Origin of the sequence: Dyella sedimenti (assembly GCF_022760995.1) — a bacterium.
Taxonomy (GTDB): domain Bacteria; phylum Pseudomonadota; class Gammaproteobacteria; order Xanthomonadales; family Rhodanobacteraceae; genus Dyella; species Dyella sedimenti.
The window spans coordinates 1-56,547 of the sequence record NZ_JAKWJO010000013.1 but is presented as its reverse complement, the minus strand read 5'-3'; the positions used below and the strand labels follow the sequence as shown (position 1 = coordinate 56,547).

Sequence of the window (56,547 nt, the reverse complement as noted above, 5' to 3'; positions counted from 1 at the left end):
TCCGCCGCGCCACGGCCCTGAGCAAGCATCCGCTGAACCGCGCACCGGCCGTGCGCGTGAATCCGGCGGAAGCGCAACGCCAGGGCCTGGCCGAGGGCAGCGCGGTCCGCGTCGCCGACGCGGTACTGCCGCTGGCCATCGATGCGGCGGTGCCCGACGGCGCCGCCTGGATCGAAGCCGCGCACGAGGACACCCTCACGCTGCCGCCGTATGGCGCGGCCCTCACCCTGAGCAAGGCGTAAGCACATGGGCGAACAGATACTCAATCAGGTCGTCTGGCCGATCATCTACATCCTGTGCATCATCCTGCCGTTGGTGATCGCGGTCGCGATGTTCGTGTACTGGGAGCGCAAGGTCATCGGCTGGATGCACGTGCGCATGGGACCCAACAAGATCGGTCCCCTCGGCCTGCTGCAGGCCTTCGCGGACGTGGTCAAGCTGCTGCTGAAGGAAGTGATCCTCCCGACCAGCGCGAACAAGGTGCTCTACTATTTGGCGCCATTGCTGGCGCTGATCCCGGCACTCGCCGCGTGGGCGGTGGTCCCGTTCAGCGACCGCATGGTGCTGGCCAACGTCAACGCCGGCCTGCTGTACCTGCTGGCGATGACCTCGCTGGGCGTCTACGGCATCATCCTGGCCGGCTGGGCCTCCAACTCGCGCTACGCGCTGCTGGGCGCCATGCGTTCGGCTGCGCAGGTGATCTCCTACGAGCTGGCGATGGGCCTGTGTCTGGTCTGCGTGCTGGTGCTGGCGGGTTCGCTGAACCTCACCGACATCGTGCATGCCCAGGCTGGCCACAAGGGCATCCTCGACTGGTTCATGTGGCCGCTGCTGCCGGTCTTCATCATCTACTTCATTTCCGGCGTGGCCGAGACCAACCGCGCGCCGTTCGACGTGGCGGAAGGCGAGTCGGAAATCGTGGCCGGTTTCCATGTGGAGTATTCCGGCTCGGCGTTCGCGCTGTTCTTCCTGGCCGAGTACGCCAACATGATCCTGGTCAGCTTCCTGGCCTCGATCCTGTTCCTGGGCGGCTGGCTGTCGCCGTTCCCCGCCTCGTGGGGCTTCATCGGCCAATCCGGCTTCCTGTGGTTGTTCGTCAAGGCCTTTGTGTTCGCCTTCATGTTCCTGTGGTTCCGCGCCAGCTTCCCGCGCTACCGCTATGACCAGATCATGCGGCTGGGCTGGAAGGTATTCATTCCCATCACCATCGTCTGGGTCCTCGTCGCCGGCTGCATGAAGTATTTCGGCTGGGTCACGGTGGGGGGCTTATGAGGGCTAGTTTCGACCAGCATCATCGCGAGCACCCGCCCCTCATCCGCCCTGATGGGCACCTTCTCCCCGGAAGGGAGAAGGGCGTTATGCCGAGAGCGTACCTATGAACCGCGTTACTCACTATTTCAAGAGCCTGCTGCTCATCGAGCTGTTCAAGGGCATGGCGTTGACCATGCGCTACATGTTCAGCCCGAAGTACACGATGCGCTACCCGATGGAGCACATCCCCAAGTCGAACCGCTTCCGCGGCCTGCATGCCCTGCGCCGCTACGCCAACGGCGAAGAGCGCTGCATCGCGTGCAAGCTGTGCGAGGCGGTGTGTCCTGCGCTGGCCATCACCATCGACTCGGCGCCGCGCGAGAGCGACGGCCAGCGCCGTACCACGCGCTACGACATCGACCTGTTCAAGTGCATCTTCTGCGGTTTCTGCGAGGAGAGCTGCCCGGTCGACTCGATCGTCGAGACCCACATCCATGAGTACCACTTCGAGCAGCGTGGCGAGAACGTGGTGACCAAGCCGCAGCTGCTGGCCATCGGCGACCGCTTCGAAGCGGACATCGCCGCAGCCCGCGCTCAAGACGCCGCGTATCGCTGAGGGGCAGGGACATCATGATCGATCCTCAAATGTTCCAACTCGTCTGTTTCTACGCCTTCGCCGCGGTCACCGTGGTGGCGGCGCTGGGCGTGATCTCCCTGCGCAACACGGTGCATGCCGTGCTGTCGCTGGTGCTGACCTTCTTCAGCACCGCCTGCATCTGGCTGCTGGCCGAGGCCGAGTTCCTCGCCATCGCCCTCATCGTGGTCTACGTGGGCGCGGTGATGGTGCTGTTCCTGTTCGTGGTGATGATGCTGGACATCAAGCAGGAGCAGGTGAGGGAAGGCTTCATCAGGTACCTGCCGGTGGGCATCATCGTGGCCCTGGTCATGCTCGGCGAGATGCTTGCGCTGATCGGCGTGCGCGCCATGCACCAGACGCTGATGGGCGCCAATCCCGCCACCGCGGCCGGCGTTTCCAACACCGAATGGCTGGGCCATGCGCTGTATACCCAGTTCCTGCTGCCGTTCGAGATCGCCGCGCTGATCCTCACCGTGGGCGTGGTGGCGGCGGTCGTGCTGACCCTGCGCCATCGTACCGGCGTGCGCCACCAGCAGGCCTCGCAGCAGGTCCTGGTCAATGCGCGTGACCGCGTGCGCGTGGTCAAGATGGCTGCCGTCACTCCGGCGCCATCGCCGGCACCGGGCAAGGAGACCACCCCATGATCACGCTCTCGCACTTCATCGTGCTCGGCGCGGTGCTGTTCAGCATCGCCCTGGCCAGCCTGTTCATCAACCGCAAGAACGTGATCGTCCTGCTGATGTCGATCGAACTGATGCTGCTGGCGGTGAACATCAACTTCGTCGCGTTCTCCCGCTTCCTGGGCGACGTGGCGGGGCAGGTGTTCGTGTTCTTCATCCTCACCGTGGCTGCGGCGGAAACCGCCATCGGCCTGGCGATCCTGGTCCTGCTGTTCCGCAACCGCAGCACCATCAACGTCGCCGAAATCGACAGCATGAAGGGCTGATCCAATGGAATTGTCCACCCCCATTCTGCTGACCATCGCCCTCGCGCCGCTCGCCGGATGCCTGCTGGCGGGCTTCCTGGGCCGCTTCATCGGCCGCGTCGGCTCGCATACCGCAACCATCCTGGGCGTGGCGATCGCCTGCGGCCTGTCGTTCTACGTGCTGTACCAGCTCACTGTGGGCGGCGCGCCGGTCTACAACCAGAACATCTACACCTGGTTCGAGATCGGCCGGTACTCCGCGCACGTAGGCTTCCTGATCGACCGCCTCACCGCCATGATGATGGTGGTGGTCACCTTCGTGTCGCTGCTGGTGCACGTCTACACCATCGGCTACATGGCGGAAGACCCGGGCTACCAGCGCTTCTTCAGCTACATCTCGCTGTTCACCTTCTCGATGCTGATGCTCGTGATGAGCAACAACTTCATGCAGCTGTTCTTCGGCTGGGAGGCGGTGGGCCTGGTGTCGTACCTGCTGATCGGCTTCTGGTACAAGCGCCCGACGGCGATCTTCGCCAACCTCAAGGCGTTCCTGGTCAACCGCGTGGGCGACTTCGGCTTCCTGCTGGGCATCGCCGGCGTGCTGTACTTCCTGGGCACGCTGGACTACGCGACCGCCTTCGGCAGCGCCGACAGCCTGGTCGGCAAGACCCTGCAGATCACCCAGAACACCCATTGGGACGCCGCCACGGTGATCTGCATCCTGCTGTTCATCGGCGCCATGGGCAAGTCGGCCCAGGTGCCGCTGCACGTGTGGCTGCCGGACTCGATGGAAGGCCCGACCCCGATCTCGGCGCTGATCCACGCCGCGACGATGGTGACCGCCGGCATCTTCATGGTGGCGCGCATGTCGCCGCTGTACGAGCTGTCGGAGACGGCGCTGAGCTTCGTGATGGTGATCGGCGCGACCGGCGCGCTGTTCACCGGCCTGATCGGCATCGTGCAGAACGACATCAAGCGCGTCGTCGCGTACTCCACGCTGTCGCAGCTGGGCTACATGACGGTGGCGCTGGGCGTGTCGGCCTACGCCGGCGCGGTGTTCCACCTGATGACCCACGCCTTCTTCAAGGCGCTGCTGTTCCTGGGCGCGGGCTCGGTCATCATCGCCATGCACCATGAGCAGGACATGCGCTACATGGGCGGCCTGCGCAAGTACATGCCGATCACCTGGCTCACCATGTGGATCGGCTCGCTGGCGCTGTGCGGCGTGCCGTTCTTCGCGGGCTTCTATTCGAAGGACGCCATCATCGAGGCAGTCGGCGAATCGCACCGCTGGGGCGCGGGCTACGCCTACTTCTGCGTGATGGCCGGCGCCTTCGTGACCGCGCTGTACACCTTCCGCCAGATGTACCTGACCTTCCACGGCAAGGAGCGCTTCGTGGTGGTGCACGGCCATGGCCATGCGCACGGCCACGACGAGCCCGCCAACGCCCACGAGGAACCGCACCACGATTCGCACAAGGACGACCACGGCCACCACGAGCCGGGCATCATGCACGAGACGCCGAAGGAATCGCCGTGGGTGGTGACGCTGCCACTGGTGCTGCTGGCGATCCCGTCGCTGCTGGTGGGCTTCTTCGCGGTCGAACCGCTGCTGTTCCGCGAATGGTTCGGCGGCGCCATCCATGTCAGCGAGGCCAACAACGTGCTGGGTGAGCTCGGCAAGGAGTTCCACGGTTCGCTGGCGATGGCGCTGCACGGCTTCACCCAGCTGCCGTTCTGGCTGGTGGTGGCGGCCTTCGCGATCACCACCTACATCTACCTGTTCAACCCGGCGGTGGCCGATCGCATCAAGAGCGCGCTCAAGCCGATCTATAACGTGCTGAACCACAAGTACTGGTTCGACGCGGTGTACTACATCGTGTTCGCCCGCGGCGGCATCGCCCTGGGCCGAGCCCTGTGGAAGGGCGGCGACGCGGCGATGATCGACGGTGCGCTGGTCAATGGTTCGGCGAGTCTGGTGGACCGGATCGCCGGCGGCATGCGCCGCCTGCAGTCCGGCTACCTCTACCACTACGCCTTCGCGATGATCCTCGGCCTGATCCTGCTGCTCGGCGGGTATTGGCTGGTCGGGCAATAAGGGAACCTGCTCCATGTTCAATCATTTGCTCAGCCTGCTGATCTGGCTTCCCATCGTAGGCGCCGTCCCGGTGCTGCTCGCCGGCTCCGGCCGACCCAATGCGGCGCGCTGGATCGCGCTGCTGGTGGCCATCCTCACCTTCGTGGCCAGCCTCTACCTGCTGCCGCAGTACAACGCGGCGGACGCGGCCAAGCAGCTCACGGAGGACCACCTCTGGATCGCCGGGCTCAACGTGCACTACGCGTTGGCGGTGGACGGCATCTCGGTCGCGCTGATCCTGCTGACCACCTTCGTCGGCATCCTTGTGATCGTCGGCGCGTGGGAGGTCATCCGGGTCAACCCGCACCAGTACATGGCCGCCATGCTGGTGCTCGAGGGCCTGATGATCGGCGTGTTCTGCGCTACCGACGCGTTGCTGTTCTACGTGTTCTTCGAGGCCATGCTGATCCCGATGTTCATCCTCATCGGTGTCTGGGGCGGTCCGCGCCGCGTGTATGCCACGCTGAAGTTCTTCATCTACACGTTCTTCGGCTCCATCTTCATGCTGGTGGGCCTGATCTACCTGTACCTGAAGGCGGGCTCGTTCGACCTGGCCCAGCTGGCCGCGCTGCCGCTGACCATGAAGGAGCAGAGCTGGCTGTTCTTCGCCTTCCTGATCGCCTTCGCGGTGAAGGTGCCGATGGTGCCGGTGCACACCTGGCTGCCGGATGCCCATGTGGAGGCGCCGACCGGCGGTTCGGTGGTGCTGGCTGCGGTGATGCTGAAGATCGGCGGCTACGGTTTCCTGCGCTTCTCGCTGCCGATCGTCCCGGACGCGTCGGAGGCCTTTGCCTGGCTGGTGATCGGCCTGAGCCTGATCGCGGTGGTCTACATCGGCTATATCGCGCTGGTGCAGGAGGACATGAAGAAGCTGGTGGCGTACTCGTCCGTGGCGCACATGGGCTTCGTCACCCTGGGCATCTTCATCGCCTTCATGCTGGTGCGTGGCGCCGGCAACCTGGATGCCGCCAAGCTGGGCATGCAGGGCGCGATGGTGCAGATGATCTCGCACGGCTTCGTGTCGGGCGCGATGTTCTCCTGCATCGGCGTGATGTACGACCGCCTGCACACTCGCCAGATCAAGGACTACGGCGGCGTCATCAACGTGATGCCCTGGTTCGGCTTCTTCTACGTGCTGTTCGCCATGGCCAACAGCGGCCTGCCGGGCACCAGCGGCTTCGTGGGCGAGTTCCAGGTGGTGCTGGCCAGCTTCCAGGCCAACCCGTGGATCGCCTTCTTCGCCGCCTTCACCCTGATCATCGGCGCGGCCTACACGCTGTACATGGTCAAGCGCGTGCTGTGGGGCGACATCACCAATCCGCACGTGGCCGAGATGAAGGACATCAACGGCCGCGAGTGGCTCGTGCTGGGCGCCTTCGCCGCTGCCGTGCTCGCGCTCGGCATCTGGCCGCAGCCGCTGATCCACCTGATGGACAGCTCGGTCACGCAGCTGGTCACGCAGCTTGGCAACCACAAGATCTAAGCAGGACTGACTGATCATGCCCAACCTCAATGACATTCTGATCCTGTTGCCGGAGCTGTACCTGGCGGCGGCGGCGTGCCTGCTGCTGCTGCTGGACGCCTTCATGAAGGCCGAGCAACGTCCGCTGCTGCACTGGCTCTCCATCGCGGTGCTGCTGGTGGGCATCTACCTGGTGGTAGCAGGGCAGCCCAGCCAGCCGGTCACCGCCTTCAGCGGCATGTTCGTGCGCGACGGCGTGGCCGAAGTGCTCAAGGTCTTCGCACTGCTCAGTACCGTGCTGGTGTTCGTGTACGCCAAGCCATACCTGATCGACCGCAAGCTGTTCGTGGGCGAGTTCTACACGCTCACCATCTTCGCGGTGATCGGCATCATGCTGCTGGTGTCGGCGGGCAGCCTGGTCACCGTGTACCTGGGCCTGGAACTGCTGACGCTTTCGTCCTATGCGCTGGTCGCCCTGAACCGCGACTCGCGCCTGTCCTCGGAAGCGGCGATCAAATACTTCGTGCTGGGCGCGCTCGCCTCGGGCATGCTGCTGTACGGCATGTCGATGGTGTACGGCGCCACCGGCACGCTGGAACTGGCCCGGCTGCACGTGCTGGCGACGCAGACCAGCATGCCGCACCTGCTGGTGTTCGGCCTGATCTTCATGATCGTGGGCATCGGCTTCAAGCTGGGCGCGGCGCCGTTCCACATGTGGATCCCGGATGTCTACCAGGGCTCGCCGACCGCCGTGACCATCTTTATCGGCTCGGCGCCGAAGCTGGCGGCGTTCGGCATGGCTTACCGCCTGCTGGCCTCCGGCCTGGGCGACCTGGCCCAGCACTGGCAGCTGATGCTGGCCTGCCTGGCGGTGCTGTCGCTGGCCATCGGCAACCTGGTGGCCATCGTGCAGAGCAACCTCAAGCGCCTGCTGGCCTACTCGACCATCTCGCACATGGGCTACCTGCTGCTGGGCTTGGTCAACGCCGGTCCGGAAGGCTACGCCTCGGCCCTGTTCTATGCGATCAGCTACGCGCTGATGAGCGCGGCGGCCTTCGGCGTGATCCTGGCCCTGGCCCGTGCGGGCTTCGAGTGCGAGGAGATCGACGACCTCAAGGGCCTCAACCAGCGCTCGCCCTGGGCGGCCTTCCTGATGATGCTGGTGATGTTCTCGCTGGCCGGCGTGCCGCCGATGTTCGGCTTCTTCGCCAAGTTGCTGGTGTTCCAGGCCGCGATCCACGCCGGGTTCCTGTGGCTGGCCATCGTCGGCGCCGTGTTTGCCATCATCGGCCTGTACTACTACCTGCGCGTGGTCAAGGTGATGTACTTCGACAAGGCGGTCGAGGGTACCGAGATCCGCCTGCAGGGCGACGTCTCGGTGCGCCTGGTACTGTCGTTGAACGTGCTGGCGCTGCTGGCGCTGGGCCTGGGCTGGGGGCCGCTGTTCGGGTGGTGCCAGCGGGTGTTCGTCGGTTGAGTCCGCCCGTGGCGGCGCTGGCCGCCACGGGGGAATGCTTCAGTCGTGTGAAATTTTTTTGCGGTAAGGCTTGCAAGAATCCGGCCATCTCGCTACTATTTCCGGACTCTGATGCGGGGTGGAGCAGTCTGGCAGCTCGTCGGGCTCATAACCCGAAGGTCGCAGGTTCGAATCCTGCCCCCGCTACCAGATCTTTCTTAGAACAAGAAAGCCTCCTCGTGAGGCTTTTTTGTTGGGCGCAAGGATGCGTCGCACGTGCGTCACATGCCGCTTCGATGCTGGCAGCGCCAAGTGCCCCGGAAGAGTCTGGATGGGTCGGGACATCGGCGAGGACGCTCTGTATCAAGAGCAGGGAATGGGCCGCTTGAGCCCATTTTTTGTTTCTGGCGACGGTAACGGTAGGCGAATCATGGATACGCAGGCACTGGCTCAACGCTTCACCGAGGTTCTGGCCGATCTGGGGCTGGAATGCATCGGCGTGGAGTTCACCCCGTCGCAGGGGCAGAGTACCCTGCGTGTCTATCTGGACGTGCTGGCAGCGGGCGGCGAGGGCCGCGAGGTCACGCTGGACGACTGCGAGGCGGCCAGCCGCGAGTTGTCGGCCATGCTGGACGTCGAGGATCCGATCCCGGGCCATTACCTGCTGGAAGTTTCCTCACCCGGCATCGACCGGCCGCTGTTCACCGCGGCGCAGTTCGCCAAGGTGGCCGGTACGGAAGTGAAGGTATTGCTGAAGGCGCCCCTGGAAGGACGCCGCCGCCTGCGCGGCAAGGTGGTCTCGGTGGACGGCGAGCGGATCTCGCTGGAAGCGGAGGGGAAGACCTTCGAGTTCGACCACGATGCGGTTGAAAGCGCGCGCGTGGTGCCGGATTGGGCAGCGCTCGGCTACGTGCCGCAGCCCAAACCGGGCAAGAAGCCGGGCAAGAAGGCCACGAAGTAAATCAATCGAAACCGATCGGGCGCCGGTGGCGTCTCACGGAGTTGCTGCAATGAGCAAAGAACTTTTGCTGGTGGTGGATGCGGTTGCCAACGAGAAGGGCGTGCCGCGTGAAGTGATTTTCCAGGCGATGGAAGCGGCGCTCGCGTCTGCGGCCAAGAAGCGCTATCCGGACGAGGATCCGGACATCCGCGTTTCCATCGACCGCCACAGCGGCGACTATGAGACCTTCCGCCGCTGGGAGATCATCGCCGACGATGGCGAGATGGAGTCGCCGTTCCACCAGGTACGCCTGATGGATGCCGTCGACGAGCGCGAGGACGCGCAGGTCGGCGAATACATCGAACAGCAGATCGAGAACGCCGAGTTCGGCCGCATCGCGGCCCAGGCCGCCAAGCAGGTGATCGTGCAGCGCGTGCGCGAGGCCGAGCGCCAGCAGGTGGTCGATGCGTTCCAGGAGCGGGTGGGCGAGCTGGTCACCGGCATCGTCAAGCGCGTGGAGCGCGGCAATGTCTACCTCGACCTGGGCGGCAATGCCGAGGCCTTCATCCCGCGCGACAAGACCATTCCGCGCGAGTCGGCCCGCGTCGGCGACCGCGTGCGCGGCTACCTGTACGAAGTACGCTCGGAGGCCCGCGGCCCGCAGCTGTTCGTATCGCGCGCCGCGCCGGAATTCATGATCGAGCTGTTCAAGCTCGAGGTGCCGGAAGTCGGCCAGGGCCTGGTCGAGATCAAGGGCTGCGCCCGCGACCCGGGCGACCGCGCCAAGATTGCCGTGGTGGCGCACGATTCGCGCACCGATCCCATCGGCGCCTGCATCGGCATGCGCGGCTCGCGCGTGCAGGCCGTGTCCAACGAACTCAACGGCGAGCGCGTGGACATCATCCTGTGGCACGAGAACCAGGCCCAGTACGTCATCAACGCGATGGCGCCGGCCGAGGTGCAGTCCATCATCATGGACGAGGAAAAGCACTCGATGGATATCGCGGTGGCCGAGGACAAGCTGTCCCAGGCCATCGGCCGCGGCGGCCAGAATGTGCGCCTGGCCAGCAAGCTGACCGGCTGGCAGCTCAACGTGATGACGCAGGACCAGGTCGCCGCCAAGAGCGAGGCCGAGCAGGAGGCCGCACGCCAGCTGTTCATGGACAAGCTGGAAGTGGACCAGGAGATCGCCAACATCCTCGTGCAGGAAGGCTTCTCCAGCGTGGAGGAAATCGCCTATGTGCCCAGCGCCGAGCTGCTGGCCGTGGAGGGCTTCGACGAGGACATCGTCGAGGAACTGCGCGCCCGCGCCCGCGACGCGCTGCTCACCGAGGCGCTGGCGGTGGAGGAGAGCCTCGACGAGCACAAGCCGTCGGAGGATCTGCTCAACCTGCCGGGCATGGACGAGTCGACCGCCTATGCGCTGGCCGGTCGTGAAATCGTCACGGTGGATGATCTGGCCGACCTCGCGGTCGACGACCTGATCGACATCGATGGCATGGACGAGGATCGCGCAGCGGCGCTGATCATGGCAGCACGTGCGCCGATGATCGCGCGCCTGGAGAAAGGTGGCTAACCGCGGGCGGCCGCGCCCTGGATGGGCGCGCCGAGGAGGGCCCGAGAGGGCTTTCCACCAGGGATGGAGGTGGCCGTGCAGGCAGGGCCGCACGGACTTAGAGCGCGGGAACGGCGGAGAAAGAACACGATGTCGGACGTAACGATCAAACAACTCGCCAAGGTACTTGGCATGCCGGTGGACAAGCTGCTCGGGCAGCTGTCCGAGGCCGGTATGAAATTCTCCGACCCGGAGCAGATCATCAGCAGTACCGAGAAGGTGAAGCTGCTGGGCTTCCTGCGCCGCACGCACGGCAAGGGCGAGCAGGGTGCCACCGAGGTCGATGACAGCGCGCCGCGCCAGATCACGCTCAAGCGCCGCAAGGTGAGCGAACTGAAGGTCGCCACGCCAGGCGGTCGCGGCGCCACCGGCGGTGCCAAGACGGTGAACGTGGAAGTGCGCGCCAAGCGCACCTACGTCAAGCGCAGCGTCATCGCCGAGGAAGCGGGCGGCGACGCCGAGCGCGAGGATGCCGTGCGCAAGCTGCAGGAATCCCAGCAGCAGCGCGACCACGAGGAAAACGAGCGCGTCGAGGCCGAGCGCCGCCGCCAGGAAGAGGCGCGGCATGCGGAAGAGGCTCAGCGCCAGCGCGAGGCCGAAGAAGAACAGCGCCGCCAGCAGGCCGAGGCGGAAGCCGCCGCCCGGGCGAAGGAACAGCAGGAACGCCAGGCGGCCGAGGCCGCGGCGGCGGCGGCCGAGAGTGTCGCCGCCGAGCCGGCGAGCGCGGGGCAGGCCGAAAAGCCGGCGCCCGTCGCCGAGCCGCCGGTGCAGCGAATCGATCACAGCTCGCTGGGCATGATCGTGCCACGCATCCATGAGCCGCGCCGCCGCGAGAAGAAGGTGGTGGCGCCATCGGCGCCCGCCCCGGCCCCGGCGCCCGCGCCGGCCCCTGCGGCAACCAGCGGCGACAACCGCAGCAAGCCGCGCTATGGCCGCGATCGCGACGAGGGCCCGGGTGGCAAGCGCTTCGCCGCCGGCGAGCTGCACCTGAGCGATGCCGACCGCGCCCGCCGTTCCACCAAGCGCGGCAAGCCCGGCAAGGGTCCGAACCGCGAGACGCCACGCGGCGGCTCCCCGTCCGTGGGCGGCGGCGCGCATGGCTTCACCCGTCCGACCGCCGCGGTCGTGCGCGAGGTCGTGGTGGGCGACAGCAACGTGGTTGCCGATCTTGCGAACAAGATGGCGGTCAAGGGTTCGGAAGTGGTCAAGGCCCTGTTCAAGATGGGCGTGATGGCCACCATCAACCAGACCATCGACCACGACACCGCCGTGCTGGTGGTCGAGGAACTCGGCCACAAGGCCGTGGCTGTGAGCGAGAACAATGCCGAGGCCGCGCTGGCCGCGCATACCCAGAACGCCGAGCTGGAAGGTGAGAAGAAGCCGCGTCCGCCGGTGGTCACCATCATGGGCCACGTCGACCACGGCAAGACCTCGCTGCTGGACTACATCCGCCGCACCAAGGTTGCCTCGGGCGAAGCCGGCGGCATCACCCAGCACATCGGCGCATACCACGTGGAAACGCCCAAGGGCGTCATCACCTTCCTGGATACCCCGGGCCACGCGGCGTTCACCTCGATGCGCGCCCGCGGCGCCCAGTCCACGGATATCGTGGTGCTGGTGGTCGCGGCTGACGACGGCGTGATGCCGCAGACGGTGGAAGCCGTGCAGCATGCGCGCGCGGCCAAGGTGCCGCTGATCGTGGCGCTCAACAAGATGGACAAGTCGGACGCCAATCCCGACCACGTCAAGCAGGGCCTGGGCAACCTGGAAGTGATCCCGGAAGAGTGGGGCGGCGACACACCATTCGTGCCGGTGTCGGCCAAGACCGGCATGGGCGTCGACGACCTGCTCGACGCCATCCTGGTCCAGGCCGAGGTGATGGAATTGACGGCGGTCGAGGACGGTCCGGCGTCGGGCGTGGTGATCGAATCCAGCCTGGACCGCGGCCGTGGCCCGGTGGCGACCGTGCTGGTCCAGCAGGGCACGCTCAAGCGCGGCGACTTCGTGGTGTGCGGCATCGAGTACGGCCGCATGCGCGCGCTGATCGACGAGAACGGCAAGACCGTGCAGGAAGCCGGCCCGTCCATTCCGGTGCAGGTGCTTGGCCTGTCCGGCGTGCCGGAATCGGGCGACGACTTCGTGGTGGTGGCCGACGAGCGCCTCGCCCGCGAAGTGGCCGCCGAGCGCCAGCTCAAGCGCCGCGAGACGCGCATGGTCAGCAAGGCCAACCGTCTCGAGGACATCATGGCCCAGATGGGCCAGGGCAACGAGCAGCAGACGCTCAACATCCTGGTCAAGGCCGACGTGCAGGGTTCGGTGCAGGCGCTGCGCGAGTCGCTCAGCCAGATCGGCAACGAGAACGTGAAGGTCAACGTGATCGCGGCCGGCGTCGGCGGCATCACCGAGTCCGACGCCACCCTGGCGGCCGCCTCCAAGGCGCTGGTCATCGGCTTCAACGTGCGTGCCGACGCCTCGGCCCGCAAGGTGATCGATACCTCCGGCCTGGACGTGCGCTACTTCTCGATCATCTACGACGTGATCGACCAGGTGAAGCAGGCGGCTTCCGGCCTGCTGGGCAAGGAAGTGCGCGAAGAGATCATCGGCGTGGCACAGGTGCGCGAAGTGTTCCGCAGCTCCAAGTTCGGCGCGGTGGCCGGCTGCATGGTCATCGAGGGCACGGTCAAGCGCAACAAGCCGATCCGCGTGCTGCGCGACAACACCGTGGTATTCCAGGGCGAGCTGGAATCGCTGCGCCGCTTCAAGGACCTGGTGGACGAAGTGCGCAACGGCATGGAATGCGGCATCGCCGTGAAGCAGTACAACGACGTGAAGGTCGGCGACCAGATCGAGTGCTTCGAGCGCATCGAGGTGGCTCGCACGCTGTGATCGAGGGACGAGGGGTGAGTAGCGAGGGCGCGAAAACCCTTTCGTCCGGCAAGCCTCCGAAGCCCGGGCAGCCTTGTCCGGGCTTCGCGTTTTTTCCGTAAACTGCGGTGCTGGCGCCCTCGCTACTCGCTCCTCGCCCCTGTGGCGTCCTAGGAGGCTTTCATGCCCTCTCGCGATTTCAAACGAACCGACCGCGTCGGCGCCGAGCTGCGCCGTGAGCTGGGCTTGCTGGTCCATGCCGCCGTGCGCGACCACGGCCTGCCGTCGGTCAGCGTGTCCGACGTGGAGGTCACCCGCGACCTGGACTTCGCCACGGTCTGGGTCACCGCGCTGCTCTCCGAGCAGTCCAAGGAAGCGGTCAAGGCGCTGAACGAGCTGGCCGGCGAATTCCGCCGCACGCTCTCGCGCAGCATGCGCCTGCGCCGCGTGCCGGAGCTGCGCTTCAAGTACGACGACTCGGTGGACAAGGGCGAGCGCATCGACAGCCTGCTGCGCCAGGAGGGCGCCCGCCCGACCGGGAAGGCCGGCGAGGATTGATGAAGGCCCGCCGTTTCCGCGACCTGCACGGCATCCTGCTGCTGGACAAGCCGCTGGGCTTGAGCTCCAACCAGGCCCTGCAGGCCGTACGCAAGCTGCTGCGGGCGGAGAAGGGTGGCCATACCGGCGCGCTCGACCCGCTCGCCACGGGCCTGCTGCCGCTTTGCTTCGGTGAGGCCACCAAGATCGCCGGCATGCTGCTGGGGTCCCGCAAGGCCTACGTGGCCACCTGCCGGCTGGGCGTCACCACCACCACGGCCGACCTGGAGGGCGAGGTGGTGCGGGAGCGGCCGGTGCCTGTCCTGGACGACGCGGCCATCGAGCGGGCCCTGGCCCGCCTGCGGGGCCGGATCACCCAGGTGCCCCCGGCCTATTCGGCCATCAAGCGGGAGGGCGAACCGCTCTACCTGAAGGCCCGGCGCGGGGAGATGGTCGCAGTGCCCGCGCGCGAGGTCGAGGTTCATCGGCTGGAACTGGGGGGCCGGACGGACGATAGCCTGACCCTGTACGTGGAATGCGGTTCGGGTACCTATGTGCGCAGCCTGGCCCGGGACCTGGGCGAGGATCTGGGCTGTGGCGCCCACCTGACCGCGTTGCGCCGGCTCTGGGTGGAGCCGTTCAGGGAGCCGGCCATGGTCACCCTGGAACAGCTGCAGCAAGCCTCGGAGCAGGGCGACGAGGCCCTGCGCGCCCCATTGCTGCCCGTGGCGGCCGGCCTGGCGGACCTGCCGGTCCTGCGGCTGGACGAAGCGCGCAGCCTGGCGGTGGCGCAGGGCCAGCAGATCGCGCTGGAGCCCGCCCTGGCGGGGTTGCACGCGGTGGTTGCCGCCGATGGCCGCCTTCTGGCCCTGGGCGAGGCGGCAGGGGGACGGCTGCGCATCGTGCGCGGGTTCAATCTCCCCGCCACGGGGGAGTATCGCTCCTGACCATGACGGTCTTGTTGTCATCGGGTTGCGCTCGCTACAATATGGAGCTTGTTCGAGACTTTTCATTCATCTAGGCGAAGCTTGCGCAACGTCATCCACGTGACGTTGCGCAAGCTTCGCACCCGTTTTTTTAGGAAGAGCCCATCATGTCCCTTACCGCAGAACAGACCGGCAAGATCATCACTGACTTCGGCCGTGTGCCGAACGACACCGGTTCGCCGGAAGTGCAGGTCGCCCTGCTGTCGGCCCGCATCGACCACCTCACCGACCATTTCAAGACCCATAAGCAGGATCATCACTCCCGCCGCGGCCTGCTGAAGCTGGTCAACCAGCGCAAGCGCCTGCTGGGCTACCTGAAGGATCGTGACCTGGCTCGCTACCAGAGTCTGATCGAGCGCCTGGGTCTCCGTCGCTAAGGTTGATGTTTTGCGTTCATCCATGAACGTGAAGGTCAAGACGCGGCCATCCACGGCCGCACTTCCCAATTCAGGAAAAGACAGTGGCGAAAGTAACCAAGTCATTCCAGTTCGGTAATCACGAAGTCACACTGGAGACGGGCGAAATCGCCCGCCAGGCTTCCGGTGCCGTCATGGTCAGCATGGGCGGCACCGTGGTGCTGGTCACCGTGGTGGCCGCTGCCAAGGCGAAGGAAGGCCAGGACTTCTTCCCGCTCACGGTCGACTACGTCGAGAAGTTCTACTCGGCTGGCCGCATCCCGGGCGGTTTCTTCAAGCGCGAAGGCCGCCCGACCGAGAAGGAAACGCTCACCTCGCGCCTGATCGACCGCCCGGTGCGCCCGCTGTTCCCCGAGGAGTTCAAGAACGAAGTGCAGGTCATCGCACAGGTCGTTTCGCTGAACCCGGAGATTGACGGCGACATCCCGGCCATGCTGGGCGCCTCCGCGGCGCTGAGCCTCGCCGGCATCCCGTTCAAGGGTCCGATCGGCGCCGCCCGCGTCGGCTACGCCAATGGCCAGTACCTGCTGAACCCGACCGCCAGCGAGCTCAAGACCTCGCAGTTGGACCTGGTCGTGGCCGGTACCTCCAATGCGGTGCTGATGGTGGAATCCGAAGCCCAGATGCTGTCCGAGGATGTCATGCTCGGCGCCGTGGTGTTCGGCCACCAGCAGATGCAGGTGGCCATCCGCGCCATCGCCGAGCTGGCCACCGAGGCCGCCAAGCCGTCCATGGCCTGGGAAGCCCCGGCCCGCAACGAGTCGCTGATCGCCGCCCTCAAGGGCGCCGTCGGCGACCAGCTGGAAACCGCCTTCCAGGTGCGCGACAAGCTGCAGCGCCGCGATGCCATCGCCGCGATCAAGGCCGACGTGCTGGCCTCGCTGGCCGCCGACGCGGAAGCCAAGGGCTGGGACAAGGCCGAGCTGGCCAAGGAATTCGCCGAGCTCGAATACCGCACCATGCGCGACGGCGTGCTGAAGACCAAAGTGCGCATCGACGGCCGCGCCCTGGACGACATCCGTCCGATCTCCGTGCGTGTCGGCGTGCTGCCGCGCACCCATGGTTCGGCGCTGTTCACCCGCGGCGAGACCCAGGCGCTGGTCGTGGCCACGCTGGGCACCACCCGCGACGCGCAGATCATCGATGCGCCGGAAGGCGAATCGAAGGATACCTTCCTGTTCCACTACAACTTCCCGCCGTTCTCGGTGGGCGAGGCCGGTCGTTTCGGCGCCCCCAAGCGCCGCGAGATCGGCCATGGCCGCCTCGCCAAGCGCGGCGTGCAGGCGGTGAAGCCGTCCATCGAGGAATTCCCGTACGTGATCCGCGTGGTCTCGGAAATCACCGAGTCCAACGGTTCCTCGTCGATGGCCTCGGTGTGCGGCTCCTCGCTGGCCATGATGGACGCCGGCGTGCCGCTGAAGGCGCCGGTGGCCGGCATCGCCATGGGCCTGGTGAAGGAAGGCGACGACTTCGTCGTGCTGTCGGACATCCTGGGTGACGAAGACCACCTGGGCGACATGGATTTCAAGGTGGCCGGCAGCGCCGACGGCATCTCCGCGCTGCAGATGGACATCAAGATCGACGGCATCACCGAGGAGATCATGCGCACCGCGCTGGCCCAGGCCAAGCAGGGGCGCCTGCACATCCTCGGCGAGATGGCCAAGGTCATCAGCACGCCGCGTTCGGAGATGAGCGAGTACGCCCCGCGCCTGCTCACCATCAAGATCCATCCGGACAAGATCCGCGAGGTTATCGGCAAGGGCGGCGCCACCATCCGCTCGATCACCGAGGAGACCGGCACCACCATCGACATCAGTGACGACGGTACGGTCGTGATCGCCTCGGTCAACCGCCTGGCGGCCGACGAGGCCAAGAAGCGCATCGAGCAGATCGTCTCCGACGTCGAGCCGGGCCGCATTTACGAGGGCAAGGTCGCCAAGCTGATGGACTTCGGCGCGTTCGTGACCATCATGCCGGGCAAGGACGGCCTGGTGCACGTCTCGCAGATTTCCAGCGAGCGCGTGGAGAAAGTCTCCGACAAGCTGAAGGAAGGCGATATCGTCAAGGTCAAGGTGCTGGAAGTGGACAAGCAGGGCCGTATCCGCCTGTCCATGAAGGCCGTGGCCGAGGACGAGGGCGCCAACGCCTAAGGTCTTGCCGCAGTGCAGCAAGCAATGAAAGCCCGGCGCATGCCGGGCTTTCTGTTTTGGGCGGACGGACTTTTTGTCGCGACGGCAAGGAGTGGACATGCTCCTAATACCGTTTTTGCGTTCGCCGTCATAGGCATTTGCTACGATGGTGAGAGCATGAAGAGGATGTGAGCATGGCCGACCAGGCAAGCGATGTGTTGAAGGACTACCAGGCGATGGCGCAACAGTCCTGGGATGCCTGGACCCGCTATCTGCAGCAGCAGGCGGCCTCGGTGGCATCGCCGTATTCGGTGCCCCCCGCGCATGCCGGCGAGGATCTTCTGGCGCGAAGCATGGCCGCCCTGAAAGGCTATGGCGACTGGCTGCAGGGCGCGGTGGGCAGTGGTTTGGGGCAATCGCCCACGGATTGGCAGCAACCGCTGCAGCAGTTGTTCGCCAGCCTGGGCGGCCAGCCATTCGCGCACGCCTTCGCCGCCATCGACAGCGAGGCGGCGCACAGCTTCACCCAACTATGGCAGTCCTGGCTGCAGGCCAACCAGTCCGGCTTGGCGGGCTTCAAGTTCGACCTGGAGCACCTGGCCGCCTTCGGCTACACGCGCGAGCGCCAATTGCAGCAGCAGAAGCTGGCGGCGGCGATGCAGGAATACCTGGATTGGGCCGGCAAGTACCAGGCCCTGGTCCAACGCGCCAACAGCGAAGGCTTCGAGCGCCTGCAGGCCAGGCTCGCCGAACTCGCCGACTCGACGCGCCAGATCGAGTCGCTCAAGGCGCTGTACGACCTGTGGGTGGATGGCGCGGAAGACGCCTATGCGCAGATCGCGCTGTCGGAGGAATTCCGCCATGTGTATGGCGAGATGGTCAATGCCCAGGGCCGCCTGCGCCAGTTGCAGCAGCAACAGCTCGAAGCCTTGTGCCGCGAGCTGGGCATGCCGACCCGCAGCGAAGTCTCGTCCCTGGGCAAGCGCGTGCATGAGTTGCGCCGCGAGATGCGTGACCGCGAGGCCGCCCAGGCGCCGGACGAGATCGCCGCATTGCGCGCCGAGGTGGCGCTGCTGAAGCGGCAACTGGCCGGGACGCCGGCGGCCGCCGCCAAGGCGACGGCCAAGAAGGCGGCCCCGCGCAGCAGCAAGCGCGAGCATGAGAAGGAAGCGGTCGTGCGCCGCGTCAAGCCGGCTGCCTCGGCGGCCGCCCGCAAGACCTTGGTGCGCGGCGCCACGCGCACGCGCAAGTAAGGAGCGTCCATGTTTCCCCCCGTTCGCCTCGATCCGGCCGCGCTGATGGGCGAAGTCGCCGCGTTCCAGCGCAAGCTGGCCGCTGGGATCGACAACCTCAAGCACCAGTCCGAACCCGAGTACGCCAATACGCCGCGCGAGGCGGTGTACCGCGAGGACAAGCTCACGCTGTGGCATATGAAGGGACAGGGCAAGCCCACGGCCAAGACGCCGACGCTGATCGTCTACGCGCTGGTCAACACGGTGTGGATGACCGACCTGCAGGAGGACCGCTCGCTGGTGCGCAGCCTGCTGGAGCAGGGCGAGGACATCTACCTGCTCGACTGGGGCTATCCCGATGGCGCGGATCGCTGGCTGACCCTGGATGACTACATCAATGGCTACCTCGACCGCTGCGTGGACGCGGTGCGCAAGGCCGCCGGCGTGGATGCGGTCAACCTGCTAGGCATCTGCCAGGGCGGTACTTTCTCGCTGTGCTACGCCGCCATCCACGGCGCGAAGGTGAAGAACCTGATCACCATGGTCACGCCGGTGGATTTCCAGACGCCCGACAACATGCTGTCGAGCTGGGCGCGCGACATGAACGTGGACCTGTTCGTGGATACCATGGGCAACATCCCGGCGGAGCTGCTCAACTGGGTCTACCTCACGCTCAAGCCGATCCGCCTCAACCAGCAGAAGTACGTGGGCTTGGTCGATATCCTCGACAATCCCAGGGAACTGCAGAACTTCCTGCGCATGGAGCGCTGGATCTTCGATTCGCCGGACCAGGCTGGCGAAGCCTTCCGCGAATTCATCAAGGCGTTCTACCAGCAGAACCAGCTGGTCAAGGGCGAGGTGGTGATCGGCGGCAAGCCGGTGGACTTGGGGCTGATTACCCAGCCGGTGCTCAACATCTTCGCCGAGCAGGACCACCTGGTGCCGCCGGATGCCTCGCGCGCGCTGGGCCGCCACGTGGGCACCAGCGACTACACGCAGCTTGCCTTCAAGGGCGGGCATATCGGCATCTACGTCTCCGGCCGGGCCCAGCGCGAGGTGCCGCCGGCTATCCACCAGTGGCTGAGTACGCGAAACTGAGCCCCCTCCAGGGGAGAAGGCACCGACCATGGAAAAGCGCCTGCATCGATCGCTCACCGACAGGAAACTCGCCGGCGTCTGCGGCGGCATCGCCGAATACCTGGGCTGGGACCCCACCCTCGTGCGCCTGCTGTGGGTGGTGCTCACGCTGCTGGGCGGCTCCGGCGTGGTGGCCTACATCGTGCTGTGGATCGTGATGCCCGACGGCACCTGATGCTTTCGCGGCGGGCCTCGCCTGTCGCTTCCCGTTTTCATCGATTGGCTGGACCTTATGGATTTCGACCGTTACGACCGCATCCGTGCCGTGCAATGGCAGGGCGACCACTTGCGCCTGCTCGACCAGCGCCTGCTGCCCCAGGAGGAACGCTGGATCGATTGCGCCAGCGCGGCCCAGGTGACCCAGGCCATCAAGGACCTCGCCGTGCGCGGCGCGCCGGCCATCGGCATCGCCGCCGCCTGGGGCGTGGTGCTGGCCGCCCGGCAGGGTGAGCCGCTCGACGCGGCGCTGGCCATGCTGCGGGCGGCGCGCCCGACCGCGGTGAATCTGATGTGGGCGCTGGATCGCATGAAGGCACGTATCGCCGCCGGTGCCGATGCCGCCGCGCTGGAGCGCGAGGCGCAGGCCATCCAGGACGAGGACCTGGCCGCCAACCGCCACATGGGCGAGTTGGGCGCGGCACTGATCGCGCCGCACTCGGGGGTGCTCACCCATTGCAACACCGGCTCGCTGGCCACGGCGGGCTTCGGCACCGCGCTGGGCGTGATCCGTGCCGGCGTCGCCAGCGGGCGCATCGCGCAGGTCTATGCCGGCGAGACGCGGCCCTGGCAGCAAGGCGCCCGCCTGACCATGTGGGAACTGGTGCGTGACGGCATCCCGGCCAAGCTCATCGCCGACTCGGCGGCCTCGCACCTGATGCGCTCCGGCGAGGTGCAGTGGGTGATCGTCGGCGCCGACCGCATCGCCGCCAATGGCGACACCGCCAACAAGATCGGCACCTACCAGCTGGCCATCGCCGCGCGCCACCACGGCGTGAAGTTCATGGTGGTGGCCCCGTCGTCCACGGTGGACATGGCCACCGCCTCGGGCGAGGACATCGAGATCGAGCTGCGCGATGCGACCGAGCTATTGGCGGTGGCCGGGCGCCGCACGGTGGTCGAGGGCGCCGAGGCGTGGAACCCCGTGTTCGACGTGACGCCGGCGGCGCTGATCGACGCCATCGTCACCGAAAAAGGCGTGATCGAGCGGCCGACGCCCCAGGCCATGCAGGCCATGTTCGGCCGATGAGCCTGCGCCGGCAGGTGCTGCTGTTCGGCGTGGGTGGTGCCATCGGCCTGGTCGTCGATGCGGGCGTGGTGCAGGCCCTGGTCAGCTGGGGGCACTGGAACGCCTACCTGGCCCGCGTGGTGTCGTTCCTGTCGGCGGCTACTGCCACCTGGCTGTGGAATCGCCGCTACACCTTCGCGCAGCGCGAGAGCGGGCGGTCGCTGGCGGCGGAGTGGGCGCATTGGATCGCCCTGATGAGCGTGGGCGCCGTGGTCAACTACGCCGCCTATGCCGTCATCCTCCTGCTGTATCCGTGGCTGCATCGCTGGCCCGCGATCGCGGTGGCGGCGAGCTCCGCCGCTGCCTCTCTGGTCAATTTCGCGACAGCGCGAGGGGTGCTTTTCAAGCGCGCCAAAACGTCCGCATAAGTGATTGATTTTAAATAACTAAATACTGTCAATCCGGCGTCGGACGTGATACACTTCATGGGTTGCCTCCAGGTCGCTGACGCAGGCGCCATCCAGCGCGTGCGTGGGACCCTTTTCATCCTCAGGGAAGCCGATTGATGGCAGAACTCGCCAAAGAAGTCATTCGCGTCAACATCGAAGACGAGATGCGCCAGAGCTACCTCGACTACGCCATGAGCGTGATCGTGGGACGCGCCCTCCCGGATGTGCGCGATGGCCTCAAGCCTGTGCATCGCCGCGTCCTGTTCGCCATGAACGAACTGGGCAACGCCTGGAACAAGCCCTACAAGAAGTCGGCCCGCGTGGTCGGTGACGTCATCGGTAAATACCACCCGCACGGCGACGCCTCGGTCTACGACGCGATCGTGCGCATGGCCCAGCCGTTCTCGCTGCGCTACATGCTGGTCGATGGCCAGGGCAACTTCGGTTCGGTCGATGGCGACAACGCCGCGGCCATGCGCTACACCGAGGTGCGCATGTCGCGCCTCACCCACGAATTGCTGGCCGACATCGACAAGGAAACCGTCGACTTCGGTCCCAACTACGACGAAAGTGAGCAGGAGCCGCTGGTCCTGCCCACGCGCGTGCCCAACCTGCTGGTGAACGGCTCGGCCGGCATCGCGGTGGGCATGGCCACCAACGTGCCGCCGCACAACCTCAACGAGGTGATCGCCGCCACCATCGCGCTGATCGACAACCCGGCGCTGTCGGTGGAAGAACTGATGCAGTACATCCCCGGTCCGGACTTCCCGACCGCGGGCATCATCAACGGCTCGTCGGGCATCGTCGAGGCGTATCGCACGGGCCGGGGCCGCATCCTGGTGCGCGCCAAGACCGAGATCGAGACCGAATCCAACGGCCGCGAGACGATCATCGTCCACGAGCTGCCGTACCAGGTGAACAAGGCCCGCCTGATCGAGAAGATCGCCGAGCTGGTCAAGGAAAAGAAGCTCGAGGGCATCAGCGAGCTGCGCGACGAGTCCGACAAGGACGGCATGCGCGTGGTGATCGAGATCCGCCGCGACGCGATGGCCGACGTGGTGCTGAACAACCTGTTCCAGCAGACCCAGCTGCAGGTGACGTTCGGCATCAACATGGTCGCCCTGCTGGATGGCCAGCCGCGCCTGCTCAACCTCAAGGACATCCTCGAGGCTTTCATCCGCCATCGTCGCGAGGTGGTGACCCGGCGCACCATCTTCGAGCTGCGCAAGGCCCGCGCCCGCGCCCACATCCTGGAAGGCCTCACCGTCGCGCTCGCCAACATCGACGAGATGATCGAGCTGATCCGTACCTCGGCATCGCCGCAGGAAGCACGCGAGCGCATGCTGGCGCGCAAGTGGCAGCCGGGCATGGTGGCCACGCTGCTGCAGGCCACCGGCGCGGAAGCCTCGCGTCCGGAGGACATGGACCCGCGCGATGGCCTCAAGGCCGATGGCTACCAATTGTCCGAGGTACAGGCCCAGGAAATCCTGGCCATGCGCCTGCATCGCCTCACCGGCCTGGAGCAGGAGAAGCTGTCGGACGAGTACCGCCAAGTGCTCGACACCATCCGTGGCCTGATCCTGATCCTGGAAGACCCCGAGCGCCTGCTCGCGGTGATCCGCGACGAGCTGAAGGCGATCAACGAGGAATACGGCGACGAGCGCCGCACCGAGATCCAGCATTCGCAGGAGGATCTCAACGTGCTCGACCTGATCGCGCCGGAAGACGTGGTGGTCACGCTCTCGCACACCGGCTACGTGAAGCGCCAGCCGGCCAGCACGTATCGTGCGCAGCGCCGCGGCGGCAAGGGACGTTCCGCGTCGGCGCTGAAGGACGAGGATTTCGTCGAGCAGCTGTGGGTGGTCAACACCCACGACACGCTGCTCACCTTCACCAGCACCGGCCGCGTGTACTGGCTCAACGTCTACCAGATGCCCGAGTCGGGTCCCAACGCGCGCGGCAAGCCGATGGTCAACCTGCTGCCGCTGGCCGAGGGCGAGAAGGTGCAGGCTGTGTTGCCGGTGCGCGAGTACGCGGAAGACCGCTTCGTGTTTTTCGCCACCAAGCAGGGCACGGTGAAGAAGACGCCGCTCACCGAGTTCGCGTTCCAACTGCAGAAGGGCAAGATTGCCATCACCCTCGACGAGGGCGATGCGCTGGTCAATGTCGCGCTGACGGACGGCAACAGCGACGTGCTGCTGTTCGCCTCCAACGGCAAGACAGTGCGTTTCGACGAGTCGGAAGTGCGCTCGATGGGCCGCACGGCCACCGGCGTGCGCGGCATGCGGCTCACCGACGGCGCCGAGGTCGTGTCGCTGATCGTGGCGGCCGAGGGCGACATCCTCACCGCCACCGAACGCGGCTACGGCAAGCGCACCGTGCTCGACGAATTTCCGAAGAAGGGACGCGGCACCCAGGGCGTGATCGGTATCCAGTGTTCCGAGCGCAATGGCGCGCTGGTGGCGGCCACCCAGGTCACCGAGGCGCACGAGATGATGCTGATCTCCGACCAGGGCACCCTGGTGCGTACCCGTGTGGCCGAGGTCTCGCAGCTGAGCCGCAACACCCAGGGCGTGACCCTGATCCGCCTGCCGGCCGACGAGAAGCTGGTCAGCGTGGTGCGCCTCGATGCCGAAGCCGAGAACGGCGAGGACGAGCAAGGCCCGGGCGAGGCCGAAGCCGCGACGGACGCGCCGACCGACGGCGAGTGATCCATCGGCGGATGCAAGAAAAGAAACCCGGCATGGCCGGGTTTCTTTTTGCTGCGTCGTCATTCCGGCGCAGGCCGGAATCCAGGGACGCCAGGCCTCGGTGGAAACGACAACGCCGTTGGATCCCGGCCTGCGCCGGAATGACGGCAAGGACGAGGCGAACCGTTCAGTCCCGTCTCTCTTCGATGGCATCGACGCGCGTGCCGTAGAACGCGAGATGCTCCTTGATCGCGGCGACCGCTTCGTAAGGGTGCTCGTACGTCCAGACCGCGTTGATCGCGCGCTCGCCGCCCAGGGGAATGCTGAAATACGCGCAGTCGCCCTTGTACGGGCAATAGGTCTGGTGGTCGCTGCGCACCAGCAGCGCCATGTCCACGTCCTCGCGCGGGATGTAGTAGACGGGCGGGTAGCTGGCTTCGCGCAGCTCCAGCGACGAGCGCGTGTCGGCCACGGTGCGGCCCGCGACCTTCACCACGATGTGCAGGGGGCTGGGCGTCACGGTGATCGGATGGTCCGGGCCGGGAATGCGCCGTACTTTGTCGGTCATGGCAGCGTTACCTCGATGGAAGCCGGCCACGAGGTTACGCCATGCGCCGTGAAGGGGCGTTGAGCCGTGCGGGGCGTCACGGCGCGGCGTCCAGCGCCTCGAGCATCGCCTCGGCGGTGGAGACGCGGAACTCGCCCGGTGCCTCGATGTGCAATTGCTTCACCACGCCGTCCTCGGCATAGAGCGCGAAGCGCCGCGCGCGCAGGCCCATGCCGTAGGCGCTGCCGTCCAGCTCCAGGCCGAGCGCCCGGGTGAAGCGGCCATTGCCGTCGGCCAGCATCAGCAAGCCCGGCGGTACGTTCTGGGCGTTGGCCCAGGCCTGCATCACGTAGGCATCGTTGACCGCCAGGCACATCACTTCGAGGCCGCGCTGCCGGAACTCGGCATGGTGCTGCACGTAGCCGGGAAGGTGCCGGTTGGAACAGGTCGGCGTGAAGGCGCCCGGCACGGCGAACATCACCACCTTGCGGCCGGCGAACAGCGGGCCGGTGTGGACTTGCTCGATGCCGTCGCCGATCACCTGGATCTCGACGTCAGGCAGGGTCTGGCCGACCTGGATGCTCATGCTGGGGCCTGTGGCGGTAGGAGAGGTAGCGGATGCTAGCGCCTGGCGGGGGACTTGTCGCCTTGAATCACGCTGTTTTCGCACCCATCTCACCCACCATAGAGAGGGTGGCGGGCATCGCCACGCATCACCCAAGCGCGTCGGGCAGGATCTGCCTTGCCGGCCGGCCGGCGGGAAGGCCATGATTTCCCGCGCGCCAGGCTGGGCGGGCCGATCGCCGGGGAGTGGCAGTGGAATTCAAAGACTATTACGACATTCTGGGCGTCAAGCCCGAGGCCACGGAGGCCGAGATCAAGGCCGCCTATCGCAAGCTGGCCAAGAAGTACCACCCGGACAAGAACAAGGAAGCCGGGGCCGAGGAAAAATTCAAGGCCATCAACGAGGCCAACGAGGTGCTGCGCGATGCGGAGAAGCGCCGCGCCTACGATGAGCTGCGTGCCGGCGGCTACCGTGGCGGCGAACAGTTCCGTCCGCCGCCGGGCTGGGGCCAGAACCATGGCTTCGATGTCGGTGGCGACGCCGGCGGGGACTTCAGCGATTTCTTCGAGAGCCTGTTCGGGCGCGCGGGCGTCGGACCGCGCGGCGCCCCGCGCACGCGGCGCGGCGGCGACGTGCATGCGCATGTGCAGATCGACCTGCAGACCGCCTTCGACGGAGGGCGTACCCGGTTGGCCCTGCAGGACGGCAACGGCAGCGAGCGTGTGCTGGAAGTGAAGATTCCCGCCGGCATCCAGCCGGGCCAGGTGATCCGCCTGGCCGGGCAGGGCCACCCCGGCATGGGCGGTGCGCCCAATGGCGACCTGTTGCTGGAAGTAGGCATCCGCGACGATGCCCGTTTCAGGCTGGATGGGCGCAACGTGCTGCATGTGCTGCCGGTGGCCCCCTGGGAGGCGGCGTTGGGCGCCATCGTGCCGGTGCCGACCTTGGCGGGCACGGTGGACCTGCGCATTCCCGCCGGTTCGCAATCGGGACGCAAGCTGCGCCTGAAGGGACGTGGCCTGCCGGGCACCCATCCGGGCGACCAACTGGTGGAACTGTCGATCCGGGCACCGGCCGCCGATACCGAGGCCCAGCGCAAGGCCTACGAAGCTCTGCACGAGCAGTTTGCCGACTACGATCCCAGGCATCCCTGACAGCCGTCCGGACGTCCAACGAAAGACGGCGCCTTGGGGCGCCGTTTTTTCTCTGCTGGCGGAACGCGAGAGCCTTCAGGCGGGCAGCAGTTCCTTGAGCGTGGACACCAGTTCCTCTTCCTTGATGGGCTTGGTGACGTAGGCCCGGGCGCCTTGGCGCAGTCCCCACACCTTGTCGGTCTCCTGGTCCTTGGTGGTGACCAGCACCACGGGGATATGCGAGGTATCCGGATCCTTGCTGATGGTGCGGGTGGCCTGGAAGCCGTTGAGGTTGGGCATCACCACGTCCATCAGGATCAGGTCCGGGCGCTCGCGCCTGGCCGCCTCGACGCCGGCGGCGCCATCCTCGGCCGTCAGGGCCTCGTGCCCGAGCTTTTCGACGATGCGCTTGATGCCCAGCAACTGCGACGGCGAATCGTCGACGATCAGGATACGTGCCATAAGGTGGGATTCCCCTTGTTGTTTCGATGGGATTCTAAGACGCGGCCGCCACGCTTCCAAGCACGGCGCTCAGGCGCCGCCGCCGATGCGTACCAGGGTACGGCCGAACGATTCCGAGGCCAGCATACGCTCGAATACCGCGGGCAACTGGTCCAGCGTCACTTCCCGGGTGGCGATGCGCTCAAGATGTTGCGGCTTCCAGTCGCTGGACAGGTGTTGCCAGACATGGTCGCGGATATCGCGGGCGGTGCCCGCCGAGGCGATGCCCAGCACGCTGACGCCACGGATAATGAAGGGCATCACCGTGCTCTCGTAGCCGATGCCGCCGGCATTGCCGCAGATGGCGAGGTTGCCGTACGGCGCGATCAGCGGCAGCAGGCCGGCGAGCATGGGGCCGCCGACGTTGTCCAGCGCGCCGCCGAAGCGGGCCGAGTCCATCGGCTTGCCGCTGAAGGCGAGCTGGTGGCGGTCGATGCATTCGGCGGCGCCGATGTCGCGCAGGAAATCGAAATGGGTGGCCTTGCCGCTGATCGCATGTACCGCGTAGCCGGCGCGGGTGAAGATGTCGATGGCCAGCATGCCCACGCCGCCGGTGGCACCGGTGACGGCGATGGGGCCCAGTGCGGGCGTCTGGCGGTTGTCCTGCATGCGCAGCAGGGCCAGCGCAGCGGTGAAACCGGCCGTGCCGATAATCATGCTCTCGCGCAGGCTCAGCCCCTTGGGCAGGGCGATGGCCCAGGCCGAGGGCAGGCGGACGTATTCGCCGTAGCCGCCGTCGCGTGTCTCGGACAGGCCGCTGCCCGTGCACAGCACGGCGTCGCCCTCCTTGAAGGCGGGATCGGTCGAGGCAACCACCGTGCCGGCCACGTCGATGCCGCCGTTGAGCGGGTACTGGCGGAGGATCTTGCCCTTGCCGGTGCCGGCCAGGGCGTCCTTGTAGTTGATCGAGGAATAGGCCGCCTGGACCAGCACCTCGCCAGGGCTGAGCGCGTCGGCGTTGATCGTCTCGATGCCGCCGCGATAGCCGGCGTCATCGTTATGGATGCGGAAGGCGCGGAACGCGCTGGGTGTGCTCATGGCCAATCCTTCTTCGGAGGCGCCAGCCGTATTCAGGCCTTGACGCTGCTGCGGTCGATCCATTTGGGCGTATAGACACCCTGGTACTGCTCCATCCAGGCGAACAACTGCTGCATGTCCTGGCCGAACCATACACTGTCGCGTTGTTCGGCGCGTACGAAGCGCTCGGCCACCATGTGATCCATCATCGCGCGCAGCTGCGCGTAATAGCCGCGCACATCGAGGAACGCGCAGGGGTAGCGGTGAAGGCCCAACTGCGCCCAGGTCAGCATCTCGAACATCTCGTCCATGGTGCCGAAGCCGCCGGGCAGGGCCACGAAGGCGTCGGCCAGCTCGAACATGCGGGTCTTGCGCTGGTGCATGGTATCGACCACCACCAGCTCGGAGAGGCCGGCATGGGCGACTTCCAGGTCGACCAGCTGGCGCGGGATGACGCCGATGGCCCTGCCGCCGCCCGCCAGCACCGCGTCGGCCACCGTGCCCATCAGGCCCACCTTGCCGCCGCCATAGACCAGGGCGATGCCGCGCCGGGCCATCTCGGCGCCGAAGGCGCGGGCCTGCTCGACGTAGTCGGGATGGTTGCCGCTGCTGGAGCCGCAGTAGACGCAAAGGGCGGTAGGTTGGGGCATGGGATTTTCGAGGCGAGGGGTTGAAACGTACGTCATTCCGGCGCAGGCCGGAATCCAGTAGCGGGACGATCGGATTGTCGCGAGCCGGCCGGCGGGTTCGGCTTCATCGCGACGACCATACCCTGCCGCCACAGGATTCCGGCCTGCGCCGGAATGACGGCGGAAAAGCAAACGGCCCGCCCATGTTGCCACGAGCGGGCCGTGGATCCCGTGTCGCCGGCCATCCATGGCCTGCACGGGATATGCCCTTAGTTGCCCTTGTGGATGGCGCGCTTGTCCACCGACAGGGCGGCCTCGTGCACGGCTTCGGACAGCGTCGGGTGGGCGTGGACGATGCGGGCCAGGTCCTCGGACGAACCCTTGAACTCCATCGCCACCACGCACTCGGCGATCAGCTCGGACACGCCCGGGCCGACCATGTGCACGCCCAGGATGCGGTCCGTCTCGGCATGGGCGAGCATCTTCACCTGGCCGACGGCCTCGTTCATCGCCACGGCGCGGCCGATGGCGGCAAACGGGAAGGTACCGACCTTGTACGGCACGCCCTCGTCCTTGAGCTGCTTCTCGGTCTTGCCGACCCAGGAGATCTCCGGCTCGGTGTAGATCACGTAGGGCACGGTGTCCAGGTTCACGTGGCCGGCCTTGCCGGCGATCCACTCGGCCACCGCCACGCCTTCCTCGGAACCCTTGTGCGCCAGCATCGGGCCGCGCACGGCATCGCCGATGGCCCACACGCCGTCCACGCCGGTGTGGTTGTGCTCGTCCACCACGATGCGCCCGCGCTCGTCCAGCTTCACGCCGGTGTCCTCGGCCAGCAGGCCGTCGGTGTAGGCGCGGCGGCCCACGGCCACCAGCAGCTTGTCGACCACCAGATCGTGCGCGCCGTCCTTGTCCTCGTAGGTGAGGTGAACTTCCTCGCCCTTGACCTCGGCCTTGGTGAGCTTGGCGCCGGTCTTGATATCCAGGCCCTGCTTGGCGAATTCCTTGGCGGCGATCTTGGCGATGTCGGCGTCGGCCACCGAGAGGAAATCCGGCAGCGCCTCGAGGATGGTGACCTCCGAGCCCAGGCGGCGCCATACGCTGCCCAGCTCCAGGCCGATCACGCCCGCGCCGATCACGCCCAGGCGCTTGGGCACGGCGCCGATGTCCAGCGCGCCGGCGTTGTCGATGATGGTCTTGCCGTCGAACTTGGCGAACGGCAGCTCGATCGGCACCGAGCCGGAGGCCAGGATCACGTTGGTGGCGCTGATGGTCTGCTTGTCGCCGTCATGGCCGGTGATCTCGACGCTGTTGCCCTTCAGCAGCTTGCCCTTGCCGAAGAACGGCATGATCTTGTTGGCCTTGAACAGCTGGCCGATGCCGCCGGTGAACTGCTTGACGATCTTGTCCTTGCGCGCGATGAACGCGGCCACGTCGATCTTGGGGTTCTCGACGCTGATGCCATGCACCGGGAAGTTGTGCGCGATGTTCCAGAACTGGCGCGAGGAGTCCAGCAGCGCCTTGGACGGGATGCAGCCCACGTTGAGGCAGGTGCCGCCAAGCGCCTGCTTGCCATCCTTGCCGACGAAGGCGTCGACGCAGGCGGTCTTGAGGCCAAGCTGTGCGGCGCGGATCGCGGCCACGTAGCCGGCTGGGCCGGCGCCAATGACGATGACGTCGAATTTCTGTTGTTCGCTCATGCTTCGCTCACGGGAATAGGGGGTGGGGAATAGGGAATAGGAAAGGCGCGAAAGGTTGCGGTGGTCCGCTATTCCCCCTATTCACGATTCCCTATTCCCGGCATCTGACCGCGGAGCGATCAGATGCCCAGCAACATGCGCTGCGGATTCTCAAGCTGGTTCTTGATGTCCACCAGGAACAGCACCGCGTCCTTGCCGTCGATGATGCGGTGGTCGTAGGAAAGCGCCAGGTACATCATCGGCGCGGCGATCACCTGGCCGTTCTCGACGACCGGGCGCTCCTTGATGGCGTGCATGCCCAGGATGGCGCTCTGCGGCGGGTTGACGATCGGGGTGGACAGCAGCGAGCCGAAGGTGCCGCCGTTGGTGATGGTGAAGGTGCCGCCCTGCAGGTCGTCCAGGCCCAGCTTGCCGTCGCGCGCCTTCTTGGCGTAGTCGACGATGCCGCGCTCGACGTCGGCGAAGCTCAGGTCCTGCACGTTGCGCAGCACCGGCGTCACCAGGCCCTTGTCGGTGGACACGGCGATGGAGATGTCCTGGTAGCCGTGATAGACGATGTCGTTGCCGTCGACCGAGGCGTTGACGATCGGATGGCGCTTGAGCGCTTCGGCGGCGGCCTTGACGAAGAAACTCATGAAGCCGAGCTTCACGCCGTTCGCCTTCTCGAACGACTCGCCCAGCGCCTTGCGCATCTTCACCACTTCGGCGAGGTTCACCTCGTTGAACGAGGTCAACATGGCGATGGAGTTCTTCGACTGCATCAGGCGCTCGGCGATGCGGGCGCGGATGCGGGTCATCGGCACGCGCTCTTCCGGACGCGAGCCCGGGGTCGGCTTGACTGCCGGCGCGGCGGCGGCCGGGGCGGGCCCGCCCTTGCCGTAGTTGACCAGGTCTTCCTTGGTCACGCGGCCGTCGCGGCCGGTGCCGGCGACCTTGGAGGCATCGATGTTCTGCTCGGTGGCCACGCGCAGGCCGGCCGGCGACAGGTCGGCGTTGCCGGCCTTGCCGACCGACGGCGCGGCGGCGGGGGCTGCGGCCGGCGCGGGCGCCGGCGCGGCAGCGGCGGGTGCCGGCGCGGCGGCCACGGCGCCTTCCTCGATCACCGCGATCACCTGCTGGCTGGTTACGGTGTCGCCCGACTGGAACTTGATTTCCTTCAGCACGCCGTCGACCGGCGACGGCACTTCCAGCACCACCTTGTCGGTTTCGAGGTCGACCAGGTTCTCGTCACGCTTGACCGCTTCGCCGGCCTGCTTGTGCCAGGTGGCGATGGTGGCGTCGGAGACGGACTCGGGCAGGACGGGAACTTTGACTTCGATAGACATAAATATCCTTTGATGAGTGCGTTCATCCCTGAACGCTAAGGTCAAAAGCGGCCATCCATGGACGCACTTCTCAAATTTAGTGCGTTCATCCGTGAGCGCGAAAGCCAAAAGCGGCTATCCATGGCCGCACTTCTCAAATTCAGTGCGTTCATCCGTGAACGCTAAAGTCAAAAAGCGGCCATCCATGGCCGCACTTTTCCGATAAAACTATTCCGCCGAGTGGTCGGGGCCGATCGGTGCGACCAAGGCCTGCTCGACCAATGCCGCCTGTTCGGCGACATGGGTATTGAGGTGGCCGGCGGCCGGGGCCGGCGAGCGGGCGCGGCCGGCGTACGAGAGGCTCTGCTTGCTGCCCACGCAGGCCTGCAGGTGGTGGCGGATCTGGAACCATGCGCCCTGGTTCATGGGCTCTTCCTGGCACCAGATCACTTCCTTGGCGGCCGGGTACTTCTCCAGTTCCGCCGTGACCTGCGGGCGCGGGAACGGATAGAGTTGCTCCACGCGCACGATGGCCACGTCGGCCAGGCCGCGCTTCTCGGCCTCTTCCAGCAGGTCGTAGTAGACCTTGCCCGAGCACAGCACCACGCGCTTGACCTTCTTGGCGGCCAGTTCGCGATGCTCCGGGATCACCAATTGAAAGCTGCCGCTGGCCAGCTCGTCCAGGGACGACACGGCCAGCTTGTGGCGCAGCAGCGACTTGGGCGTCATCACCACCAGCGGCTTGCGGGTCGGGCGCACCATCTGGCGGCGGATCATGTGGAAGGCCTGGGCCGGCGTGGTGGGCACGCAGACCTGCATGTTGTCCAGCGCGCACAGCTGCAGGAAGCGCTCCAGGCGGGCCGAGGAGTGCTCCGGACCCTGGCCTTCGTAGCCGTGGGGCAGGAACAGCGCCAGGCCGCACAGGCGGTTCCACTTGGCCTCGCCCGAGCTGATGAACTGGTCGATCACTACCTGGGCGCCGTTGGCGAAGTCGCCGAACTGGCCTTCCCAGATATGCAGGGTGTAGGGATCGGTGGTGGCGCTGCCGTACTCGAAGGCCATCACGGCCTCCTCGCTGAGCAGCGAGTCGATCACCTCGACGTCGGCGCCCTCGCGCACGGTGGCCAGCGGCATATAGGTGTAGCCGGTCTTCTGGTCGTGCAGCACGGCATGGCGGTGGAAGAACGTGCCGCGGCCGCAGTCCTGGCCGACCAGGCGAAGATTGTAGCCCTGGTCGATGAGCGAGGCGTAGGCCAGGTTCTCGGCGAAGCCCCAGTCGCCCGGCAGCTCGCCGGCGGCCATCTTGGCGCGGTCCTCGTAGATCTTGGCCACGCGCGACTGCAGGGTCAGGTCCTTCGGGAACGTGAGGATCTGGTTGGCCAGCTCGACCAGGCGCTGCTTCGGGTAGCCGGTGTCGGCCGGGGTGGACAGCTTGCCGCCGATGTACTTGTCCCAGTCCACCTCGATGTCCTTGATCAGGGCGGTGGTGAGCTCGGTCATCGGCTCGCCGGCCTCGAGGCGGTTGCGGTAGTCGTCGAGCAGCTTCTGCCCGTCGCCGTCGGCGATCACGCCTTCCTTCACCAGTTGCTGCGCGTACAGGTCGCGGGTGGTCGGGCGCTTGCGGATGATCTGGTACATCACCGGCTGGGTGGCCGCCGGCTCGTCGGCCTCGTTGTGGCCGTGGCGGCGGTAGCACACCAGGTCGATCATCACGTCCTTGCGGAACTGCTTGCGGAACTCGTAGGCCAGGCGGGTGGCCTGGATCACCGCTTCCGGATCGTCGCCGTTCACGTGGAACACCGGCGCGTTGACCATCTTGGCGATGTCGGTGCAGTACAGCGTGGAGCGGGCGTCCTGCGGGTTGGAGGTGGTGAAGCCCACCTGGTTGTTCACCACGATGTGCAGGCTGCCGCCGATCTTGAAGCCGCGGGCCTGGGACATGTTGAACAGTTCCATGTTCACGCCTTGGCCGGCCAGTGCGGCGTCGCCGTGCACGATCACCGCCATCGACTGCTTGCGCTCGGTGTCGCGGCGGCGGGTCTGGCGCGCGTGCACCGAGCCGGCCACCACCGGGTTGACGATCTCCAGGTGCGACGGGTTGAACGCCAGCGCCACGTGGGTGCCGCCGTTCGGCGTCTTGACGTCGGCGGAGAAGCCCATGTGGTACTTCACGTCGCCCGAGTGCGCCGGATCGTCCGGATGGTCGAACTTGCCTTCGAACTCGTTGAACAGGGTGCGCGGCGGCTTGCCCAGGATGTTGACCAGCACGTTGAGGCGGCCGCGGTGGGCCATGCCGATCACCACTTCCTTGATGCCGTTGTCGCCGGCGGCGCGCACTACGTCGTCCACCATCGGGATCAGGCTGTCGCCGCCTTCCAGCGAGAAGCGCTTCTGGCCCACGTACTTGGTGTGCAGGTAGCGCTCCAGGCCCTCGGCCGCGGTCAGCTCGGCCAGCACGCGCTTCTTGCCCGCGGCGTCCAGGCCGGCGTCGCCGTTGGCCTGCTCCAGGCGGGTGTAGATCCAGTTGCGCTGTTCATGGTTGCTGATGTGCATGAACTCGACGCCAAGGGTGTGGGTGTACACCTTCTTGAGTCGGGCGAGCAGGTCGCGAAGCTTCATGCGCAGGCCACCGCCGGCGAAGTTGCCGCAGTCGAACTCGGTGTCCAGGTCGGCATCGGAGAGGCCGTGGAAGGCGGGTTCCAGGTCCGGCGCGGGCAACTTCTCGGCCAGGCCGAGCGGGTCGAGATTGGCCGCGAGGTGGCCGCGCGAGCGGTAGGCGGTAAGGATGCGCAGCACGCCGGCCTGCTTGCGGGCATGGGCATCGTCCACCGGTCCGGCTACGGCGACGCCGTTGTGGCGCTGCTTTTGTGCGGCCTCTATACGCGCAATGGCCGCGGAGTGGGGGACGTCCCCCGCTTCGCGGCCTCTGAAGGTTCCGAAGTATCTGTTCCAGTCGGCGGAGACCGACGACGGGTCTGCCAACCAGGATTCATAGAGCTGTTCGACGTAATCGGCGTTGCCGCCGGCGAGTTGGGAGGATTCGAAGAACTCGCGGATCAGATTTGTGCTCACGTCACCACCGGTGAGGAAGGGAGGCTTGCAGCCGCCGGCCGGGGTTGGCCGGTGGCTGGGAAAAATCCCGTTAATTATAGCCTTGGGGTGCTGCGGCGCGGCAACCCAAAACGCTCACCGGAAATGGGGGCGATGGCGAGTATTTCGAGCCCGGGGGTACCGACTATCGTCGTAGACCGGCTTTTTCCGCGGGAAAGCCAGGGAATGGTGGCGGAACGATGACAGGCCATCCCGCACCGCTCGTTCAGCCCGCGGCTAGGGATGGCCGGCCCCCGCGGCCGGCTCCCCTAGAGATGGAGGGCCTGCAGCACCGTGGCCGGTGCCGAGCGCTCCCATACTTCATTGAAGTGCTGCAGCAGCGGCGCCTGCGCGGCGCGGTCGCAAAGGGATCCGCGCCCGCCGGGCCGGGTGGCCTCCGGTTGGAACAGGTAGCCGCCCTGGTCGGTGAGCAGGTAGCTGGACGCATAGGCCAGGTCGGTGTCCTCGACCGGTGTGCGCACCTGGATGGCGCTGGGCAGGCGCTGGGACAGCGCGATCAGGCGATGGCCATCGCGCAGGGCGGCCGCCGGATCATGCAGCAGCAGGCGCACCTGCGCCCCGCGCCCGGAAGTGGCCAGCCGACGCAGCTCGGCCAGTTCGTCCTCGCCCTGGTAGCTGTCCGCGTCCAGGCAGGGCTGGTAGATGTCGACGCGATGACGGGCCCCGGCCAGCAGTTGCAGGCGGCTGTCGGTCAGTTCGCCGCGGGTGGCGGCGGGAAGGATGGGGGGCCTGGATTCGTTCATCGCCGTCGCGGTTTGCGCACCACCAGGTGTCCGTCGTTGACCAGGGCCAGCAGCAGCGTGAGTTCGGCGGCTGGGATCTTCCCGCCGGGCGCCAGCTCTCGTTCGCGGCAGATCCGTGCGGCCAGCTCGGCCGCGGCGGGGTAGGCCTGCCCGTTGACGAACAGGGTAGCGCCTCTCCGGGCCTTGGCCCAGGCCATCCGCGCCCAGGGGTGCCGGAGCAGGCGGGCGCCGCCCTCGATCTGCTTGAGCAGGGCCGCGCCGGTCAGTGCCTTGGTGGGCGGCACCGGCTGCTGGGCGCTGCGGTAGCGGGTAATGAAGCGGCCGAACCAGTCGACCAGGGTGGCGTCGTCCAGGCCGGCGGCGAAGGGCACGGACTGGCGCACGCGGGCCAGCGCCGCGCGGTCGATCTCGCCGATGGCCTTGGCTGGGGCGAGATCCGGGTCGCTGTAGCGCAGTTCGTCCGGCAGGCGCTCGGCCAGGTAATCGGCCAGGTCGCCGACCAGCTCGGCCCGCGACGGTGCGCGCATGCCCACCGAGATGGTCATGCAGGGGCCGCCGAAGGCCACGCCGTCGTGCGGCACGTCGGGCGGCAGGTAGAGCATGTCGCCCGGTTCGAGCAGCCACTCATGGGTGGGCTCGAAGTGCCGGAGCTGCTTGAGCTCCACGTCCGGGCGGAAATCCTTCGGCGCGTCCGGGTCATCGCTGATCGCCCAGTGGCGCTGGCCGATGGCCTGCAGCAGGAACACGTCATACTGGTCCACATGCGGGCCGACGCCGCCACCCGGCTCGGCGTAGGAGATCATGATGTCGTCCAGCCGCCAGCTGGGCAGGAAGGTGAAGTCCTTCAGCAGGGCCGCCACGTCGGCGTCCCACTTGTCCACGTCCTGTACCAGCAGGGTCCAGTTGCGGTCGGGCGTGCCGGCGAAGTCCTTCTCGGTCAGCGGGCCGGCCTTCACTTTCCAGCGCTCACGCGCCTCGTCGTGGACGATCAGGCGCGACAGGGCGGTTTCCTCCAGCGCCAGGCCGGCCAGGTCATCCGGCTGGATCGGGGGCTGGAAGCCGGGGAAGGCCTGGCGGATCAGCAGCGGGCGCTTGTGCCAGTAGTCGCGCAGAAACTGGGCCGGGCTCATGCCCAGGGGCTGGCGGGCGCTGCCGCGGACTTCGATGGGGAGGGGGCGGGAGGTAGTCATCCGCCCATTCTAAGCGAACGCGGCGGCGGCCCCGCTTGATCGCGGTCAGTGCGTTCGGCTGGCCCGGAGCATTCTGGGGCACGGAGCCGCGCAGCGCCGAAAATAAGCCGGCGGACATGTGGTTATGCCAACACGTCCTTTCACATGACCTGGCGTCATGACTAGCTTTGGAGGTCCAGGGGTATGGACGTCCATAGGAAGTCGATGTGAGCGCGGTCGCGGCAACGGAAACCGGATTGGCAGGCGTGGACCGCGAGCGGTTGTCGGCGCTGGAGCGCTTGGTCGACGGGCTGGGGCCGGCGGAGCTCTACTGGATCGCCGCCTGGAGCGCCGCCCGCGCCGAGCAGGTGCAGCGCGGCGCCGTTCCGGCGCCATCCGCCGCGCCGGGCGAGCGACTGACCATTCTCTACGGCAGCCAGACCGGCCAGGCCAAGCGCATCGCCGCCCAGTTGCACGCGCGCGCCGAAGCGGCCGGCCTGGCAGCGCGCCTGGTGCGCGCCGATGCCTACCCGCAGCGCGAGCTGGCCAAGGAAACCCATCTCATCGTGGTGATCAGCACGCAGGGCGACGCCGAGCCGCCGGACGACGCGCGCGGCCTGGTCGAGTTCGTGCTGGGCAAGCGTGCGCCGAGGCTGCCGGGCCTGCGCTACGCCGTGCTGGGCCTGGGCGATTCGAGCTACCCGCAGTTCTGCGCGATCGGCCGGCAGCTCGATGCGCGCCTGGCCGAGCTGGGCGGTACGCGGCTGGCGCCCCTGGGCGAGGCCGACGTGGACGTCGATGCGGTCGCCGCGCCATGGAGCGGGCAGGCGCTGGAGCAGGCGCGGCAGGCGCTGGGCAATCCGTCGCCCACCGCGCGCGTCGCCAACCTGCAGCCGGTGCCCAGCCGAGTGGCGTTCAGTCGGGAGCATCCCTACGCGGCGGCCGTGCTGGAGAACCAGTCCATCGTAGCGCGCGATGCCGGCCGCGATATCCGCCATGTGGAATTGTCGCTGGAAGGCTCGGGACTGCGCTACGAGCCGGGTGACGCGGTCGGCGTGTGGCCGGAGAACCCGCCCGCGCTGGTGGAGCAATGGCTGTCGCTGCTGCACCTGGATGGCGATGAGATCGTGCGCCACGACGGGCGGGAGCTGCCGTTGCGCCGCTGGCTGTCGCATGAACGCGAGCTGACCCGGCTCAGCCGGCCCTTGATCGCCGCGCTGGCGACGGCCAGCCGCGATTCGGCGCTGGCGCAACTGCTGCGTCCGGAGCAGTCCGCGTCGCTGGCCGCCGTGCTGGCCAGCGACCAGCCGCTCGACCTGTGGCAGCGTCATCCGGTGGCCTGGACCGCCGGGGAACTGGTGACCACGCTGCGGCCGCAGACGCCCAGGCTCTATTCCATCGCCTCAAGCCAGAAGGCCGTGGGCGACGAAGTGCACCTCGCCGTGGCCGTGGTGGATTACCTCGGGCATGGCGAACGCCATTGGGGCGCGGCGTCCTCGTTCATCGCCGAGGCGGGCGATGAGCGGCGGCTGCCGGTATTCATCGAGGCGAACGAGCGCTTCCGGCTGCCCAAGGACGACGCGCGCGACATCATCATGATCGGGCCGGGCACCGGCGTGGCGCCGTTCCGCGCCTTCGTGCAGGAGCGCCGCGAGGCCGGCGCGCGCGGGCGCAACTGGCTGTTCTTCGGCAATCGCCATTTCGGTAGTGACTTCCTCTACCAGGTCGAATGGCAGGCCGCGCTGCGGGATGGCTCGCTGCATCGCCTGGACCTGGCGTTCTCGCGCGACGACGACGCCAGGGTTTACGTGCAGCAGCGGCTGCGCGAGCAGGGGCGCGAACTCTACGCCTGGCTGCGCGAAGGCGCCCATCTCTACGTCTGCGGCGATGCCACCCATATGGCCAAGGACGTGCATGCGGCGCTGGTCGACGTGGCGGTGGCGCACGGCGGGCATACGCCCGAGGGGGCCAGGGAATGGCTGTCCGATCTCCTGCAACAGGGCCGCTACGCCCGCGACGTGTACTGACATGAGCACTCCGCCGCCTTCCGACTTCGAGCGCATCAAGGCCAACAGTCGCTATCTGCGCGGCACCATCGCCGAGGGCCTGCGCGATCCCGTTACCGGAGCGATCAGCGACGACGACAACAAGTTGCTGAAATTCCATGGCAGCTACCTGCAGGACGACCGCGACCTGCGCGAGGAACGCCGCCGGCAGAAGCTGGAGCCGGCGTATGCCTTCATGCTGCGCGCCCGATTGCCTGCCGGCGTGGTGACGCCGGCGCAGTGGCTGGTATTCGATCGCCTGGCCCGCGAGTATGCCAACGGTACCCTGCGCATCACCACGCGCCAGACCTTCCAGTGGCACGGCATCATCAAGCGCCGGCTCAAGCCCACCATCGCGGCCATCCACGAGGCGCTGGCCACCACCATTGCCGCCTGCGGCGATGTGGTGCGCAACGTGGTGAGCACGCCCAACCCGGTGGAATCCGCCGCCCATGCGCAGGCTTATGCCTGGGCGACCCGTCTTTCCGAGGCGCTGTCGCCGCGCACGCACGCCTACCACGAGATCTGGCTGGACGGCGAGCCGCTGGTGGGCGAGCCCAAGGAGGAGCCGCTGTATGGCACCACCTACCTGCCGCGCAAGTTCAAGATCGGGCTGGCCATCCCGCCACTCAACGACGTGGATGTGTTCGCGCAGGACCTGGGCCTGGTCGCCATCATCGAGCAGGGCGAACTGCAAGGTTTCAACGTGGCGGTGGGCGGCGGCATGGGCGCCACCCACGGCGATCCCACCACCTATCCCCGCCTGGGCAGCGTGATCGGCTTCGTGGCGCCGGAACACTTGCTGGCGCTGGCCGAAACCGTGGTGGCGGTGCAGCGCGACTGGGGCAATCGCAGCGAACGCAAGCATGCGCGGCTGAAATACACCATCGACCATCGCGGGCTCGATGTCTTCAAGGCCGAGGTGGAATCGCGGCTGGGTTTTGCGCTTGCGCCTGAGCGCCCCTATCGCTTCGACCACAACGGCGACCGCTATGGCTGGATCGAGGGCGGCGACGGCTACTGGCACCTCACCCTGCAGATCGAGTCGGGCCGGCTGGCCGACGTTGGCGAGCGCCGCTGGCTGAGCGGCCTGCGCGAGCTGGCCCGCGTGCACGAGGGCGATTTCCGCCTGACCTGCAACCAGAACGTGATCGTCGCCAACGTGGCGGCGGAGCAGCGCGCGCGCATCGACGCCATCGTCGCCGCGCACGGCCTGGACGGCTATCGCACGCACAGCGGCATCCGCCGACACGCGGTGGCCTGCGTGGCCTTGCCCACCTGCGGCCTGGCCATGGCCGAGAGCGAGCGTTACCTGCCCGAGCTGCTGCCGCGATTGGAAGCCCTGCTGGACCAGCATGGCCTCGGCGACGCGCCGATCCTGCTGCGCCTGTCCGGCTGCCCGAACGGCTGCTCGCGGCCGTACCTGGGCGAGATCGCCCTGGTCGGACGCGGCCCGGGACGCTACGACCTGCGCCTGGGCGCGGATTTCCGCGGCCAGCGGCTCAACCGGACCTATCGCGAGAACATCGACGAGGCGGCCATCCTCGAGACGCTCGATCCCTTGTTCGCCCGCTACGCGGCGGAGCGCGGGCAGGGCGAGCATTTTGGCGATTTCCTGGTGCGTACCGGCGTGCTCGGCGCCGAGCCGCGACGGATTCCCGCGGAGGTGCTGGCATGAACCAGGCGCTGCTGGAGGAAGCGCAGCACGATCCCAGGGCGCTGGAAGCATTGAACGCATGGCTGGCCACGCTCGGCGCGGAACAGCGCGTGATCTGGGCCATGGCCTACGCACCCGGCACGCACGTGCTGTCCTCCAGCTTCGGCGCGCAGGCGGCGGTATCGCTGCACCTGCTGACCCGGCAGCGCCCGGACCTGCCGGTGATCCTGGTTGACACCGGCTACCTGTTCCCCGAGACCTACCAGTTCGTCGATGAACTGAGCGTGCGGCTGTCACTGAACCTGAAGGTCTACAGCGCGCCGCAAAGCCCCGCCTGGCTGGAGGCCCGCGAAGGCAAGCTATGGGAACAGGGCGTGCCAGGTATCGACCGCTACAACCGACTGCGCAAGGTAGAGCCGATGCAGCGGGCATTGCGGGAGCTGGGCGCCGGCTCGTGGTTCGCCGGCCTGCGGCGCAGCCAGGCGCGCACGCGCGCGGCGATCCCGTTCGCCGAGCGTCGCGACGGTCGCTGGAAATTCCACCCGATCGCCGACTGGACCGACCGCGACGTCGGGCTGTACCTGCGCCGGCACGGCCTGCCTTACCACCCGCTGTGGGAGCAGGGCTACCTTTCCATCGGCGACGTGCATACCAGCCATCGCTGGGAGCCTGGCAAGGACGCCGAAGCCACGCGTTTCTTCGGACTCAAGCGTGAATGCGGGCTGCATGGCCTGGCCTGAGCCCGCGCACAGAAAAACGACAGATGCCGGCCGCCGAGCCGGCCACCGCCCCGACAAGTCAAGACAACCCATGAGCCCTAGCGCCCTCGCTCCCTTCCAGGCCGACCCCGCCGCCGACGTCGATACCGCCCCGCTGATCGCCCCGCATGGCGGCGTGCTCAAGGAGCTTTACCTGCCGCCCGACGAAGCGGAGGCGTTGAAGAGCCGCGGCGCCGGCCTGCCGGGCCTCGATCTCGATACGCGCCAGCTGTGCGACCTGGAGCTGTTGCTCAACGGCGCCTTCTCGCCGCTGGAGGGCTTCCTCGACCGCCACGACTACACCGGCGTGGTCGAGGCGATGCGACTGGCCGACGGCACGCTGTGGCCGATACCGGTCACCCTGGACGTGAGCGAGGCCTTCGCCGGGCGCCTCGTTCCCGGCAGCGAGGTGGTCCTGCGTGATGCGCAGGGCGTGCCGCTGGCCGTGCTCGAGGTGACGGACATCTACCGGCCGGACCGCGTGCAGGAGGCGCTCAAGGTGTTCGGTACCACCGACCCCGCGCACCCGGGCGTGGCCGAGCTACTGGAGCGCTACCGCCCGGTCAACCTGGGCGGGCGAGTACGCGGCATCCAGCCGCCGTCGCACTACGACTTCACCGCCCTGCGCGATACGCCGCGCAGCCTGCGCGCCTGGTTCGCCGCGCAGGGCTGGCACCGCATCGTGGCGTTCCAGACGCGCAACCCGATGCACCGCGCCCATCGCGAGCTGACCTTGCGCGCGGCGCAGCAGGTGGACGCCAAGCTGCTGGTGCAGCCATCGGTGGGACGCACCAAGCCCGGCGACATCGACCATTACACCCGCGTGCGCTGCTACCAGGCGCTGCTGCCGCAATACCCGGCCAACAGCGCCAGGCTGTCGCTGCTGCCGCTGGCCATGCGCATGGGCGGGCCGCGCGAGGCGCTGTGGCACGCGATCATCCGCAAGAACTACGGCGCCAGCCATTTCATCGTCGGGCGCGACCACGCCGGTCCCGGCAACGACGCCAACGGCAAGCCGTTCTATGGACCGTTCGATGCGCAACGCCTGCTGGAACGGCACCAGGATGAACTGGGCATCCGCATCGTGCCGTTCCCGGCCATGGTGTACGTCGCCAACCGCGACGCCTACCTGCCCACCACCGAGCTGCGGCCGGAGGACGAGGTACGCGACATCTCCGGTACCCAGCTGCGTCAACACCTGCAGGAAGGCAGCGAGATTCCCGCGTGGTTCTCCTTCCCCGAGGTGGTGGAGATCCTTCGCGAGCGGCATCCGGCGCGAGCCGCGCGAGGCTTCGCGCTGTTCTTCACGGGATTGTCCGGCGCGGGCAAATCGACCCTCGCGCAGGCGGTGGTGGCCCAGTTGCTGGAACGCACCAGCCGCCCGATCACCGTGCTGGATGGCGACGAGGTGCGCAAGCACCTGTCCAAGGGACTGGGCTTCTCGCGCGAGGATCGCGATGCCAACGTCGTGCGCATCGGCTACGTCGCCAGCGAGATCGTGCGCCATGGCGGCATCGCGGTGTGCGCGCCGATCGCGCCCTACGCCCAGGCGCGCGCGCAGGCCCGCGCGCTGGTCGAGGGCCATGGTGATTTCATCGAAATCCACGTGGCCACGCCGCTGGAGGTCTGCGAGGCGCGTGATCGCAAGGGTCTGTATGCGCAGGCTCGCGCGGGAGCCATCGCACATTTCACCGGGATCAGCGATCCCTATGAGGAGCCCGCGCAGCCTGAATTGCGCGTGGATGGCCACGCCGCCGATCCGCGGGTGCTGGCCGGGCACATCGTCTCGCTGCTGGAAAAACGCGGCCTGCTGCGGGGCTGATGCCACCACCCAGGCGAGGCTACTGCGCCTCCACCAGCGGCTCGGCCACCCTGTGCGGCACTTGCCGCTCGCGCCAATGCGGCACGCCCGGCCACTGCGAGGTGCCGGCGCCGCCGCTGGTGAGCGCGCGGCTGACGGCGCGGCGCTCCAGGTGCGGGGCGAACACGCCGATGAAATCCAGCGCGTATTCGCGCAGCACGCTTTCGCGGCGCAGCACGATCCAGGTGGTGCAGGCGGCGAACAGGTGGTCGGCGCCCAGTTGGCGCAGGTCGGTATCGTGCTCGGGCTGGTAGGCCATTTCGGCCAGCACGCCGATGCCCAGCCCTTCGCGCACGTAGGTCTTGATGAGGTCGGCGTCGCTGGCCGTCATCACGATCTGCGGGTGCAGGCTGGCGGTGTGGAAGGCGCGGGCCAGCGAGGACTCGGGCTTGAGCGAGGAGTCGTAGCTGATCAGCGGGTGCGCGGCGAGCTGCTCCAGCGTGGGCGCGTGCTTCTGGCGCGACAGTGGGTGGTCTTTGGGCACCACCACCACGCGGTTCCAGCGATAGGCGGGCAGGGCGATGCCGTTGGGCGGGGGGGCGCCGGCCGCCGTGCTGACGATGGCCAGGTCCACCTGGCCACCATCCAGCAGCGAGATCACGTCCGAGTCGCTGACCGGCTGCAGGTGCACGCTGACCTGCGGGTAGCTGCGGCTCAGCGCGGCGACCGCGCTGGGCAGGGCGAAGCGGGCCTGGGTATGGGTAGTGGCGATACGCAGCGTGCCGCGCGACTCGTTGCGCAGGTTGGCGGCGATGGAACGGATGTTGGCCGCCTCCGCCAGGATGGTACGCGCCCGTTCGAGCACGTGCGTGCCCGCGTGGGTGATGGCGTGGAGGCTGCGGCCCTTGCGGTGGAACAGTTGGAAGCCCAGCTCGTCCTCAAGCTGGCGCAGCAGCTTGCTCAGGCCGGGCTGGGTGGCATGCACCCGCTCGGCCGCGAGGGTGATGTTCAGGCCGGCATCAGCGATGGCGACCAGATAGCGCAGTTGGGTAAGGGTCATGGCTCAGGTTCCGCAAGCGATCGAAGGGGGCAGGGCTTGTGGTCGCAGGGCGGATACATCGCGCGCCCTGGCCGGCCGGCACCCTGCCTGCGCAGGCAGCCGGGGCGGTTCCCAGCGGTGGGCGATGACTGTCCATGAGATGACCTTGGCAGTGGTCGTGAATTAGACGTCTATACATCTGTTGCTGCGACGCGTCAATACACGATCGTCCCAGGGGGGGGCTTGGAACCTGTTCAAGATCTCGGCGCACCTGCTACCCCCTCCCAACCTCCCCTTGCGCGCAGGGGGAGGAGCCAAGACGTGCGAGCACTGGCGCTCCTGCATGCAGGAGAGGAGTCAAAACGTGCGCGCACTGCCCCCTCCCCTGCGTGCAGGGGAGGGTTGGGGCGGGGTGCTCGCTGGCCAGGCGGAGATCGTGGACAAGCGCTTATAACAGCGCGGCATATCCCTGGTCGCACAAATCATTTGTATCGCCCGCATGGCTTGCTAGCGTGGGCCGGACCGATGCCGTCCACGCTGCAGGGAGCCCGCGTCCCGATGAAGCTGTACCCGCTGTTCGCCGACCTTGCCGGCCGCCAGGTGCTGGTGGTGGGCGGTGGCGTGGTGGGCGAGCGCAAGGCGGCCGCGCTGCTGGAGGCCGGCGCGCGGGTGATCGTGGGCGCGCCGGCGCTTACCCCGGCGTTGCGGGCGTGGGCCGGGCAGGGGCGCATCCGCTGGCGCCCGGAGCGTTTCGAGGAGAGCTGGCTGGACGAGGTGTGGCTGGTGGTGGCCGCCAGCGACGACGCGGCCCTGCATGCGCGCATCCAGGCATTGGCCGAGCGGCGGCGGCTGTTCGTGAACGTGGTGGACGACGCCGGGCGCTCCAGTTTTCATGTGCCGGCGGTGGTCGATCGCGCGCCGGTCACCATCGCCATTTCCAGCGGCGGCCAGGCGCCGATGCTGGCCCGCCTGCTGCGCGAGCGGCTGGAAACCCTGGTCGATCCGGTGGTCGGGCCGCTGGCCACGATGCTGGCGGAACTGCGGGGCGCGATTCGCACCCGCCTGCCGGATCTCGCCCTGCGCCGGCGCTTCTACCAGCACCTGCTCGAAGGCCCGGTACAGGGCCTGCTGCGGCGCGGGCAACGGGCCCTGGCGCAGGCGGCGGCCGAAAACCTGCTGGCATCGGCGGCATCGCGACCGGCGACAGGTTCGGTGGTCTTGCTGGGCGCCGGGCCGGGCGATCCCGGCTTGCTGACCCTGCGTGGCCTGCGCGCCCTGAACGAGGCGGACGTGATCCTGCACGACCGGCTGGTGAGCGCCGAGGTGCTGGCGCTGGCGCGGCGCGATGCCGAGCGCATCGAAGTGGCCAAGCAGGCCGGCCACCACCACACTACCCAGGCGCAGATCCATGCCTTGATGCTCGAACATGCCGCGGCGGGCCGGCGCGTGGTACGGCTGAAGGGCGGCGATCCGTTCGTGTTCGGCCGCGGCGGCGAGGAGCTTGAGTTCTTGCGCCACCACGGCATCCCTTATGAAGTGGTGCCCGGCATCACCGCCGCGCTGGCCTGTGCGGCCTATGCCGGCATTCCGCTGACCCATCGCGATCATGCGCAGTCGGTGCGCCTGGTGACCGCGCATTGCCGCCAATCGGTCGATACGCTGGATTGGCCCGCGCTGGCGCAGGAGCGGCAGACACTGGCGTTCTACATGGGCATCGGCGAGCTGGCGACGCTGCAACGGCAGTTGATCGCCCATGGGCGCGCCGCCACCACGCCGTTCGCCCTGGTCGAGAACGGTTCGCGGCCGGAGCAGCGCGTGGTCACCGGCACGCTGGCGGAACTGGCCGAACGCGCGGCGGCCCACCAGGTATGTTCGCCGGCGCTGCTGATCGTCGGCGAGGTGGCGGCCCTGGCCGGCACCCTGGGCTGGTTCGGCCAGGCGCCGCTCGCGGCCCTGCCCGCCGATTCGCCATCCAGGGTGGCGGCTTGACACATCCTTATCCCGCGCGGGCGCACCATCGCGCGATACCGTTTCCCACCATGCCGTGCCACGGAGCGATTCCATGATCTACGACAGCATTCTCGACACCATCGGCAACACGCCTATCGTGCGTCTCCATCGGCTGGCGCCGAAGCACGTGACGCTGTATGCCAAGGTGGAGGCATTCAATCCGGCCGGCTCGGTGAAGGACCGCCTGGCCTACGCCATCATCATCGACGCCGAGCAGAAGGGCCTGCTCAAGCCCGGGCAGACCGTGGTGGAGGCGACCTCCGGCAACACCGGCGTGGCGCTGGCGGCGGTATGCGCGGCGCGCGGCTACCCATTCGTGGCGGTGATGACCGAGACCTTCTCGATCGAGCGCCGCAAGCTGATGCGCGCCTACGGCGCCAAGGTGGTGCTCACGCCCGCCGCCGAGCGCGGCAGCGGCATGGTGCGCAAGGCCAAGGAACTGGCCGACAAGCATGGCTGGTTCCTGGCCCGCCAGTTCGAGAACCCCGCCAACCCGGCCTACCACCGCAACACCACGGCTCCGGAGATCCTGCGCGACTTCGCCGGCAAGCGGCTGGACTACTTCGTCACCGGCTGGGGCACCGGCGGCACGCTGACCGGCGTGGGCGAGGTGCTGAAGGTGGCGCGGCCGGAAGTGAAGGTGATCGCCAGCGAGCCGGCGGGCGCCGCGCTGCTGTCGGGCAAGGAGTGGCAGCCGCACAAGATCCAGGGCTGGACGCCTGACTTCGTGCCGGCCGTGCTCAACCGCGAGGTCGCGCACCAGATCGTGCCGGTCGACGACGTGCTGGCGCGCGACACCTCGCGCGAGCTGGCGCGGAAAGAGGGCATCTTCGTGGGCATCTCGGCCGGCGCCACGCTGGCTGCCGCGCTGCAGGTGGCCAAGGACGCGCCGGAAGGCGCGGTGCTGCTGGCCATGCTGCCCGATACCGGCGAACGCTACCTCTCCACGTTCCTGTTCGAGGGCGTCAACGAGGGCTCGGACGAGGTGGAATAACGCCCTTCATTCCCTTCTTTGTAGGAGCGCACCCTGTGCGCGACCTGTCCGTCCGATAACGGCGGTCGCGCACAGGACCGGCGCGAGGGTCAGATATCCCTGGCCAACGGCTCGGCCAGGCCGATATAGCCGCCCGGCGTCAGGTCCAGCAGACGCTGCCTGGCATCGGCCGGCAGGTCCAGCCCCGTGATGAAGGCGCGCATGGAATCCCGCGTGATGCCCTGGCCGCGGGTCAGCGCCTTGAGCTGCTCGTAGGGCTCGGGTAGGCCATAGCGGCGCATCACCGTCTGTACGGCCTCGGCCAGCACTTCCCAACTGGCGTCGAGGTCGGCGGCGAGGCGGTCGGCGTTCACGGTGAGCTTGCCCAGGCCCTTCTTCAGCGATTCCAGCGCCACCAGGGTATGGCCGAAGGCGGTGCCCAGCGCGCGCAGCACGGTGGAATCGGTGAGGTCGCGCTGCCAGCGGCTGATCGGCAGCTTCTCGGCGAAATGGCCGAGCAGGGCGTTGGCCAGGCCGAAGTTGCCCTCGGCATTCTCGAAGTCGATCGGGTTGACCTTGTGCGGCATGGTGGACGAGCCCACCTCGCCGGCCTTCAGCGCCTGCTTGAAATAGCCCAGCGAGATATAGCCCCACACGTCGCGCGCCAGGTCGATCAGGATGATGTTGGCGCGGCGCACCGCGTCGCAGTATTCGGCCACGCCGTCGTGCGGCTCGATCTGCGTGGTGTAGGGGTTGTAGTCCAGGCCCAGGCTTTCCACGAAGCGCTGCGAGAAGCCGCGCCAGTCCAGCTCGGGATAGGTGATGGCATGGGCGTTGTAGTTGCCCACCGCGCCGTTGATCTTGCCCGGGATCTCCAACGCGGCCAGCTGCTTGCGCTGGCGCTCCAGGCGCGCCACCACGTTGGCCAGTTCCTTGCCCAGGGTGCTGGGCGAGGCAGTCTGGCCGTGCGTGCGCGAGAGCATCGGCAGGCCGGCGTTGGCATGAGCCAGCTCGCGCAGCGTATTGATGATGCCGTCGAACATGGGCAGCAGCACCTGCTCGCGCGCATCGCGCAGCATCAGCGCATAGGAGAGGTTGTTGATGTCCTCGCTGGTGCAGGCGAAGTGCACGAATTCCTTGGCCTGGGCCAGCGCGGCATCGTTGCCGATGCGCTCCTTGATGAAGTATTCCACCGCCTTCACGTCGTGGTTGGTGGTGGCCTCGATGGCCTTGATGCGCGTGCCATCGTCCACGCTGAAATCGGCGGCGATGCCCTTGAGCTTGGCGATCTGCGCGGCGGAGAACGCCGGCAGCTCCACGATGCCCGGATCGGCGGCCAGCGCCAGCAGCCATTCGATCTCCACGTGCACGCGGCGGTGCATCAGGCCGAATTCGCTGAAGATCGGGCGCAGCGCTTCGACCTTGCTGGCGTAGCGGCCGTCCAGCGGGGACAGGGCGGTCAGGGCATGGGAGGACATGGGGCGTTCCGGAAGCGGGAAAACGCCATTTTACAACAGGTGCCGCTGGGCCCGGCCTGTCGCCTTGGCGGCGCGCTAACGAAATCCAGCCTATAGTCGTGCCCGACTTTTCCGGAGGAATCGCAAGGACATGAGCCAGTTCCGCATCGAACACGACAGCATGGGGGAGCTGAAGGTGCCCGCCGACGCCCTGTACGGCGCGCAGACGCAGCGCGCCGTGGACAATTTTCCCATCTCCGGCCTGCGCCTGCCGCGCGCCTTCATCCGCGCGCTGGGGCTGATCAAGGCGGCCGGCGCCGACGCCAACTTCCTGCTGGGTCACCTGAAAAAGACCCAGGCGCATGCCATCCGCCGGGCCGCGCTGGCGGTCGCCGCGGGCCAGCACGACGAGCAGTTCCCCATCGACGTGTTCCAGACCGGCTCGGGCACCAGCACCAACATGAATGCCAACGAGGTGATCGCGCACCTGGCCAATCGTGGCGGCGGCAAGGTGCATCCCAACGACCACGTCAACTACGGGCAAAGCTCCAATGACGTGATCCCCACCGCCATCCACGTCAGCGCCACGCTGACCGCCAGCGAGCAGTTGCTGCCGGCGCTCAAGCATTTGAAGCGCGTCATCGAGCGGCGCGCGCGCGAGCTGCGCAACGTCCCCAAGACCGGTCGCACGCACCTGATGGACGCGATGCCGGTGACCTTCGGCCAGGAACTGTCGGGTTGGGCGGCGCAGATCGGCTCGGCCATCGAGCGCATCGAGGATGCGCTCAAGCGCATGCGCCGGCTGCCGCTGGGCGGCACCGCGGTCGGCACCGGCATCAACGCCGACCCCAAGTTCGGCGCCACCGTGGCGCGCGAGCTGAAGCGGCTCACCGGCGTGCGCTTCGAGTCGGCCGAGAACTATTTCGAGGGCATGGCCTCGCAGGATGCGGCGGTGGAACTGTCGGGCCAGCTCAAGACGCTGGCGGTGGCGCTGATGAAGATCGCCAACGACCTGCGCTGGATGAACTCGGGACCGCTGGCCGGCCTGGGCGAGATCGAGCTGCCGGCCTTGCAACCGGGCTCGTCGATCATGCCGGGCAAGGTCAATCCGGTGATTCCGGAAGCCACCGCGATGGTCGCCGCCCAGGTGATCGGCAACGATGCGGCCATCACCGTCGCCGGACAGTCCGGCAACTTCCAGCTCAACGTGATGCTGCCGCTGATCGCGCACAACCTGCTGCAGTCGATCGGCATCCTTTCCAACGTCAGCGTACTGCTGGCCGACAAGGCCATCGCGGGTTTCAAGGTGAATACGGCGCGGGTGAATGAGGCGCTGGCCAGGAACCCGATCCTGGTCACCGCGCTCAACCCGGTGATCGGCTACGAGAAAGGCGCCGCCACGGCCAAGCAGGCCTACAAGGAGAAGCGCCCCATCCTGGACGTGGCGCTGGAGAACACGGGACTTTCCAAGACCGAGCTGCAGCGGCTGCTCGACCCGATGGCACTCACTCGCGGGGGTATCCACGGCGGCGGCGGTGGTGGCGGTTGAGGCGCCACCACCGCCGGGTGCTGGTCAGCCCTTGGTGTGCTCCTGGCACTTCGCGATGCGGCTGTCCGAGAGAGCCTGTGCGTAGGGTTTGAAGGCATCCAGCTGGGTGGCCAGCTGGTCTTGCGTCGCCTTCATGGCGGCGAGGTCGTCGCAGATTTTCGCGGCGGCCTGCCTGACCTGGCTGGCGGCGCTCTCGACCTTCTGCTGGGTGGTATCGGCGGCGGCGCCGGTGAGCTTGCCGGCGGCGGCGCCCAGCGCCTGGGTCGCCGTGGCCATGCCGGCCTTGCCAGTGGCGATGGCGTGGGCGCGCATGGCCTGGGCGGAGGCGTTGTAGCGTTGCAGCAGGGCACGCTGGGCATCGTTCACCGCCACGTCGTGGCCGTCGATGCTGAACCGGCCATCGGCGTCCACGCTGGCGTCCGGCGCGCTTTCCACCTTGATGATGACGCGCCCGTCATGCAGGGTGATGTGGCTGTCGATGATGTCGGTGCTGCCGCCGAATACCTGGACGTCGTCGTCCGAGCCGCCGCTGCATGCAGTGACGAGGACGGCGCATGCGAGCAACCAGGGAAGGTGGCGATGGGTCATGGCAGGACTCTCCTCGGATCGGGATGGAAAGCGTGGCACAAGGCGGATGCCGCCGGGAGGATGCCCCGCCTGCATCCCGCATCCATGCGGAAAATGCAGGCGGGACACGAACCGTCAACCATCATCACCGGCGCCGCCGCCGGACGGAACGGGATCAATCGGAGAACACCGCGAAACCCGGCTTGCCGTTCTTGTCGATGTGCTTGCCGCAGTCGTCGATGTCTTTCTGCGTCATCGTCGCGTAGGGCCGGAATACCGGCATGGCGGCCGCCAGCTTTTGCTGAGAAGCCATCAGGCCGGGCAGGCGCTTGCACAGTTGCATGGCGGCCGCCTGGATCTTGTCGGTCTGCGGCTTGATGTCGGTCTCGATCTCCTTGTCGCTCTTGCCGGCGAGCTTGCCGAAGATCGCTTCCTTGGCGATCCCCAGGCCCATGTCGGCGCTGCTGGCGCCGATGTCCATGCCTGCAGTGGCGATGCCGATGATCTGCTGGCGGTAATCCACCAGCAGGACGTGCTGTTCGGGCGTGGCATCGACCGCATGGCCGTCGATCACCAGCTTGCCCTCCGGGGTGATGACGGCCTTCGCGCGCGGATCGCCGTCAAGCGGGTGGCGACCGATATGGACACTGCTAACGTCGATGTCCTTGGTGGGCAGCTCCCGCTTGGCCTGATCGATGCCTTTCTGGATTTCCGCACCGATGACCGATGGGGAGGTCTCTTGCTGCGCGTCCTTCATAGCCTTGGCCATGTCGCTGTTGTCGTGGCCGGACGGGCCGCAGGCTGCCAGCGGCAACAGCAGGGTCAGCGCGATGATCCGGCCGGCGATGGTATGGGTTCCCATGATGTATCTCCCCTCATGCGAATACGGTTGGCCATCAGCTGTCGTCGCGCACCCGGCGGAACCAGACCGCGCCGGCCAGCAGCACCGCGCCGGCCACGACGCCGATCCACAGGTTGGGCGAGGCGAGCAGGCCGTAGGTGTGCAGCGGCGAGAGCACGTTCAGCGGATCGTCGCCGAAGTCGGCGGAGGCGGTCAGCGAACCGTCGTCGTAGGCGATGTTGGAGCCGGGGAACACGCTGAGCAGGATGCGCTGCACGATGTTCTTCCAGAACCAGATGGTCGGCAGGCGGAACAATCCCATGATGCCGAACCAGCTCACCAGCAGGCCCAGTACCGCCGGTACCGCCACCGCCCACAGGAAGGGCTTGCTGCGCGCCCAGGCCGAGCAGAACATCAGCCAGCCCACCGAGGGGATGGCCCACAGCGCGTACAGCGGGATGTTGCTGACCAGGGTGGCGATCACGCGCAGCGGGTGGGCCTGCCCGATCAGCTGCCAGGCATTGACGCCATGCAGCGAGAGCACCAGGGCGTAGATCACCAGCTGGATCACGCCGGCGGCGATGCTGACCACCACCGCGATCACCGGCGCCACCACCACCGCGCTCACCACCTTGGAAAACACCGTGTCGAGGTTGGAGATCGGCAGCGATTTCCAGAACAGGATGCTGCGGTCGCGGCGGTCGTCGTACAGCGCGCCCAGGCAGTAGAACAGCACCACGATGCCCATCACCACGCCGACCAGGCCCATGGCCGACATCATGGCGATGTCCAGGCCGTCGCCGATGTGCCTCAGGTCGCCGGCGTCGGCCTTGGCGATCAGCATCTGCAGGTTTTCGCCGCCGACCTGGATGCCGTGGCGCACGCCCAGCACCTCGGCGGTGATGACGGCCATGATGTTGAGGATGAGGAAGATCGCGCCGGTAATCAGCGGGGTCCACAGGAAGCCTCCGCGGTGTTCCCAGAATTCGCGTTTGACGAGCCAGTAGAAGGTTTTCATGCGTAGGTGCCCTTCATGGTGGCGACGAACAGGTCGCTGACGGTGGGACGACGGACCTCGCCCATGCTTTCCAGCGTGGCGCGGTCGGCGCCGTCGAACAGGAAGATGCTCTTGCCGAACACCTGGCGCTCGTCCAGCGGCTTGAGGCTACGCGCGGCGGCAGCCTTGTCGGCGCCCACCAGTACCTCCGCGAAGCGCTCACCCACGGTTTCCATGTCGGTATCCAACACGATCTTGCCGTCGCGGATGAACATCAGGTCGGTGAGGATGTGCTCGATCTCCTCCACCTGGTGGGTGGTGACGATGATGGTCTTGTTCTCGTCGAAGTAGTCCTCCAGCAGGCTCTGGTAGAACTGCTTGCGATAGAGGATGTCCAGGCCCAGGGTAGGCTCGTCCAGTACCAGCAGGCGGGCGTCGATGGCCATCACCAGTGCCAGGTGCAACTGCACGATCATGCCCTTGGACATCTGCTTGACGCGCTGGTTGGGCGTGAGCTTGGTGCGCGCCAGGAAGGCCTCGCACTTGGCCCGGTTGAAGCGCGGATGCACATGGGCCACGAAATCGATCGCCTCGCGCACACGGATCCAGCGCGGCAGCACCGCCACGTCGGCGATGAAGCACACCTGTTCCATCAAGCGGTCGCGCTGGGTGCGCGGGTCCAGGCCCAGGACGTTCAGCTCGCCCTGGAAATCAGTCAGGCCGAGGATGGCCTTGAGCGCCGTGGTCTTGCCCGCCCCGTTGGGGCCGATCAGCCCCACGATGCGTCCGGACTCGATGCGGAAACTCACATCGTCCAGCGCCAGCGCGTTCTTGTAGTGCTTGGTCAGGCCATGGGCCGTGACAACCGCGGTCATGGCTGCTTCTCCTCGTCGGCTGGCGTGCCGCCAGCGGGCGCTTCGCGCAGCAGGGTTCGCAGATCCAGTCCCAGGCGCTGCAGCCTGGCGTAAAGCGCCGGCCATTCCTCGCGAAGGAAGCGCTCCCGTTCGGACTTGAGCAGCGCATCCCTGGCTCCATCGATCACGAACATGCCCAATCCCCTCCTTTTTTCCACCAATTGGTCGTCGACCAGTTCCTGGTACGCCTTCGACACGGTCAGCGGATTGATCTGGAAATCCGCGGCCACCTGGCGCACTGACGGCAGCGGGTCGCCCTCGTTCAAGGCGCCGTCCAGAATCATCGCCACCACGCGCTCGCGGAGCTGGCGATAAATCGGGACGCTGTCGTTCCAGGTGATGGTCATACGGTTAATCCTTGCTGATACGGCCGAACTGGGTGCCGAACGAATAGTAGGGCATGGCCAGCTGCGCCCCGAGCACGCGGGGGCTGGCGGCGCTTTCCGGGGCCAGCAGCGGGGCAGTGGTCAGGGCGGCCACGCCGGCCTCGGCCAGCAGCGAGGCGGCGCGCATGTCCTCGGCGCTCGGACGGACCACGACCGGGGCCAGGTCGATGACCTTGACGCCGTTGATCTCAGTGACGGGGAGACGATCGACGTTCGAGTGGATGGCGGCCAATCCGACCGTGGCGAACAGGGCGGCGGCGGCGAGTGCTAGCAGGTTATTCGCTTTCATGGCGGGTCTCCTTTAGTGACCTCGTGGACCGGTGTTGTAGTGAACTATAACACCACTTCTGATGCCGTCAAGAGGGGAGGGCATGCTTTGTCCATGTGACTGATGGCCTATAAGCCTGAACGCGGTCCGGGGTGGCCTGCGGCCCGGATCGGGCGCGATAAGGTTCATCGCAGGGGCGGATGTCCGGCAGGGGTATCCATCAGGCATCGCGGGTGACAGGCATCACCTGGCATCCATCATGGTTCAATGGCATCCCCCTTCCCGAAGGAAATCGCCGATGGATGTCGCCCTGGCCGGACAAGTCGTCGTCGTCAGCGGTGCCAGCAAGGGCATCGGGCTGGCCTGCGCCAAGGCATTCGCCCGCGAGGGCGCCAAGGTGGTGGGCATATCGCGGGATCTCGGGCACCTGCACGATGCCCAGCACGAACTGCGTCACGAAGGGCTGCACATGGACGTGGCCCCTGCCGACCTGCGCGACAGCGTGGCCGCGCAGATGGTGGCCGAATACATCGAGAACGAATTCGGCGCCATCGACGTGCTGGTCAACTGCGCCGGCGCCGCCAGGCGCACGCCCGTCGAAGACCTGCATGCCGAGGCGATGCACGATGCGATGCAGGCGAAGTACTTCACCTATATGCACCTCATCGACCCGGTGATCCGCCACATGGCCGCGCGCGGCCGCGGCAGCATCGTCAACGTGGTCGGGCAGGGCGGCAAGCAGGCCAGTCCTATCCATATCGGCGGCGGCGCCGCCAACGCGGCCCTGATGCTGGCCTCGGTGGGCTATGCCACCGCCTATGCCGCCAAGGGCGTGCGTATGAACGTGATCAACCCCGGCATCACGCATACCGGCCGCGTGCAGGAAGGGCTCGCCGCCGCCTCGCGCGCCAGCGGCCAATCCATTGACGAGGTACGGGCCGAACTGCTCGCCTCCATTCCCATGGGGCGCCTGGCCGAACCGGAGGAAATCGCCAACGTCGCCGTTTTCCTCGCCTCGCCGCTGGCCAGCTATGTCACCGGCGCGATGATCCCCATGGACGGCGGCAAATCCGGCGTGATCTGACGCCTGCCACAAGGCGCGAACGGACTCGCTCGCCTAGGAGAGAACAACCTTCGGTGGTGGAATCCTTCTCCCTTCGGGAAAAGGTGCCGACAGGCGGATGAGGGTATGGAGGCTTTGAACAAATCCTTGCGTAAGCGAGGATCGGTCAGGGATTCCCTTGGCAACCCATGGATATAAGCCGTATCGATCATGAGATTGTGCCGACACTGATGTGATCCCTCGGGATATATCGGGGAATTGTCGAGCCTTGTTAGCGTGAGTGACCTTCTTCAATAAGGGAAAGTCATGTCGCTTACGCACGAAGAAAAAAACCAGTATGTGGCCGCCATCAATGCGATCTGGCCAAATATGGGGAATAGCCTTAATGCCGTCGAAAACATCAATGACGATGTCGTCTATTACGTGGATCAGGCACTGCAGTCTATCAGGCAGTGCTCGGAGGCTTTCGTTCTCATTGAAGCTGCTTACAATATATTTTATGCCGTGCCACCTCCAACTTCATGGAAGGATCTTTTGAAGGCTGCCATTGAAAATGGCACCAGCGTAACAAAATGGATTGATGCTTTGAGGGGCAGGCTGCAATACAAAGTCTGCGTTGAAACCGCTGCCCTGAACTGGCGGTCGGCAGTCACCGGAGCCTTGATGGGCATTTAGTCATGAATGTCCGAACGATATCCATGATCTTGCTTTGCGGTTCATTGATGGCTTGCCGTCATGAAGCCGGCATTCTTCCGCTGTCGGAAACATGCAAAACCTATTTCGACTTGGAGGAGTCCTATCTGGACAAGCTTGAGGCTTCCCGCAGGTTTTCTCCTGACGAGATGGCCTGTTCCAGGCGTGATCACGCCGCAAGACTGGCCAATTTCCGTAATCCGTTGGCTCGCAACGGCCATTCCGAAGAAGAAGTGGATCGGACCTGCCGCGTATTGCTGAAACTCACGAGAGAGGACATGCAGATGGCCGAGGGTTTGGCCAGTTTGTCGAAGGAGGAATTTGATGCGACTTGGAGGAGCAGAGGATGCGCTTCCATCTCTCCTTCTCAAAAGTGATTTCTCTAACTTCGTGCATGTCCATCATCATGCTCTGTGGCGCGCTGATGGCCTGCCATCATGACGCAGGCTATCTCCCACTTTCAAAAGATTGCAAAGCCTATTTGGATATGAGGGATGTGTATTTGGACAAGCTTGAGGCCTCTGGCCGGTTTTCGGCCGACAAGATGGCCTGCTTCAGGCAGCATCAAGCGGCAACGAGGACCGTTTTTCATGATCCTTCGACCCGTCATGGCCATTCAGAGCAAGAAATCGATAACACATGCCGCGCGGGGCAGAAAATCATGCAAATAGGAATACGGAGGGCTGATGGCATTGCCCATTTGTCGAAAGAAGCATTCGACGCGGAATGGGGGCGTGCGGAATGCACTCCCATTTCTCCTCCCCAAAGGTGAATCCCAAAACCTTGCGCATGGCCATCGTTATGTCTTGCGGCGCGGTGGGAGGGCTTGACTGCCCCTGCCCCTTTCCAGTGACTTCCTACCCATGGCGGCCGCGCTGAAGTGTGATTAGGTTCCCTCTTTACGCTGCTTAACAGGGGAGTCCCGATGCTTCGTCTTCGCACGCTTGTGGTTGCCACCTCCATCGCGCTCGCCGCCTGCTCGCAGCAGTCGAACGAGCAGGCCCCGCCGCAGCCCGCCCCG

General features: G+C 66.7%; 51 protein-coding genes and 1 tRNA gene (1 of these 52 only partly in view). 34 read left to right on the top strand and 18 right to left on the bottom strand.

Features of this window, described 5'->3' with window-relative positions:
• The 22 genes from nuoG to gyrA form a co-directional block, all read left to right on the top strand.
• On the top strand, positions 1 to 242 hold the 3' portion of the coding sequence (nuoG, locus tag MJ605_RS19000) for an NADH-quinone oxidoreductase subunit NuoG (RefSeq protein WP_243043117.1). It extends 2,080 nt beyond the left edge of the window; only the last 242 of its 2,322 coding nucleotides appear in the window; its start codon lies beyond the left edge, outside the window; its stop codon occupies positions 240 to 242.
• A gap of 4 nt (positions 243 to 246) precedes the next feature.
• The gene (gene nuoH, locus MJ605_RS18995) at positions 247 to 1,272 is read left to right on the top strand and encodes an NADH-quinone oxidoreductase subunit NuoH (RefSeq protein WP_243043116.1); all 1,026 of its coding nucleotides are present in this window, start codon (positions 247 to 249) and stop codon (positions 1,270 to 1,272) included.
• A gap of 103 nt (positions 1,273 to 1,375) precedes the next feature.
• Entirely contained in the window at positions 1,376 to 1,867 is a 492-nt protein-coding gene (nuoI, locus tag MJ605_RS18990) for an NADH-quinone oxidoreductase subunit NuoI (RefSeq protein WP_111983554.1), read from the top strand.
• 14 nt (positions 1,868 to 1,881) lie between these two features.
• Positions 1,882 to 2,532, top strand: coding sequence for an NADH-quinone oxidoreductase subunit J (locus tag MJ605_RS18985; protein ID WP_243043115.1), 651 nt, complete (start codon positions 1,882 to 1,884; stop codon positions 2,530 to 2,532).
• Positions 2,529 to 2,834, top strand: a complete 306-nt coding sequence (gene nuoK, locus MJ605_RS18980) for an NADH-quinone oxidoreductase subunit NuoK (protein WP_243043114.1) — start codon at positions 2,529 to 2,531, stop codon at positions 2,832 to 2,834. The genes MJ605_RS18985 and nuoK overlap by 4 nt, the downstream gene beginning before the upstream one ends.
• A gap of 4 nt (positions 2,835 to 2,838) precedes the next feature.
• Positions 2,839 to 4,911, top strand: coding sequence for an NADH-quinone oxidoreductase subunit L (nuoL, locus tag MJ605_RS18975; protein ID WP_243043113.1), 2,073 nt, complete (start codon positions 2,839 to 2,841; stop codon positions 4,909 to 4,911).
• A gap of 13 nt (positions 4,912 to 4,924) precedes the next feature.
• Positions 4,925 to 6,433 carry an NADH-quinone oxidoreductase subunit M gene (locus tag MJ605_RS18970; protein ID WP_243043112.1) on the top strand — a complete coding sequence of 503 codons (1,509 nt, stop codon included), beginning with the start codon at positions 4,925 to 4,927 and terminating at the stop codon, positions 6,431 to 6,433.
• Between the two features lie 16 nt (positions 6,434 to 6,449).
• On the top strand, positions 6,450 to 7,889 hold the full coding sequence (gene nuoN / locus MJ605_RS18965) for an NADH-quinone oxidoreductase subunit NuoN (RefSeq protein WP_243043111.1): 1,440 nt from the start codon (positions 6,450 to 6,452) through the stop codon (positions 7,887 to 7,889).
• 112 nt (positions 7,890 to 8,001) lie between these two features.
• Positions 8,002 to 8,078, top strand: a tRNA-Met gene (locus MJ605_RS18960).
• A gap of 220 nt (positions 8,079 to 8,298) precedes the next feature.
• Positions 8,299 to 8,829: a ribosome maturation factor RimP gene (locus MJ605_RS18955; RefSeq protein WP_243043110.1), complete on the top strand. Its 531-nt coding sequence runs from the start codon at positions 8,299 to 8,301 to the stop codon at positions 8,827 to 8,829.
• 49 nt (positions 8,830 to 8,878) lie between these two features.
• Positions 8,879 to 10,384 (top strand): transcription termination factor NusA, encoded by a 1,506-nt coding sequence (nusA, locus tag MJ605_RS18950; RefSeq protein ID WP_243043109.1) that lies wholly within the window; start codon positions 8,879 to 8,881, stop codon positions 10,382 to 10,384.
• Positions 10,385 to 10,513: 129 nt separating this feature from the next.
• The gene (gene infB, locus MJ605_RS18945) at positions 10,514 to 13,309 is read left to right on the top strand and encodes a translation initiation factor IF-2 (RefSeq protein WP_243043108.1); all 2,796 of its coding nucleotides are present in this window, start codon (positions 10,514 to 10,516) and stop codon (positions 13,307 to 13,309) included.
• A 162-nt stretch (positions 13,310 to 13,471) separates the two neighbouring features.
• The gene (gene rbfA / locus MJ605_RS18940; protein ID WP_243043107.1) at positions 13,472 to 13,846 is read left to right on the top strand and encodes a 30S ribosome-binding factor RbfA; all 375 of its coding nucleotides are present in this window, start codon (positions 13,472 to 13,474) and stop codon (positions 13,844 to 13,846) included.
• Positions 13,846 to 14,772, top strand: coding sequence for a tRNA pseudouridine(55) synthase TruB (gene truB / locus MJ605_RS18935; protein ID WP_243043106.1), 927 nt, complete (start codon positions 13,846 to 13,848; stop codon positions 14,770 to 14,772). The genes rbfA and truB overlap by 1 nt, the downstream gene beginning before the upstream one ends.
• 146 nt (positions 14,773 to 14,918) lie before the next feature.
• Positions 14,919 to 15,188 carry a 30S ribosomal protein S15 gene (gene rpsO, locus MJ605_RS18930; RefSeq protein ID WP_243043105.1) on the top strand — a complete coding sequence of 90 codons (270 nt, stop codon included), beginning with the start codon at positions 14,919 to 14,921 and terminating at the stop codon, positions 15,186 to 15,188.
• An 83-nt stretch (positions 15,189 to 15,271) separates the two neighbouring features.
• Positions 15,272 to 17,377 (top strand): polyribonucleotide nucleotidyltransferase, encoded by a 2,106-nt coding sequence (pnp, locus tag MJ605_RS18925; RefSeq protein ID WP_243043104.1) that lies wholly within the window; start codon positions 15,272 to 15,274, stop codon positions 17,375 to 17,377.
• 173 nt (positions 17,378 to 17,550) lie between these two features.
• Positions 17,551 to 18,609 carry a poly(R)-hydroxyalkanoic acid synthase subunit PhaE gene (locus tag MJ605_RS18920; RefSeq protein WP_243043103.1) on the top strand — a complete coding sequence of 353 codons (1,059 nt, stop codon included), beginning with the start codon at positions 17,551 to 17,553 and terminating at the stop codon, positions 18,607 to 18,609.
• Between the two features lie 9 nt (positions 18,610 to 18,618).
• Positions 18,619 to 19,686, top strand: coding sequence for a class III poly(R)-hydroxyalkanoic acid synthase subunit PhaC (locus tag MJ605_RS18915; protein WP_243043102.1), 1,068 nt, complete (start codon positions 18,619 to 18,621; stop codon positions 19,684 to 19,686).
• Positions 19,687 to 19,714: 28 nt separating this feature from the next.
• Positions 19,715 to 19,900, top strand: coding sequence for a PspC domain-containing protein (locus tag MJ605_RS18910; protein ID WP_243043101.1), 186 nt, complete (start codon positions 19,715 to 19,717; stop codon positions 19,898 to 19,900).
• Positions 19,901 to 19,957: 57 nt separating this feature from the next.
• Positions 19,958 to 20,971: an S-methyl-5-thioribose-1-phosphate isomerase gene (gene mtnA, locus MJ605_RS18905; protein ID WP_243043100.1), complete on the top strand. Its 1,014-nt coding sequence runs from the start codon at positions 19,958 to 19,960 to the stop codon at positions 20,969 to 20,971.
• Positions 20,968 to 21,378, top strand: a complete 411-nt coding sequence (locus MJ605_RS18900; protein WP_243043099.1) for a GtrA family protein — start codon at positions 20,968 to 20,970, stop codon at positions 21,376 to 21,378. Before mtnA ends, MJ605_RS18900 begins: the two co-directional genes overlap by 4 nt.
• 137 nt (positions 21,379 to 21,515) lie before the next feature.
• Complete coding sequence (gyrA, locus tag MJ605_RS18895; RefSeq protein ID WP_243043098.1) at positions 21,516 to 24,110, top strand: DNA gyrase subunit A; 2,595 nt, start codon at positions 21,516 to 21,518, stop codon at positions 24,108 to 24,110.
• A gap of 166 nt (positions 24,111 to 24,276) precedes the next feature.
• Here the strand turns inward: gyrA and MJ605_RS18890 are convergent, their stop codons facing one another.
• Together MJ605_RS18890 and MJ605_RS18885 are read right to left on the bottom strand one after the other, a co-directional pair.
• Positions 24,277 to 24,657, bottom strand: coding sequence for a DUF427 domain-containing protein (locus tag MJ605_RS18890; protein WP_243043097.1), 381 nt, complete (start codon positions 24,655 to 24,657; stop codon positions 24,277 to 24,279).
• Positions 24,658 to 24,733: 76 nt separating this feature from the next.
• On the bottom strand, positions 24,734 to 25,222 hold the full coding sequence (locus MJ605_RS18885) for a peroxiredoxin (protein WP_243043096.1): 489 nt from the start codon (positions 25,220 to 25,222) through the stop codon (positions 24,734 to 24,736).
• 230 nt (positions 25,223 to 25,452) lie between these two features.
• On the opposite strand from MJ605_RS18885, the gene MJ605_RS18880 reads away from it, so the two are divergent.
• A complete protein-coding gene (locus tag MJ605_RS18880) occupies positions 25,453 to 26,355 on the top strand; it encodes a DnaJ C-terminal domain-containing protein (protein ID WP_243043095.1) in 903 nt (300 codons plus the stop codon).
• A 75-nt stretch (positions 26,356 to 26,430) separates the two neighbouring features.
• Here the strand turns inward: MJ605_RS18880 and pilH are convergent, their stop codons facing one another.
• From pilH to MJ605_RS18840, 8 genes are all read right to left on the bottom strand, one after another.
• On the bottom strand, positions 26,431 to 26,796 hold the full coding sequence (pilH, locus tag MJ605_RS18875) for a twitching motility response regulator PilH (RefSeq protein WP_243043094.1): 366 nt from the start codon (positions 26,794 to 26,796) through the stop codon (positions 26,431 to 26,433).
• Positions 26,797 to 26,865: 69 nt separating this feature from the next.
• Positions 26,866 to 27,873 (bottom strand): YhdH/YhfP family quinone oxidoreductase, encoded by a 1,008-nt coding sequence (locus MJ605_RS18870; protein ID WP_243043093.1) that lies wholly within the window; start codon positions 27,871 to 27,873, stop codon positions 26,866 to 26,868.
• Positions 27,874 to 27,905: 32 nt separating this feature from the next.
• A complete protein-coding gene (locus MJ605_RS18865) occupies positions 27,906 to 28,502 on the bottom strand; it encodes an LOG family protein (RefSeq protein WP_243043092.1) in 597 nt (198 codons plus the stop codon).
• A 248-nt stretch (positions 28,503 to 28,750) separates the two neighbouring features.
• Positions 28,751 to 30,181, bottom strand: a complete 1,431-nt coding sequence (lpdA, locus tag MJ605_RS18860; protein WP_243043091.1) for a dihydrolipoyl dehydrogenase — start codon at positions 30,179 to 30,181, stop codon at positions 28,751 to 28,753.
• A 119-nt stretch (positions 30,182 to 30,300) separates the two neighbouring features.
• On the bottom strand, positions 30,301 to 31,506 hold the full coding sequence (sucB, locus tag MJ605_RS18855; RefSeq protein ID WP_243043090.1) for a dihydrolipoyllysine-residue succinyltransferase: 1,206 nt from the start codon (positions 31,504 to 31,506) through the stop codon (positions 30,301 to 30,303).
• 207 nt (positions 31,507 to 31,713) lie between these two features.
• Positions 31,714 to 34,557, bottom strand: a complete 2,844-nt coding sequence (locus tag MJ605_RS18850) for a 2-oxoglutarate dehydrogenase E1 component (RefSeq protein ID WP_243043089.1) — start codon at positions 34,555 to 34,557, stop codon at positions 31,714 to 31,716.
• A gap of 287 nt (positions 34,558 to 34,844) precedes the next feature.
• Positions 34,845 to 35,339, bottom strand: coding sequence for a DUF7931 domain-containing protein (locus MJ605_RS18845; protein WP_243043088.1), 495 nt, complete (start codon positions 35,337 to 35,339; stop codon positions 34,845 to 34,847).
• The gene (locus MJ605_RS18840; RefSeq protein WP_243043087.1) at positions 35,336 to 36,529 is read right to left on the bottom strand and encodes a cupin domain-containing protein; all 1,194 of its coding nucleotides are present in this window, start codon (positions 36,527 to 36,529) and stop codon (positions 35,336 to 35,338) included. Before MJ605_RS18840 ends, MJ605_RS18845 begins: the two co-directional genes overlap by 4 nt.
• 206 nt (positions 36,530 to 36,735) lie before the next feature.
• Between MJ605_RS18840 and MJ605_RS18835 the strand changes: the two genes are divergently transcribed.
• The 4 genes from MJ605_RS18835 to MJ605_RS18820 all read left to right on the top strand — a co-directional run bounded on the left by MJ605_RS18835 (position 36,736) and on the right by MJ605_RS18820 (position 42,790).
• Positions 36,736 to 38,535 (top strand): assimilatory sulfite reductase (NADPH) flavoprotein subunit, encoded by a 1,800-nt coding sequence (locus MJ605_RS18835; protein WP_243043086.1) that lies wholly within the window; start codon positions 36,736 to 36,738, stop codon positions 38,533 to 38,535.
• A gap of 1 nt (position 38,536) precedes the next feature.
• Positions 38,537 to 40,231 (top strand): assimilatory sulfite reductase (NADPH) hemoprotein subunit, encoded by a 1,695-nt coding sequence (cysI, locus tag MJ605_RS18830; protein ID WP_243043085.1) that lies wholly within the window; start codon positions 38,537 to 38,539, stop codon positions 40,229 to 40,231.
• The gene (locus MJ605_RS18825) at positions 40,228 to 40,950 is read left to right on the top strand and encodes a phosphoadenylyl-sulfate reductase (RefSeq protein ID WP_243043084.1); all 723 of its coding nucleotides are present in this window, start codon (positions 40,228 to 40,230) and stop codon (positions 40,948 to 40,950) included. Before cysI ends, MJ605_RS18825 begins: the two co-directional genes overlap by 4 nt.
• Before the next feature lie 70 nt (positions 40,951 to 41,020).
• Positions 41,021 to 42,790, top strand: a complete 1,770-nt coding sequence (locus MJ605_RS18820) for a bifunctional sulfate adenylyltransferase/adenylylsulfate kinase (protein ID WP_243043083.1) — start codon at positions 41,021 to 41,023, stop codon at positions 42,788 to 42,790.
• Positions 42,791 to 42,809: 19 nt separating this feature from the next.
• Here the strand turns inward: MJ605_RS18820 and MJ605_RS18815 are convergent, their stop codons facing one another.
• Positions 42,810 to 43,829 (bottom strand): LysR substrate-binding domain-containing protein, encoded by a 1,020-nt coding sequence (locus MJ605_RS18815; protein WP_243043082.1) that lies wholly within the window; start codon positions 43,827 to 43,829, stop codon positions 42,810 to 42,812.
• 537 nt (positions 43,830 to 44,366) lie between these two features.
• Between MJ605_RS18815 and cysG the strand changes: the two genes are divergently transcribed.
• The gene (cysG, locus tag MJ605_RS18810; protein ID WP_243043081.1) at positions 44,367 to 45,797 is read left to right on the top strand and encodes a siroheme synthase CysG; all 1,431 of its coding nucleotides are present in this window, start codon (positions 44,367 to 44,369) and stop codon (positions 45,795 to 45,797) included.
• Positions 45,798 to 45,870: 73 nt separating this feature from the next.
• A complete protein-coding gene (cysK, locus tag MJ605_RS18805; protein ID WP_243043080.1) occupies positions 45,871 to 46,812 on the top strand; it encodes a cysteine synthase A in 942 nt (313 codons plus the stop codon).
• Between the two features lie 89 nt (positions 46,813 to 46,901).
• Here the strand turns inward: cysK and purB are convergent, their stop codons facing one another.
• Entirely contained in the window at positions 46,902 to 48,269 is a 1,368-nt protein-coding gene (purB, locus tag MJ605_RS18800; protein ID WP_243043079.1) for an adenylosuccinate lyase, read from the bottom strand.
• A 130-nt stretch (positions 48,270 to 48,399) separates the two neighbouring features.
• Between purB and MJ605_RS18795 the strand changes: the two genes are divergently transcribed.
• A complete protein-coding gene (locus MJ605_RS18795; RefSeq protein ID WP_243043078.1) occupies positions 48,400 to 49,797 on the top strand; it encodes a class II fumarate hydratase in 1,398 nt (465 codons plus the stop codon).
• Between the two features lie 24 nt (positions 49,798 to 49,821).
• On the opposite strand, the gene MJ605_RS18790 is transcribed toward MJ605_RS18795, so the two are convergent.
• The 6 genes from MJ605_RS18790 to MJ605_RS18765 form a co-directional block, all read right to left on the bottom strand.
• Positions 49,822 to 50,385, bottom strand: coding sequence for a DUF2884 family protein (locus MJ605_RS18790; protein ID WP_243043077.1), 564 nt, complete (start codon positions 50,383 to 50,385; stop codon positions 49,822 to 49,824).
• A 154-nt stretch (positions 50,386 to 50,539) separates the two neighbouring features.
• A complete protein-coding gene (locus MJ605_RS18785; protein WP_243043076.1) occupies positions 50,540 to 51,226 on the bottom strand; it encodes a YggN family protein in 687 nt (228 codons plus the stop codon).
• 34 nt (positions 51,227 to 51,260) lie between these two features.
• Positions 51,261 to 52,223: a hypothetical protein gene (locus MJ605_RS18780; RefSeq protein WP_243043075.1), complete on the bottom strand. Its 963-nt coding sequence runs from the start codon at positions 52,221 to 52,223 to the stop codon at positions 51,261 to 51,263.
• Positions 52,220 to 53,077 carry an ABC transporter ATP-binding protein gene (locus MJ605_RS18775; protein ID WP_243043074.1) on the bottom strand — a complete coding sequence of 286 codons (858 nt, stop codon included), beginning with the start codon at positions 53,075 to 53,077 and terminating at the stop codon, positions 52,220 to 52,222. The genes MJ605_RS18780 and MJ605_RS18775 overlap by 4 nt, the downstream gene beginning before the upstream one ends.
• Entirely contained in the window at positions 53,074 to 53,463 is a 390-nt protein-coding gene (locus MJ605_RS18770) for a GntR family transcriptional regulator (RefSeq protein WP_243043073.1), read from the bottom strand. Before MJ605_RS18770 ends, MJ605_RS18775 begins: the two co-directional genes overlap by 4 nt.
• 4 nt (positions 53,464 to 53,467) lie before the next feature.
• Entirely contained in the window at positions 53,468 to 53,791 is a 324-nt protein-coding gene (locus MJ605_RS18765) for a hypothetical protein (protein WP_243043072.1), read from the bottom strand.
• Positions 53,792 to 54,068: 277 nt separating this feature from the next.
• Between MJ605_RS18765 and MJ605_RS18760 the strand changes: the two genes are divergently transcribed.
• From MJ605_RS18760 to MJ605_RS18745, 4 genes are all read left to right on the top strand, one after another.
• Entirely contained in the window at positions 54,069 to 54,854 is a 786-nt protein-coding gene (locus MJ605_RS18760; protein WP_243043071.1) for an SDR family oxidoreductase, read from the top strand.
• Between the two features lie 285 nt (positions 54,855 to 55,139).
• Positions 55,140 to 55,508 carry a hypothetical protein gene (locus MJ605_RS18755; RefSeq protein WP_243043070.1) on the top strand — a complete coding sequence of 123 codons (369 nt, stop codon included), beginning with the start codon at positions 55,140 to 55,142 and terminating at the stop codon, positions 55,506 to 55,508.
• A gap of 2 nt (positions 55,509 to 55,510) precedes the next feature.
• Positions 55,511 to 55,903, top strand: coding sequence for a hypothetical protein (locus MJ605_RS18750; protein WP_243043069.1), 393 nt, complete (start codon positions 55,511 to 55,513; stop codon positions 55,901 to 55,903).
• Positions 55,873 to 56,298, top strand: coding sequence for a hypothetical protein (locus tag MJ605_RS18745; RefSeq protein ID WP_243043068.1), 426 nt, complete (start codon positions 55,873 to 55,875; stop codon positions 56,296 to 56,298). The genes MJ605_RS18750 and MJ605_RS18745 overlap by 31 nt, the downstream gene beginning before the upstream one ends.
• The last annotated feature ends 249 nt before the right edge of the window (positions 56,299 to 56,547 follow it).

Bases quoted from the DNA above. Each gene is read 5' to 3' on its own strand.
- MJ605_RS18765 (WP_243043072.1), bottom strand. From the start codon at position 53,791: ATGAAAGCGAATAACCTGCTAGCACTCGCCGCCGCCGCCCTGTTCGCC.
- nuoH (WP_243043116.1), top strand. From the start codon at position 247: ATGGGCGAACAGATACTCAATCAGGTCGTCTGGCCGATCATCTACATC.
- MJ605_RS18915 (WP_243043102.1), top strand. From the start codon at position 18,619: ATGTTTCCCCCCGTTCGCCTCGATCCGGCCGCGCTGATGGGCGAAGTC.
- purB (WP_243043079.1), bottom strand. From the start codon at position 48,269: ATGTCCTCCCATGCCCTGACCGCCCTGTCCCCGCTGGACGGCCGCTAC.
- MJ605_RS18890 (WP_243043097.1), bottom strand. From the start codon at position 24,657: ATGACCGACAAAGTACGGCGCATTCCCGGCCCGGACCATCCGATCACC.
- MJ605_RS18820 (WP_243043083.1), top strand. From the start codon at position 41,021: ATGAGCCCTAGCGCCCTCGCTCCCTTCCAGGCCGACCCCGCCGCCGAC.
- nuoN (WP_243043111.1), top strand. From the start codon at position 6,450: ATGCCCAACCTCAATGACATTCTGATCCTGTTGCCGGAGCTGTACCTG.
- rpsO (WP_243043105.1), top strand. From the start codon at position 14,919: ATGTCCCTTACCGCAGAACAGACCGGCAAGATCATCACTGACTTCGGC.
- MJ605_RS18770 (WP_243043073.1), bottom strand. From the start codon at position 53,463: ATGACCATCACCTGGAACGACAGCGTCCCGATTTATCGCCAGCTCCGC.
- MJ605_RS18815 (WP_243043082.1), bottom strand. From the start codon at position 43,829: ATGACCCTTACCCAACTGCGCTATCTGGTCGCCATCGCTGATGCCGGC.
- MJ605_RS18870 (WP_243043093.1), bottom strand. From the start codon at position 27,873: ATGAGCACACCCAGCGCGTTCCGCGCCTTCCGCATCCATAACGATGAC.
- gyrA (WP_243043098.1), top strand. From the start codon at position 21,516: ATGGCAGAACTCGCCAAAGAAGTCATTCGCGTCAACATCGAAGACGAG.
- MJ605_RS18795 (WP_243043078.1), top strand. From the start codon at position 48,400: ATGAGCCAGTTCCGCATCGAACACGACAGCATGGGGGAGCTGAAGGTG.
- MJ605_RS18790 (WP_243043077.1), bottom strand. From the start codon at position 50,385: ATGACCCATCGCCACCTTCCCTGGTTGCTCGCATGCGCCGTCCTCGTC.
- nuoI (WP_111983554.1), top strand. From the start codon at position 1,376: ATGAACCGCGTTACTCACTATTTCAAGAGCCTGCTGCTCATCGAGCTG.
- MJ605_RS18920 (WP_243043103.1), top strand. From the start codon at position 17,551: ATGGCCGACCAGGCAAGCGATGTGTTGAAGGACTACCAGGCGATGGCG.
- MJ605_RS18900 (WP_243043099.1), top strand. From the start codon at position 20,968: ATGAGCCTGCGCCGGCAGGTGCTGCTGTTCGGCGTGGGTGGTGCCATC.
- MJ605_RS18750 (WP_243043069.1), top strand. From the start codon at position 55,511: ATGAATGTCCGAACGATATCCATGATCTTGCTTTGCGGTTCATTGATG.
- MJ605_RS18760 (WP_243043071.1), top strand. From the start codon at position 54,069: ATGGATGTCGCCCTGGCCGGACAAGTCGTCGTCGTCAGCGGTGCCAGC.
- MJ605_RS18825 (WP_243043084.1), top strand. From the start codon at position 40,228: ATGAACCAGGCGCTGCTGGAGGAAGCGCAGCACGATCCCAGGGCGCTG.
- MJ605_RS18840 (WP_243043087.1), bottom strand. From the start codon at position 36,529: ATGACTACCTCCCGCCCCCTCCCCATCGAAGTCCGCGGCAGCGCCCGC.
- cysI (WP_243043085.1), top strand. From the start codon at position 38,537: ATGAGCACTCCGCCGCCTTCCGACTTCGAGCGCATCAAGGCCAACAGT.
- MJ605_RS18845 (WP_243043088.1), bottom strand. From the start codon at position 35,339: ATGAACGAATCCAGGCCCCCCATCCTTCCCGCCGCCACCCGCGGCGAA.
- MJ605_RS18785 (WP_243043076.1), bottom strand. From the start codon at position 51,226: ATGGGAACCCATACCATCGCCGGCCGGATCATCGCGCTGACCCTGCTG.
- MJ605_RS18865 (WP_243043092.1), bottom strand. From the start codon at position 28,502: ATGCCCCAACCTACCGCCCTTTGCGTCTACTGCGGCTCCAGCAGCGGC.
- MJ605_RS18985 (WP_243043115.1), top strand. From the start codon at position 1,882: ATGATCGATCCTCAAATGTTCCAACTCGTCTGTTTCTACGCCTTCGCC.
- pilH (WP_243043094.1), bottom strand. From the start codon at position 26,796: ATGGCACGTATCCTGATCGTCGACGATTCGCCGTCGCAGTTGCTGGGC.
- nusA (WP_243043109.1), top strand. From the start codon at position 8,879: ATGAGCAAAGAACTTTTGCTGGTGGTGGATGCGGTTGCCAACGAGAAG.
- sucB (WP_243043090.1), bottom strand. From the start codon at position 31,506: ATGTCTATCGAAGTCAAAGTTCCCGTCCTGCCCGAGTCCGTCTCCGAC.
- MJ605_RS18780 (WP_243043075.1), bottom strand. From the start codon at position 52,223: ATGAAAACCTTCTACTGGCTCGTCAAACGCGAATTCTGGGAACACCGC.
- mtnA (WP_243043100.1), top strand. From the start codon at position 19,958: ATGGATTTCGACCGTTACGACCGCATCCGTGCCGTGCAATGGCAGGGC.
- truB (WP_243043106.1), top strand. From the start codon at position 13,846: ATGAAGGCCCGCCGTTTCCGCGACCTGCACGGCATCCTGCTGCTGGAC.
- infB (WP_243043108.1), top strand. From the start codon at position 10,514: ATGTCGGACGTAACGATCAAACAACTCGCCAAGGTACTTGGCATGCCG.
- MJ605_RS18775 (WP_243043074.1), bottom strand. From the start codon at position 53,077: ATGACCGCGGTTGTCACGGCCCATGGCCTGACCAAGCACTACAAGAAC.
- MJ605_RS18745 (WP_243043068.1), top strand. From the start codon at position 55,873: ATGCGCTTCCATCTCTCCTTCTCAAAAGTGATTTCTCTAACTTCGTGC.
- cysG (WP_243043081.1), top strand. From the start codon at position 44,367: ATGAAGCTGTACCCGCTGTTCGCCGACCTTGCCGGCCGCCAGGTGCTG.
- MJ605_RS18755 (WP_243043070.1), top strand. From the start codon at position 55,140: ATGTCGCTTACGCACGAAGAAAAAAACCAGTATGTGGCCGCCATCAAT.
- MJ605_RS18885 (WP_243043096.1), bottom strand. From the start codon at position 25,222: ATGAGCATCCAGGTCGGCCAGACCCTGCCTGACGTCGAGATCCAGGTG.
- rbfA (WP_243043107.1), top strand. From the start codon at position 13,472: ATGCCCTCTCGCGATTTCAAACGAACCGACCGCGTCGGCGCCGAGCTG.
- MJ605_RS18955 (WP_243043110.1), top strand. From the start codon at position 8,299: ATGGATACGCAGGCACTGGCTCAACGCTTCACCGAGGTTCTGGCCGAT.
- lpdA (WP_243043091.1), bottom strand. From the start codon at position 30,181: ATGAGCGAACAACAGAAATTCGACGTCATCGTCATTGGCGCCGGCCCA.
- cysK (WP_243043080.1), top strand. From the start codon at position 45,871: ATGATCTACGACAGCATTCTCGACACCATCGGCAACACGCCTATCGTG.
- nuoK (WP_243043114.1), top strand. From the start codon at position 2,529: ATGATCACGCTCTCGCACTTCATCGTGCTCGGCGCGGTGCTGTTCAGC.
- MJ605_RS18910 (WP_243043101.1), top strand. From the start codon at position 19,715: ATGGAAAAGCGCCTGCATCGATCGCTCACCGACAGGAAACTCGCCGGC.
- MJ605_RS18970 (WP_243043112.1), top strand. From the start codon at position 4,925: ATGTTCAATCATTTGCTCAGCCTGCTGATCTGGCTTCCCATCGTAGGC.
- nuoL (WP_243043113.1), top strand. From the start codon at position 2,839: ATGGAATTGTCCACCCCCATTCTGCTGACCATCGCCCTCGCGCCGCTC.